Raw genomic sequence first — 55,581 nt, 5'->3', positions numbered from 1 at the left:
TGGCGGACAACGGCGGTGTGCATTCGGCAGAGGGCTCGTGGTCGGCCAACCAGAGCACGTTCCTCTCGCGCAGCACGCTGCCGGTGTACGGCCGTCAGGTGTTCCGTGCGCCGATCAAGGGTGCGACGACGGTCAACCCGCTCACGTATGGCAAGACCATCGAAGAGACCGATGCCGTGCGCATCTGGGTGGACGACGCGGCAGGGCAAGACGACGTGCTGATCGTCTCGTTCAAGAGCAAGATGAACACGATCGGACCGAGCGTCATCGATGGTTTGACGCGTGCAGTCGATCTGGCGGAAGCTGGTTACAAGGGCCTGGTGGTGTGGCAGCCGACGTCGCTCAAGCTGGGCGCCCCGGGTGGTCCGTTCTCGGCCGGGGCAAACCTGGAAGAAGCGATGCCGGCCTTCATGATGGGCGGCGCCAAGGGCATCGAGCCGTTCGTCAAGAAGTTCCAAGACGGCATGATGCGTGTGAAGTACGCCGGCGTGCCGGTCGTGTCGGCTGCATCGGGCATCGCACTGGGTGGCGGCTGCGAGCTGCTGCTGCACTCGGCCAAGCGCGTGGCGGCACTGGAAACGTATATCGGTCTGGTGGAAGTGGGCGTGGGCCTCGTGCCGGCGGGCGGTGGCCTGAAGGAAGCGGCGTTGGCCGCTGCCAAGGCTGCACAGGCAGCGGGCAGCACGAACATCCTGCAGTTCCTGACCAACCGCTTCCAGGCGGCGGCCATGGCCAAGGTGTCGTCTTCCGCGCTGGACGCGCAGAAGATCGGCTACCTGCAGCCGACCGACACCATCGTGTTCAACGTGCACGAGTTGCTGCACGTTGCACGCAACGAAGTGCGTGCGCTGTCCGATTCGGGCTACCGCGCACCGCTGCGTCCGGTGGGCATTCCGGTGGCGGGCCGTTCGGGCATCGCCACGATCAAGGCGTCGCTGGTGAACATGCGTGACGGCGGGTTCATCTCGCAGCACGACTTCACGATCGCCTCGCGCATTGCTGAAGCCGTGTGCGGCGGCGATGTCGAAGCCGGTGCGCTCGTGGACGAAGAATGGCTGCTGGCGCTGGAGCGCAAGGCCTTCGTGGATCTGCTCGGCAGCTCCAAGACCCAGGAACGCATCATGGGCATGCTGCAAACCGGCAAGCCGGTGCGTAACTAATCGCGCGACCTGTAGACGAAAACGAGAACAGGAATTTCATCATGACCAAGCAACTGCAAGACGCCTACATCGTCGCCGCGACGCGTTCCCCGATCGGCAAGGCTCCCAAGGGCACGCTCAAGAACCTGCGCCCCGACGATCTGCTGGCGACCATCCTCAAGAACGCTGTCGCCCAGGTGCCGAACCTGGACCCGGCGCTGATCGAAGACGCCATCGTCGGCTGCGCAATTCCGGAAGCGCAGCAGGGCCTGAACGTGGCGCGTATCGGCGCGCTGCTGGCCGGCCTGCCGAACACGGTAGGCGGCGTGACCGTCAACCGTTTCTGCGCCTCGGGCCTGACCGCCGTGGCGATGGCTGCCGACCGCATCCGCGTGGGTGAATCCGACGTGATGATCGCCGCCGGTGTGGAATCGATGAGCATGGTGCCGATGATGGGCAACTCGCCGTCGATGTCGCCCGAGATCTTCACGCGTGACGAGAACGTCGGCATCGCCTACGGCATGGGCCTGACGGCGGAGAAGGTCGCCCAGCAGTGGAAGATTTCGCGCGAGGCGCAGGATGCCTTCTCGCTGGCTTCGCACCAGAAGGCACTGGCTGCGCAGCAAGCCGGCGAGTTCAAGGACGAGATCACGCCGATCGAGATCATCGAGAAGTTCCCCAACCTGGGCACGGGCGCCATCGACATCAAGACGCGCACGATGTCGCTGGATGAAGGCCCGCGTGCCGATACGTCGGTTGAAGGCCTGGGCAAGCTGCGCGCCGTGTTCGCCAACAAGGGCAGCGTGACCGCCGGCAACAGCTCGCAGACGTCGGATGGTTCGGGCGCGCTGATCCTGGTGTCGGAAAAGATCCTGAAGCAGTTCAACCTGGTGCCGCTGGCGCGCTTCGTATCGTTCGCGGTGCGCGGCGTCCCGCCGGAAATCATGGGTATCGGCCCGAAGGAAGCGATTCCTGCCGCGCTGAAGGCTGGCGGCCTGACGCAAGATCAGATCGACTGGATCGAACTGAACGAAGCGTTTGCTGCGCAGTCGCTGGCCGTGATCCAGGACCTGGGCCTGGACACCAGCAAGATCAACCCGCTGGGCGGCGCGATCGCGCTGGGCCACCCGCTGGGCGCCACGGGTGCCATTCGTGCGGCCACGGTGGTGCACGGCCTGCGCCGTCGCAACCAGAAGTACGGCATGGTGACGATGTGCGTCGGCACCGGCATGGGCGCCGCGGGCATTTTCGAACGCATGTGACCCCACGCCAGGGGGAAGGATTAAGTTCTTCCCCCTGCTTGTAAATCGCCCGTCTCAACACGCATGATTGCGCAGGCGCGCGCAGTACTACATCAACAAGCGCGCCGAAGAACGCAGCCGGCACCTGGCCGGCATCGCGACAGAAGCGGAACCATGATTCCGCGACAGAGGAGACACACCACCGGGTCACCGGCGGTGCACCAAGAGGAGGGCGCGCGATGGGCAACACTGTCGGCGACACAATCGTATTGACCGATGCGGCATGCGATATGCCGCGCTCGATGATCGATCAGCTGGGGTTGGGCGTGGTGCCGTTCCGCATTCGTGCGGGCGAATTGTTTGTGGAAGACCGTCGCGACGAGGCGGCGCTGCCGCAGCTTTATCGTAAATACCTCGTCGACAAGCAAGATCACTATGCCGAATCGATTCCGCTGCTTGAACGCGAGATCGAAGACTACCTGCTCAAGCACGTGGTCACGCAGCACGACCGCGCCTTGCTGCTGACGATTGCCAGCTCGCGCAGCCATTTCTACAGCCACGCAACCGGCGCGGTGGTGGGCACCACGGCCAAGAGCTTCAAGCCACGCAAGGATGCCGGCCGCTCGGGCCTGTTCGAGTTGACGGTGGTGGACACCGGCGCCATCGGCCCCGGCCAGGCGCTGATGGTGCACGAAGCCGCGCGCATGCTGCGTGAAGGCGCGGAGGTGCGTGACGTCGTGCACGTGATCGAGAGCCGCCTGCGCGACGCTTCGCACGTTTACCTCGTGCCCGATGAGCTGCTGTACATGTACACGCGTGCCAAGCAGAAGGGCGAGAAGAGCATCACCTGGGGCCGCTACATGATGGGCACGGCGTTCAACGTGCGTCCGCTCATCCATATGCACCGGGGCGAAACAGAAGCCATCGCCAAGGTGCGCGGTTCCGACGAAGGAATTCGCCGCCTGCTTGCCCATACCGAAACCATGATCGCCGAGGAGCGTCTGGCCACGCCTGTGGTGGCGATCACGTATTCCGGTTCGCTCGACACCGTGCGCCGCATGGAGCCGGTACAAGCGTTGATGCGAACCGCACAGGACCACGGCGTGGAAGTGCTGCTCGCGCCGATGAGCCTGACCGTGGCGTTGAACGTGGGGGCCAACGCGTTCTCCGTCGGTTATCTATCTGACTCGCCTGTGCCGATCTAGTGGCGCAGGTTTTACCTGGAGTTTTCATGTCGATTCGTACCGAGACCGCAGACGGTGTTCTGACGCTCACCTTTGACCGCCTGGACCGCAAGAACGCCATCACGGCCGCGATGTATCAAACGCTGGCCGATGCACTCGTGGCCGCCGAGACCGATCCTGCCATCCGCGTGATCGTGCTGGCCGGCGACGAGAGCGTGTTCACGGCGGGCAACGATCTCGAAGACTTCATGAAGAATCCGCCAAAGGACGAGAGCGCCCCCGTGCACCAGTTCCTGAAGGCAATCAGCACGGCGACCAAGCCGCTGATCGCTTCGGTTAGCGGCGCTGCGGTTGGTGTGGGCACGACGATGCTGCTGCACTGCGACTTGGTCTACGCATCCGAGACGGCCAAGTTGTCGATGCCGTTCGCGCAGCTGGGCCTTTGCCCGGAAGCCGCATCAAGCTTGCTGCTGCCGCAGCTGGCCGGCTATCACCGCGCGGCGGACAAGCTGCTCTTTGGCGAGCCATTTGACGCGCACGAAGCGCGCGAACTGGGCCTGGTCAACCGCGTGCTGCCGGCTGACGAGCTCGATGCCTTCGTGCGTACGCAGGCACGCAAGCTGACGCTGCTGCCGCCCGCATCGCTGCGCGCCACCAAGCGTTTGATGAAGGAAGGCGCCACGCCGCAGATTGCGGAGCGCATGTCGGTGGAGGGCAAGCAGTTTGGCGAGATGCTGCGTGCGCCGGAAGCGCGCGAGGCGTTCACGGCATTCTTCGAGAAACGCCGCCCGGATTTTTCCAAGTTCAACTGAGCGAAACGTTTATACGCAAAAGAAAACCCGGCGCGAGGCCGGGTTTTTTGTTGAGCGTTGCCGGTTCAGAGCGGCGGCAGCACGCGCGGCTTGCGCGTCTCGTCGGTGGCCACGTAGGTGAGGGTGGCTTCCGTGACCTTGACGGTGGCGTGGCGGCCACTGGCGTGCATGCGCTGCGCATAGACCTCCACGTCCACGGTAATCGACGTGCGCCCCGTCTTGACCACGCTGGCGTAGAAGCTCACAAGATCGCCCACGTACACGGGCTGCTTGAAGACGAACGAGTTGACCGCGATCGTGGCGACACGGCCGTTGGCGCGCACCACTGCAGGGATCGACCCGGCGATGTCCACCTGCGACATGATCCAACCGCCAAACACATCGCCGTGGACGTTGGCGTCGGAGGGCATGGGCATCACGCGCACGGCGGGCTGCTTGTCGGCGGTCAGCGTGACGGTTTCAGTGGTGGCTTGAGTATCGGACATGATGATGCAGGGCAGCATTGAAGCGGAGGGAGGGCCCACCAGCGAGCCCAGGGCGCGCGCAGGTGATCGGTGGGAGAATACACAATCCGCCATTTTATTGCACCGCACATGCGCCGCTTTCCCGCCTCTTCCGAACCGCCTCCGCCGGGGGCTGCCCGCGGCGACTGGCGCACCATCAAGAGCCTGCTGCCGTATCTGATGGCCTATAAGTGGCGCGTGGCACTGGCGCTGTCGTTCCTGATCGCGGCCAAGGTGGCGAACCTGGGTGTGCCGATGGTCATGAAGCGGCTGATCGATTCGATGAACGTGTCGCCGTCCGACCCCCGCGCGCTGCTGATTGTGCCGGTGGGCATCATCATTGGTTACGGGCTGCTGCGGCTGTCGACGTCACTGTTCTCGGAGCTGCGCGAAATCCTGTTCGCGAAGGTCACAGAGAGTTCGGTGCGCACGCTCGCCCTGCAGGTGTTCCGGCATCTGCATGCGCTGTCACTGCGCTTTCACCTTGAGCGCCAAACCGGCGGCATGAGCCGCGACATCGAGCGCGGCACGCGCGGCATCCAGTCGCTCATTTCGTATTCGCTGTACAGCATCCTGCCGACGCTGGTGGAAGTCGGCCTCGTCATCACGTACTTCTTCGTGAAGTACGACGTGTGGTTCGCGCTCATCACGTTCTGCGCGCTCGTCAGCTACATCGTCTTTACGGTGACGGTGACGAACTGGCGCACGCACTTCCGCCGCAAGATGAACGAACTGGATTCGCGCGCTAACCAGAAGGCGATCGATTCGCTGCTCAACTTCGAGACGGTCAAGTACTTTGGCAACGAAGATTACGAAGCACGTCGCTACGACGAGAACCTGAAGCACTACCGCGCCGCGGCCATCCGCTCACAGAACTCGTTGTCGGTGCTGAACTTTGGCCAGCAGGTCATCGTGGCCACCGCGCTCATCCTGATTCTGTATCGCGCTACGCAAGGGGTGGCGGCGGGGCACATGACGCTGGGCGACTTGGTGCTCGTCAACACGCTCATGCTGCAGATCTATATTCCGCTCAACTTTCTGGGCGTGATCTATCGTGAGTTGAAGCAGGCCGTCACCGACATGGACCGCATGTTCCACCTGCTGCAGACCAATCGCGAGGTCGCCGACAAGCCCGACGCCAAACCGCTGGCGGTGCGCGCGGGCGAAGTCCGCTTCGCGCATGTCGACTTCAGCTACGAACCCAAGCGCCAGATCCTGTTCGATGTGGACTTCACCATTCCAGCCGGCACGACCACGGCGGTCGTCGGGCAAAGCGGCTCGGGCAAGTCGACGCTGGCACGCTTGCTGTTCCGTTTCTATGACGTGAAGTCGGGCGCTATCCAGATCGACGGCCAGGACCTGCGTGACGTGACGCAATCCAGCGTGCGCGCCGCCATCGGCATCGTTCCGCAAGACACGGTGCTCTTCAACGACAGCATCTACTACAACATCGCCTACGGCCGCCCCGATGCGAGCCGCGAAGAGGTGATCGAAGCCGCCCGCGCGGCGCAGATCCACCACTTTGTCGAATCGCTGCCGGATGGCTACGAGACGCAAGTCGGCGAGCGCGGCCTGAAGCTTTCCGGCGGTGAAAAGCAGCGTGTGGCGATTGCGCGCACCTTGCTCAAGCGCCCGCCGATTCTCGTGTTTGATGAAGCAACGTCCGCACTTGACTCGCGTACCGAACACGCCATTCAGGAAGAGCTGATGCGCCTGGCGCAGAACCACACCACGCTGGTCGTTGCGCACCGGTTGTCGACCATTGTGCGTGCGCACCAGATTCTGGTGATGGAACACGGCCGCATTATTGAGCGCGGCACGCATGAATCGCTGTTGCGTGCGGAAGGCCGTTACGCGCAGATGTGGCGCATGCAGGCGCGCGAGCCCGAACGCGTGGCCGAAGAAACAGAAGACACACGAGCGGGTTGAGGGAGAAACAACGCGATGGAACTCAAATGGCTGGAAGACTTCATCAGCCTGGCCGAGACGCGCAGCTTTTCGCGCTCGGCCGAATTGCGGCACGTGACGCAGCCGGCGTTTTCGCGGCGCATTCAATCGCTTGAGGCGTGGCTCGGCAATGAGCTGATCGACCGATCAAGCTACCCGACTCGCCTGACCCCCGCCGGAGAGGTCTTCTACGAACAGGCGTTGGCGATGCTCGCCCAGGTGAGTGAGACGCGCGCGCTGATGCGCGGCCAGCGTCCGGCCAGTGCGTCGACGATCGACTTTGCCGTGCCGCATACGCTATCGCTCACGTTCTTTCCCGGCTGGCTCGCACAGGTGGAAGAAAAGATCGGCAAGCTGCAATGCCGGCTGCGCGCGCTCAACGTGCACGATGCGGTGATGACGCTGGTGGAGGGCGGTTGCGACCTTGTGATGGTCTATCACCACGCGCGGCAGATGATCCAGCTCGACCCTACGCGTTACGACATGCTGGTGCTTGGCACCGAGCGGCTTTCGCCGTTTTCCAAGCCCGATGCAAGCGGGCGGCCGATTTATCGGCTCGTTCCCACGGCACGCAAGCCGATCGCCTACCTCAGCTATACGCCCAATGCCTTTCTGGGCCGCATGGTGGATGTGCTGCTGGAAAACTCGCCCGTGGCACCGCTGCTCGACAAGTGCTATGAAACCGACATGGCCGAAGCGCTCAAGGTGATGGCGCTGGCGGGCCACGGCGTGGCCTTTCTGCCCGAGAGCGCGGTGCGGGAAGACGTGGCAGCCGGACGCCTCGTGCGTGCCGAAGGCAAGGGCGGCGGTACGTTGTCGATCGAGATGGAAATCCGGCTCTATCGCGAGCACCCGCAAAGCGGCGCACACGACCGCCGGCACCCCCAATCCAAGCGCAAACGCGAGCTGATCGACACGTTATGGAGCGCGTTGGCCGGCTGAACGGCCCCTCGGATTCCGGTAGGTGGTTATGCGTTCAATGCATAACCCGATGTAAAAACGGCATTGGATTTCGTTCTGGGCGGTCCCTAAGCTGGCGGGCATTTTGTGGGACTTGAAGGGCCTTACCAAGGCCCAAAAAAGGAAGACAGCCATGTCCAATGTCGCATCTCCGTCGACACTCCAGCACGCCATCCCGTCCTATCTGCCGGCCGACAATCTCGGCCCGTGGGGCATCTATCTGCAGCAGGTCGATCGGGTCACCCCCTATCTCGGCTCGCTCGCCCGTTGGGTTGAAACGCTCAAGCGCCCCAAGCGCGCGCTGATCGTCGATGTGCCGATCCAGATGGACGACGGCCGCATCGCCCACTTCGAGGGTTACCGCGTGCAGCACAACACGTCGCGCGGCCCGGGCAAGGGCGGCGTGCGTTTCCACCAGGACGTGACGCTGTCGGAAGTGATGGCGCTGTCTGCGTGGATGTCGGTGAAGAACGCGGCCGTGAACGTGCCGTACGGCGGTGCCAAGGGCGGTATCCGCGTCGACCCACGCAAGCTGTCTTCCGGTGAACTCGAACGCCTGACCCGTCGCTACACCAGCGAGATCGGCATCATCATCGGCCCGAACAAGGACATTCCGGCCCCCGACGTGAACACCAACGCGCAGATCATGGCGTGGATGATGGACACGTACTCCATGAACGAAGGCTCCACGGCCACCGGCGTGGTGACCGGCAAGCCGATCGCCCTCGGCGGCAGCCTGGGCCGTCGCGAAGCCACTGGCCGCGGCGTGTTCGTGGTCGGCAGCGAAGCCGCACGCAACCTCGGCGTCGACGTCAAGGGCGCGCGTGTGGTGGTGCAGGGCTTCGGCAATGTGGGCAGTGTGGCCGCCAAGCTGTTCCACGATGCCGGCGCCAAGGTCATTGCCGTGCAAGACCACAAGGGCATCGTGTTCAATGGCAACGGCCTGGACGTCGACGCGCTCATCAAGCACGTTGACCACAATGGCAGCGTGGCCGGCTTTGCTGCAGAGACCGTCTCGCAAGACGATTTCTGGGCGCTGGACTGCGAATTCCTGATTCCCGCTGCACTGGAAGGCCAGATCACTGCGAAGAACGCGCCCCATATCAAGGCAAAGATTGTCGTGGAAGGTGCAAATGGCCCCACGACGCCCGAGGCGGACGACATCCTGCGCGACCGCGGCATCCTGGTCTGCCCGGACGTGATTGCCAACGCCGGTGGCGTGACGGTCAGCTATTTCGAATGGGTGCAGGATTTCTCGAGCTTCTTCTGGACCGAAGACGAGATCAATCAGCGCCTGGTACGGATCATGCAAGACGCCTTCCGTGGCGTCTGGCAAGTGGCGCAGGACAACAAGGTTACTCTGCGTACGGCGGCGTTCATCATCGCCTGTACGCGGATTCTGCAGGCCCGCCAAGAGCGCGGTCTGTACCCCTGATCGGCAACGCGCTGGTCAATACCGGCGCGGTGCTCCAACAGGGCGCCGCACTGGTCTATCGCGTTGCTGCCGATCAGGCGGCCATGCGCGACGGTTGAAGAAAGCCGGTGCTCATGGGACGAACCATAACGTTCCGCAGCGCCGCACCATGAGAAGGGCGATAGCATCATCGTCGTCCTTCCCATCCTCAAGTCGGGTTCGTTAAGCGACAGAGAGCGCACATCGGGCGGGCTTTATTTCCCCTTGTTTTCCTTAGCAATTGGCGGTCGTCCGCTCAAGCAATCCGGCATGCGTGCCGATGTTGCAGAGCGTTGCCGTGTCTGGTGCTGCGTGTCTTTTCCGGATTTTCGGAAAAGCACAACGTAAGGTATCCGGTTGCTTGGAAAGCGCGGTTGCGGCAGGGTCCGCGCCAGAGGAAAAACTCCGTTGGATTCAACGATTTAGTGGCAACACCAATACTGTCGCCAAACGTTTTTTGGTACAGTCCCGTCTTTCTCTTTCATGGTCAAAAGGAGACTTTCATGAACCTCGCCAAGCTGGCAACCGTGGTTGCAGCCGTTGGTGTCGCCGTTGGTACCTTCGGCAGCGTTGCCCACGCAGAAGAGTTGACTGGTACGCTCAAGAAGATCAAAGACACCGGCACCATCACGCTGGGCGTGCGCGATTCGTCGATTCCGTTCAGCTACAACGTCGGCGGTGTCCGCACGATCGGCTATTCGTACGACGTCGCCACCAAGATTGCTGAGGACGTGAAGAAGCAACTCGGCCTGAAGGATCTGAAGATCAACGAGATCCCGGTCACTTCGCAAAACCGCATCACGCTGCTGCAGAACGGCACCATCGATCTGGAGTGCGGTTCGACCACGAACAACCTCGAGCGCCAGAAGCAAGCATCGTTCACGAACACCATCTTCATCATCGGCACGCGCATCATGGTGAAGAAGGATTCGGGCATCAGCGATTGGGCACAGCTCAAGGGCAAGAACGTTGTGACCACCGCTGGCACGACGTCGGAACGCCTGCTGCGCAAGATGAATGATGACAAGCAGATGGGCATGAACATCATCAGCACGAAGGACCACGGCCAGTCGTTCCTGACGCTGGAATCGGGCCGCGCTGTTGCGTTCATGATGGACGACGCCCTGCTGTACGGCGAGCGCGCCAAGGCCAAGAACCCGGCTGACTGGGTGGTCGTGGCCAAGCCGCAATCGCGCGAAGCCTACGGCTGTATGGTTCGCAAGGACGACAAGCCGTTCAAGACCCTGGCCGACAAGACCATCGCCGGCATGATGAAGGATGGCTCGATCTCAGCCGAGTACAAGAAGTGGTTCGAGCAGCCGGTTCCGCCCAAGGGCGTGAACATGGAGTTCCCGCTGTCGGACGACATGAAGGCGCTGATCAAGAACCCGAACGACAAGGCTCTTGACTGATCGGCTCCCTCAACGGGCCTGATACAAGCGTCACGAAACGGAAGGCAAAGGCCGGTTAACAGGTCTTCTCCCTTCCGTTTCTTTTTGAGGGAACCATCATGAATTACCACTGGAACTGGGGCGTCTTCTTTTCGGAAGCCGCCCAGAATCAGACCTATCTGGACTGGCTGTTGGCGGGGTTGAAGACCACCGTCGTGCTCGGCCTGTCTTCCTGGATCATCGCGCTCGCCATCGGCTCCGTGCTGGGCGTGCTCCGTACGGTGCCGAACAAGTGGCTGTCGGGCCTTGCCGCAGCGTACGTGGAGCTGTTCCGCAACATTCCGCTGATCGTGCAGCTCTTCATCTGGTACTTCGTCATGCCCGAGCTCGTGCCGGGTGGCGATTACATCAAGCAGATGAACCCCAATACGGCGATGTTCCTGTGCGCGATGCTGTGTCTCGGTACCTTTACCGCGGCGCGTGTCTGCGAGCAGGTGCGCTCGGGTATCAATTCGCTGCCGCGCGGGCAGCGCAACGCCGGACTGGCCATGGGCTTCACGCTGGCGCAGACGTATCGCTACGTGATGTTGCCGATGTCGTTCCGCATCATCGTGCCGCCGCTCACGTCGGAGTTCCTGAACATCTTCAAGAACTCGGCCGTGGCATCGACCATCGGTTTGCTGGAGCTTGCCGCACAGGGCCGCCAGCTGGTTGACTACACCGCGCAGCCGTACGAATCGTTCATCGCCGTGACGCTGATGTACATGCTGATCAACCTGACCGTAATGGGCTTGATGCGCTGGGTGGAAGCACGTTCCCGGCTGCCTGGCTTCATCGGTGGCAAGTAATCGGACGAGGACTCTTCATGGCTTATCAATTCGATTTCTCGTCCATCAATGTCGACAACATGCGCGTGCTCGGCGAGGGGATGGTTCTCTCGCTCGAGATCACGGGCACGGCCATCCTGGTCGGCATCGTCTGGGGCACGCTGCTCGCGATGATGCGCCTCTCGGGCATCAAGCCGCTGCAGTGGTTCGGGCAGGCGTACGTGAACCTCTTCCGGTCCATCCCGCTGGTGATGGTGCTGCTGTGGTTCTTCCTGATCGTGCCGCAGGTGTTGCAGCGGATCTTCGATCTGTCGCCGGCAACCGACATGCGCATGACGTCTGCGCTGGTCGCTTTCGCGCTGTTTGAAGCGGCGTATTACTCGGAGATCATCCGCGCCGGTATCCAGAGCGTGTCGCGCGGACAGATGTTCGCGGCCTACGCGATGGGCATGACGTATGGCCAGGCCATGCGCCTGGTGATCCTGCCGCAGGCATTCCGCAACATGATTCCGCTGCTGCTCACCCAGGCCATCGTCCTGTTCCAGGATACGTCGCTGGTGTATGTGAGCGCGCTGTCGGACTTCTTTACGCAGGCATACAACATCGGTGAGCGCGACGGCCGTATCGTCGAGCTGCTGCTGTTTGCTGGCTTGTGCTATTTCGTGATCTGCTTCGGCGCCTCCGTGCTGGTGAAGCGACTTCAGAAGAAGGTGACCCAATGATCGAGATCAAGAACGTTTCCAAGTGGTACGGCCAGTTCCAGGTGCTGACCGACTGCACCACCAGCGTGAAGAAGAGCGAGGTGGTGGTGGTGTGCGGCCCGTCGGGTTCGGGCAAGTCCACGCTCATCAAGACTGTCAATGCGCTGGAGCCGTTCCAGAAGGGCGACATCCTCGTCGATGGCACCTCGGTGGGCGCCAAGGGCACTAACCTGCCGAAGCTGCGTTCGCGCGTGGGCATGGTGTTCCAGAACTTTGAGCTGTTCCCGCACCTGTCGATTACCGAAAACCTGACGATCGCACAGCAAAAGGTGCTGGGCCGCTCGAAAGAAGAAGCCATGGCCAAGGGCCTGAAGTATCTGGACCGCGTGGGCCTGAAAGCGCATGCTGCCAAGTACCCGGGCCAACTGTCGGGCGGTCAGCAGCAGCGCGTGGCAATCGCACGCGCGCTGTCGATGGACCCGATCTGCATGCTGTTCGACGAGCCGACCTCCGCGCTGGACCCGGAAATGGTCAACGAAGTGCTCGACGTGATGGTGGAACTGGCCAAGGAAGGCATGACCATGATGTGCGTGACCCACGAAATGGGCTTCGCTCGGAAGGTTGCCAACCGCGTGATCTTCATGGACCAAGGCCGCATCGTTGAAGACTGCGAGAAGGAAGAGTTCTTCGGCAACATCGATGCTCGTTCCGACCGTGCCAAGCAGTTCCTGTCGAAGATCCTGTCGCATTGATCGACGGTTCCCGGCAACAAAAAGCCGCTCTTTCGAGAGCGGCTTTTTTTATGGGCGATGCGGCGTCAGGTGCAGGCGGTGTTGGCTGCGTTGGCGATCTGCACGGCTTCCGGAATCGGCACCTTGGTCGCCATCGTGGCCTGCCCCGATTCGAACATCAGCAGCTCGCCCGGCACGAATTGCGTCCAGACTTCGTTGTCGGTGAGCGGCGCGGTGGCAATGACAGCCACGCGGTCGGCAGGCGTCGTGTATTTGGCGAAGTCGATTGTCATGTCGGCGTCGATCAAATGCGCCGTCGAGAACGGCCACTGCCGCACGATGTAATACAGCCGCGTCGAGCAGTGCGCAAACTGCGCTTGCCCGTTGCACAGCAGGAAATTGAACACGCCGTAGCGGGTAATTTCCTTGGTGATGTCGGAGAGCGCGTAGAACAGCTCGTTGAGCGGCGGCTGCGAACCCGGAAAGCGCTTGCGCAGCGCCTGCATGATGAAACAGAAGGCAAGCTCGCTGTCGGTATCGCCCACGGGCTGGTAGACGCCCGAGAGGAACGGCGAGAAGTTCTTCAGGTCGCCGTTGTGGGCAAAGATCCAGTGCCTGCCCCACAACTCACGCATGAAGGGGTGACAGTTTTCCAGCCGCACCGTGCCCTGCGTCGCCTTGCGGATGTGCGAGATGACGTTTTTGGACTTGATCGGGTAGCGCTTGACCAGCTCCGCTACCGGAGAGGTGCCGGCAGACTGGTTGTCGATGAACAGGCGGCACGCCTTGTCTTCGAAGAAGGCGACGCCGAAGCCGTCGGCATGGTGGTCGGTCACGCCACCGCGCGCGGCGAACCCCGTGAACGAGAACGTCACATCGGTCGGTTCAGCGCAGTTCATGCCCAGCAGCTGGCACATGGTGGAAGAAAAGTCGGATGCAATAAAATAATCATTATCCTGCCGCCCGCCGGGGGTGCCAAGCGCCTTCGTCTTCACCGCGCCCCGCTTGGGGGCGGGCGTTGCGCACATGCTGCACGCAACCGCCTTCAGACTGCCTTAACCGGAAGCCATTCCCATGAAGCTTGACCGCACCGCCGCCCGCGCCCTCCTGCTGGAGAGCTATGCCGCCGCCGTGGGCGCGGCCGATCCGCTAAAAATCGTCGCAAACTTCCTCCCGCCGCCGCATGCCGGCGGCAAGACCCTGGTGGTTGGCGCCGGAAAGGCGGCTGCGTCGATGGCGCTGGCTGTCGAGCAGGCCTATGCTGGCCGCGCACAGATCGAAGGCGTGGTCGTCACGCGCTATGCGCATGGACTGCCGACCGAGCATATCCGCGTCATCGAGGCTGGGCACCCGGTGCCGGACGAGGCGGGCGAGCAGGCCGCGCAGGAAATCCTCGATCGCGTTTGCGCGCTCACCGAAAACGACCGCCTGATCGTGCTCGTTTCGGGCGGCGGCTCCAGTCTGCTGTCGCTGCCCGCCGAGGGCATCCCGATGGCCGACCTGAAAGCCGTGACGCGCGAGCTGCTGCGCTGCGGCGCGCCCATCACCGACATGAACATCGTGCGCAAGCACCTGTCGCGTATTCAAGGCGGGCGGCTTGCTGCTGCATCACGGGCGCCGGTCACGACGCTGATCGTCTCGGACGTGGCAGGCGACGATCCGAGCGCCATTGCCAGCGGCCCGACCGTGCCGGATGCAAGCACCTACGCCGATGCGCTCGCCATCCTCAAACGCTGGGGCGCCCACATGCCGGACACCGTGCGTACACACCTCGAACGTGGCATGCGCGGCGAGATTGCCGAAACACCCAAGCCCGGCGACGCCTGCTTTGCACGCGTGACCAATCACGTCATTGCCACTGCGCAACAGAGCCTCCAGGCCGGTGCCCAGGTATTTGCGACGCGCGGCATCCACACGGCCATCCTCGGCGACACAGTGACCGGCGAGGCGCGCGAGGTCGCCCAAGTGTACGGAGCGCTGGCGCGGCAGGTACGCCAGCACGGCACGCCGTTTGTGGCGCCGGTCGCACTTATCTCCGGCGGCGAATGCACGGTGACGATTCCGCCGGGCCTGACCGGCGGCCGCGGCGGGCGCTGCGCGGAGTTCCTGCTCTCGCTCGGCATCTCGCTCGAGGACATGGGCGATGTGTATGCGCTCGCTGCCGATACAGACGGCATCGACGGATCGGAGGACAATGCGGGTGCGCTGCTCGACCCCGAATCCATCGCCCGCGCCGCCGCCAAGGATGTCGGCGCCCGCGCCGCGCTCGACGCACACGACGCCTACGGTTTCTTTGCCGCCGCCGATGACCTGATCGTCACCGGCCCAACGCGCACCAACGTCAATGACTACCGCGTCATCCTCATTCTCTGATTCACGTTTTTGCTGACCGCTTCCGCACGCACCATGACTGACACTCTTACGATCGTCCGCCCCGATGACTGGCACCTGCACCTGCGCGACGGCGATGCCCTCGCCGATGTGGTGTGCGACACCGCGCGCCAGTTCGGCCGGGCGATCATCATGCCCAACCTCAAGCCGCCGGTGACCACGACTGTGCAGGCGCGTGCCTACCGCGAGCGCATTCTCGCCGCGTTGCCAGCGGGCACGCAGTTCGAGCCGCTGATGACGCTGTACCTGACCGATAACACCTCGCCCGACGTCATTCGCGAGGCCAAAGCCAGCGGCTTCGTGCACGGTGTCAAGCTGTACCCCGCCGGCGCCACCACCAACAGCGATGCCGGCGTCACCGACCTGCGCCGTTGCGCCAAGACGCTGGAAGCCATGCAGGAAGTCGGTATGCCGCTGCTCGTGCACGGCGAAGTGACCGACCCGACCGTGGACATCTTCGACCGCGAAGCCGTTTTCATCGACACGGTGATGCTGCCGCTGCGCCGCGATTTCCCAGCGCTGAAGGTCGTCTTCGAGCACATCACGACCAAGCACGCCGCCGAATACGTGCGCGATGCGGAGGGCCCGGTTGGCGCCACCATCACCGCGCATCACCTGCTGTACAACCGCAACGCGCTGTTTGTCGGCGGCATCCGCCCGCATTACTACTGCCTGCCGGTGCTCAAGCGTGAAACGCACCGCCTGGCGCTGGTGGCCGCGGCCACCTCGGGCCATCCGCGATTCTTCCTTGGCACCGACAGTGCGCCGCATGCCAAGGGTGTGAAGGAACACGCCTGCGGTTGCGCCGGCTGCTACACCGCGCTGCACGCCATGGAGCTGTACGCCGAGGCCTTTGAAGACGCCAATGCGCTCGACAAGCTCGAAGGCTTCGCGAGCCTGCACGGGCCGGATTTCTACGGCCTGCCGCGCAACGCCGGCACGCTCACGCTCACGCGCTCGCAATGGCAGCTTCCGGCCGAAGTCCCGTTCGGCGAGCAGACGCTGGTGCCGTTGCGCGGCGGCGAGATGTTGCGCTGGAAATCCGTCTGAGTTGGCGGTGGAATGTTTGGGTGCGATCGACTGGAGTCATCCGGCGTTCGCACCGCTGGCAGCGGTCGGCGCCCCAATTGCACGCGCAATTGAGGGCGGCATCGATCTTCGAGACGCCCTGAACGCGCATCCGGCTGCGCAGGCAATCCGCACGGCTGGCGGCGATGCCCTGCGCTTCGTCCCGCAAGATGCCTTGCCGGCCGGCTCCGCTTACGAAGCACACATCGCCGCCACCGGCGGGGTGCCGACGCGGGATAATCTCCACGATTTTTTCAACGCGCTGATCTGGCTGCATTGGCCGCGTGCCAAGGCTGCGCTCAATGCGCGCCAGGCGCGGGCGATTACGCGGGACGGAATTGGCGCGGCACGCGGCACCGTCCGCGATGCCGCCACGCTGTTCGACGAGAACGCCCTCATCTTCCTGCACACCGAAGACGCGCCGGAGCGAAGCCTGACCGGGTTCGATTGGCGTGGCTTGTTCGTCGAGGGCAGGGCAGCGTGGGGCACAACCTGCGCCGTTCTGCCGTTCGGCCATGCGCTGCTGGAAAAGCTGGTGGCGCCGTACAAGTCGATTACTGCACATGCGTGGCCGCTGCACGTGGCTGCGTTACCAGCGGATCGTACTTCGCTCGATGGTGCGCTGGCAGAGATGCTCTTGCACGTCGATCTGGCGCCCGGCAACTTCCGTCCGTTGCCGGTCATGGGCATCCCCGGTTGGTGCGATGCCAATGCGGATGCCGGTTTCTACCTGGATACGACCGTCTTTCGCCCGGGCCGGCGGCGATTTTTGCCGGAACAGTGCTAGACTCGCGCCTCGCGAAGCGGACCAGACAACCGCTGCTTCCGCCGCCTCGTGCGAGCGGAAGGGGAGGAAAGTCCGGACTCCATAGAGCAGGGTGATGGCTAACGACCATCCACGGTGACGTGCGGAATAGGGCCACAGAGACGAGTCTTCGCCCCGGCTTCGGTCAGGGCGAAGGGTGAAACGCGGTAACCTCCACCCGGAGCAATCCCAAGTAAGCAGGCGATGAAGCGGCTCGCTGAGTCTGCGGGTAGGGAGCTTGAGCCGGCTGGCAACAGCCGGTCTAGAGGAATGGTTGTCACGCCGCTGGTTTCGGCCACGCGGCGCACAGAATCCGGCTTATCGGTCCGCTTCGCTTCTTATTCCGATGCCGTCGGCTGCGTGGCCAAGTCCACCAGTTCCAACGAGTGCGTGATCTCGGCCGTCTTGGCCAGCATGATCGACGCCGAACAGTACTTCTCGTGCGAAAGCTGCACGGCGCGTTCCACCGTTTCCCGCTTCAGATTGCGCCCCGTCACCGTGAAGGTGAAGTGAATGCGCGTGAAGACCTTCGGATCGGTCTCGGCGCGGTCGGCATGCAGCTTGACGCTGCAACCTTGCACGTCCTGGCGGCCCCGCTTGAGGATCAGCACCACGTCATAGGCGGTGCAGCCACCGGTGCCCAGCAAGACCATTTCCATCGGGCGCGGTGCAAGGTTGCGGCCGCCGCCGTCGGGTGCGCTATCCATCGTGACGAGATGGCCGCTGCCGGTTTCAGCCAAAAAGGCCATGCCATCCGGGCCAGTCCAGCTCACTGTGCAATCCATGTCCAATCCTTGTGCAGAGGGTCGACGATCGCCGACGAAAAGCCACATTGTAGCCATCGGCCCTCGCGCGCGTTGACACCTTAGGGTGAACGCGGCTTGACAGTGACACCCGTACGAAAAGGTGCAACCCGACTTTCTTGCACCGAAATCGCGCCGAAATTCGAGGAATGTCTCTAGCGGAAAGCAAGCGGTTGAGCATGGGATATGCGTAAGTATTTGATTTTAAAAAAGATATCGTGATTTTTCGGCCCATGATTATCTTTCCGCATTACGAAATGAGATTTCGTAGTGCAAATTTCCTTGCGTGTGCCCCAGAAATGGGTATAATTTGCACCATTGGATCGGCTGATGCGGTGCAACCCACCAAGTCAACGATCAGCAGGTGTCTCCTCCACCCTCCTCCTTTGGTGGATTCAAACCCAAGCTTGATGGCTTGGGTTTTTTTTCGCCCGCAGCGTCCGCTCGCGCCTTTTTTCCTTGTGTCAAGGAGTCTGTGCGGGGTACAATCGAAATCTTTTCCGGATTGCCCGCGGAAAAGAAATCCAGAGAGCCCGCACCAACAAGCGGGAAGGCGGGCCGGCGATGACCTCGTATGGGGTTGCGCAGGCGTCCGCAAGACGATCCGTTCGTGAGCGGTTTGAACGTAAGTTCTCAGCGCGATACGGGTCCACTCGGGCACTGACTCAATATTTGGAAAAATCATGAAGACCTTTTCCGCAAAGCCCCATGAGGTGAAGCGCGATTGGTACGTGATTGACGCGACGGACAAGGTCCTCGGGCGTGTCGCCAGCGAAGTGGCACACCGACTGCGCGGCAAGCACAAGCCCGAATTCACTCCGCACGTCGATACCGGCGATTTCATCATCGTCATCAACGCAGCCAAGCTGCGTGTGACGGGCGCCAAGACGACCGACAAGAAGTACTATCGCCACTCGGGTTACCCGGGCGGTATCTACGAAACGACGTTTGGCAAGATGCAGCAGCGTTTCCCGGGCCGCGCCCTGGAGAAGGCTGTGAAGGGCATGCTGCCGAAGGGTCCGCTGGGCTACGCGATGATCAAGAAGCTGAAGGTTTACGCCGAAGGCTCGCATCCGCACGAAGCTCAGCAGCCGAAAGCGCTGGAAATCTAAGGGGCCTAATCCATGATCGGAAATTGGAACTATGGTACCGGCCGCCGCAAGAGCGCTGTGGCACGTGTCTTCATCAAGTCCGGCAAGGGCGACATCATCGTCAACGGCAAGGCCATCAACGAGTACTTCGCTCGTGAAACCTCGCTGATGATCGTGCGTCAGCCGCTGGAACTGACCAACCACGCAGCTACGTTCGACATCAAGGTGAACGTGGTCGGCGGCGGTGAAACCGGCCAAGCCGGTGCCGTGCGTCACGGTATCACCCGCGCCCTGATCGACTACGATGCAACGCTCAAGCCCGCCCTGTCGAAGGCCGGTCTGGTGACGCGCGATGCACGTGAAGTCGAGCGTAAGAAGGTTGGTCTGCGCAAGGCCCGCCGCGCCAAGCAGTTCTCGAAGCGTTAATCTGCTTCCTGCTGCTTCAGCAAAGAACCACACCCTCGGGTGTGGTTTTTTGTTTTGGAGCGTTCGAACCAAACGGTGTGATCTTTTCGGCGCCTTGCTTACCCTTTGCAACAGCTCCGACATGTCTGCGGGACTACAATTCACATTTCGTTAGCGTTCGGTCCGTATGATGCAATCCACTGTTTCTCCTAATCCGATTCTGATTCGCTACGCGGATCAGGAGGCGGGCGCATGAAGGCGCGTCGCTTGTTGCGTCGTGCTTCCCTACTTGCCCCGAACGTCACGGTACGTTCGCGTCTGCCTTGGCCGGTCACGGTGTTGTTGATTGCGGTGGTATTTGGGCTTGCGGCAGCTGCCGCGCTGTGGGCCTTTGAAGAAGGGCGCCGCCTGACGGGCCCGCACGACGCCGATTTGCGTGCTATGAATCGCGAGTTGACTGCCAAGTTGGCCGCCGTGCAGGCCGAGCGAGACAAGCTTTCCGCATCGGCCGGCACGGTGGATGCCCGTCTGGGTATCGCCGAAGGTGCCCAGGCGCAGATGGCCGAGCAACTGAAGGCGCTGGAAACTGAAAACGCACAGTTGAAGGAGGATCTGGCCTTCTTTGACAGTTTGTTGCCCGCACCCACCAATTCCGCCGGTATCTACGTGCGCAGCTTCCGCATTGCACCGGACGAGGCACAGCCGACACGCATGCGGTTCCGTGTTCTGCTGATGCAAGGCGGCGGCAAAGCTTTTGCACCGGTCTCCGAATTCGAGGGGCAACTGGCGCTCACGCTGAACGTGGTGCAGGGTGGCAAAGCTGCTACGATCGATTTCCCCGGCACGGCGGCCAGCGGATCACCCGCTACCAGCGCCCGTGTCAAGCTCACGCACTACCAGCGCCTTGAGGGCTGGGTGGACGTGCCCCCCGGCACCACGGTGCAATCGGTGATGGTGAAAGTGCTGCAGAACGGCAAGATCAAAGCGAGCCAGAGTTTTTCCATCTGACGGGCGTTGTCCTGTCGAGGATCCGTACACAGAGGAGTCGACGATGCTGTTTGGCAAGAAAAAAGGGCTGGCGATCGAAACGCTACTGGGGGCCCGCACCAAGCTGGAGGGGGATCTGCGGTTCTCAGGCGGTCTGCGGATCGACGGCGAGATTAAGGGCAACATTTACGGCGATCCCGACAAGCCCAGCATGCTGGTGATTACCGATAGCGCACGCGTCGAGGGGGAGGTGCATGTCGGGCATCTGATCCTGAACGGCACCGTGGTTGGCCCGGTGCATGTGGCGGAACTGCTGGAGTTGCAGCCGAAGGCCCGCATCGAGGGCAATGTGCAATATGCGGCGCTGGAAATGCACCAGGGCGCGGTCGTCATGGGCACGTTGATGCACGCGGCGCCCGGCGATGTGAAGTTGCTGCCCAATCTCAAGCTGGCGTCCAATCAGGATTGATCACATCGCGCGCTGGCCGTTGCTGGCGCACCGCACAATGCCCACTTGAAACGCGGGGCTTCGGCACGATTTGCAGCTTGCGCTTAAAATACAGGCAAGTTTCAGACGTTCCCACAGGAGATTTTCATGAACGCAGTCGCGCAGGCAGCCACGCCCGATGTGAACGAGGTTCCGGCTCCGCTGGTCTTTACGGACAGCGCTGCGGACAAGGTCAAGCAACTGATTGAAGAAGAAGGCAACCCGGAGTTGAAGCTGCGCGTGTTCGTGCAAGGCGGCGGGTGCTCGGGCTTCCAGTATGGCTTCACCTTTGACGAAGAGACCAACGAAGACGATACGACCATGACCAAGAATGGCGTCTCGCTCTTGATCGACTCGATGAGCTACCAGTATCTGGTGGGCGCCGAGATCGACTACAAAGAAGACATCAACGGCGCGCAGTTCGTCATCAAGAACCCGAATGCTTCGACCACGTGTGGTTGCGGCTCGTCGTTCTCGGTCTGACGCCACATCGCTGTAAAAGAAAAAGCGCACTTTGGTGCGCTTTTTTATTGCCTGCAGATTGGGGCTCAAGCCGGGTAGATCGCACCCAGGATGCGACCGCCCGATGCGCCGGTCGCGGTGTACAGATTGCCGTGGGCGCGGAGCACGCACTGGCGCGCGAGCCATGCGAAAGCGAGCGCCTCCACCTGATGCGCGGGCACGCCAAACTCATCTGTCGGAGCGACGCGCACGCCCGGCAATTGCTGCGCGATACGTGCCATGAGCGCGCCATTGCGGGCGCCACCCCCGCAGACCAGCAGTGACTCCGCCTGCGGCGCGTGGGCACGCACGGCATCGGTGATGGTGTCAGCAGTGAGGGCGAGCAGCGTAGCTTGAACATCTTCAGGGCGCGCGGTGTTCAGCGCATCGCCGAGGGTTTGTTGCAGCCACGCCGGGTTGAACAGGTCGCGGCCGGTGCTCTTGGGCGGCGGCGCCGCAAAGAACGGCTCGGCCTTCAAACGCGCGAGCAGGGCTTCGTCGATGTGTCCGGTGCGGGCCCAGGCGCCGTCGGCGTCGTAGCGGGTATCGCGGTGCGTGTGAACCCAGTAGTCCATCAGCGCGTTGCCGGGGCCGCAGTCGAAGCCGAGTACGGCGTTGCGCGCGTCGGAGGCTTGCGGTGGCACGACGGTGAGATTGGCGATGCCCCCGATGTTGCAGACCACGCGCCATGCGTCGGGCAGGCCGAACAGCGCGCGGTGCAGTGCCGGTACCAGGGGCGCTCCTTGGCCGCCAGCGGCGATGTCGCGGCTGCGAAAATCGGCAATGACGTCGATGCCGGTACGCTCGGCCAACACCGCCGGATGCTGGGTTTGGCGCGTGTAACCGATGCCATCGTGCGTGCCGGGCTGATGGCGGATCGTCTGCCCGTGGGCGCCGATGGCCTGCACGTCGCGCGCGGCCAAGCCGGCGGCAGCAAGCAGCTGGGCAACGCAGTCGGCGTAGGCCATGGCCAGGGCATTGGCGGCCAGCGCCTCGCGATGGATCTCGTCGTGGCCGGCGTGTTGCAGGTCTAGAAAGCGCTGGCGCAGTTCGGGCGAGAAGGGCACGTAGGCGTCGGCGAGGACGGCCGGGTGTTCACCGGAAAAGTCCGCCAGCACGCCATCGACGCCGTCCAGGCTGGTGCCCGACATCAAGCCGATGTAGCGGTCGCTGGGGACTGCGGTGTGGTTGGGTTGGCTCATGCGCGACAGCTTACCAGCGCAATGGCGGGCCAAATGGACACATCACGGTAAAATCGTGGGATTGCGCGGCCGGTACGCCTGAATCGATGTCGGCCATCGCGCACGCACCGTTTCCCTGATTGTTGATCCGTTCGCGCCGTTTTCCATGTGCGGCGCGGTGACCTTTCTTTTTGCCATGACTGCACCTGACACTTCCGCCGCTTCCGATAACGCCACGCCGGCCAAACCCAAGTATCCGGTGACCCCGGAGGTGGCGCACGCGATGGAAGTGTCGCTGCGCGGCTGCGACGAACTGTTGATCGCTGCCGAATGGGAGCAGAAGCTGGCCAAGAGCGCCGCGACCGGCGTGCCGCTGCGCATCAAGCTGGGGCTGGACCCGACCGCGCCCGATATCCACATCGGCCACACCGTGGTGCTCAATAAGATGCGTCAGTTGCAGGACCTGGGGCATCAGGTGATCTTCCTGATCGGCGATTTCACCTCGACGATCGGTGACCCGTCCGGCCGCAATGCCACGCGCCCGCCGCTCACGCGTGAGCAGATCGAGACCAACGCGCAGACTTATTACCGTCAGGCCAGCATGGTGCTGGATCCGAGCAAGACTGAAATTCGCTACAACAGCGAATGGTGCGACCCGCTGGGCGCGCGCGGCATCATCCAGCTTGCCGCCAAGTACACCGTCGCCCGCATGATGGAACGCGACGATTTCACCAAGCGCTACAAGGCCGGCGTGCCAATTTCGGTGCACGAATTCCTCTACCCGCTGATGCAGGGTTACGACTCGGTCGCGCTCAAATCCGACCTGGAGCTGGGCGGCACCGATCAGAAATTCAACCTGCTGGTCGGCCGCGAATTGCAGAAGGAATACGGCCAGGAGCCGCAGTGCATCTTGACCATGCCGTTGCTGGTTGGCTTGGACGGCGTGGAGAAGATGTCCAAGTCCAAGGGCAACTACGTTGGCATCAGCGAGGCGCCGAACGAGATGTTCGGCAAGCTGATGAGCATCTCCGACGACCTGATGTGGACGTACTACACGCTGCTGTCGTTCCGCCCGCTGGCCGAGATCGATTTGATGAAGCAAGAGATTGCGCTGGGCCGCAACCCGCGCGATTGCAAGGTGCTGCTGGCGCAGGAGATCGTCGCCCGCTTCCACAGTCAGGCCGATGCCGAACGCGCGCTGGAAGATTTCAACCACCGCGCGCGCGGCGGTGTGCCGGACGATATTCCGCAGATCGAGTTGGCCGGCGCGCCGCTGGGCATTGCGCAGCTGCTCAAGCAGGCCGGTCTCTGCCCGTCCACGTCGGATGCCAACCGCAACATCGAGCAGGGCGGCGTGAAGATCGACGGCACCGTCATCAGCGACAAGGGCCTGAAGGTGGATGCCGGGACATTTGTGATGCAGGTCGGCAAGCGTCGCTTCGCGCGCGTGGTGCTGAAGTGATCGGGCTGATCCAGCGTGTGTCCGAGGCGGCGGTCCGTGTGGACGGCCGCGTCGTCGGCGAGATCGGTCCGGGTTTGCTCGCACTGGTCTGTGCCGAACGCGGGGACACCGCCGCCGAGGCCGATCGTCTGCTCGAGAAGCTGCTGAACTATCGCGTGTTCTCCGACGCGCAAGGCAAGATGAACCTGCCCGTGCGCAACATCGACGGCAACGGGCAAGCGGGCGGATTGCTGGTCGTATCGCAGTTCACGCTGGCGGCCGATACCAAGTCCGGCACGCGGCCGAGCTTCACGCCTGCCGCCGCGCCGGAAGATGGTCGCCGCCTGTACGAACACTTCGTCGCGCGCGCGCGTGCCGAGCATCCCATCGTGGCGACGGGCGAGTTTGGCGCCGACATGAAGGTGTCGCTCGTCAACGATGGTCCGGTCACGTTCTGGCTGCAGATTGCGCCGCAAGCCGCTGCATCTGTTGCCAAGACCGCCACGCCGGAAGCGGCCAAATCTGTCTGATTCGATCGGGAACCCTGTGATGCCACGCGCCGCCGCCATCCCCCTGCCGATGCCGCAGATCACGCACATCGTGCTGATCCGCCACGGCGAGACCGACTGGAACCGTGAACGCCGCCTGCAAGGCCAGCTCGACGTACCGCTGAACATGCAAGGGCTCGAGCAAGCGGCACAGTTGGGCAAGGCACTCGCGCGCGAGCAGTTCGATGCGGTCTATGCGAGCGATCTGTCGCGGGCCAAGCAGACGGCGCAGGCCCTGGCAGATGAAGTGGGTGTAGCCGTGCGCGACGACGCCGGTTTGCGCGAGCGCTGCTACGGCCAGTTTGAGGGCCTGACCTACGCTGAAGTTGCCGCACAGCATCCAGCAGACTTTGATGCCTGGCAAAACCGTGTGCCCGAGTTCGCCCCGCCCGGCGGCGAGACCCTCACTGAATTCCACGAACGTGCGGTCGAGACTGCGCTTCGCCTGATCCGTCGCCACCCCGGCGAGCGCATCGCGCTGGTCAGCCACGGCGGCGTGCTCGATTGCCTGTATCGCCAGGCCAACGCCATGACGCTCACCGAGCCGCGTCAGCATGAGCTGCGCAACGCGAGCATCAACCGGCTCTCATCCGACGGCCATCAACTGACCGTGTTGCAATGGGGCGATGTCGCGCACCTGGATTTGCTGGTGCTCGACGAGGTGGACCGCCGCGTTCCCTAAACCTTCAGCCGGAACGGCGTGAAGTTCGTATCGCGGTCGTAGTAATCCTCATTTTCGGTGCGCTTGAGGAAGGCGACGACGCGGTAGGTAAGCGGCGTTGCGACAATCTCCCAGCCGGTCTTGAGGATGTATTGCGCGATGGCCACGCGCAGCACCTGTTCGTGCGGCCAGATGCCGTAGAAGGCGATCACGTAGAACAGCGACGAATCGACCGCCTCGCCCACCACCGTGGACCCGACAATGCGCGTCCACAGCCATTTTCCTTCCGTAGCGATCTTCATCTTCGCCAACGTGTAGCTGTTGGCAAAGCTGCCACACCAGAACGCGATGAGCGACCCGGCGACGATGCGGGGCGTGTTGCCGAACACGTCGTTCAGGCTCTTCTGATAGTCCGCCATGAATGGTGCTACTGGCAGCGCCAGCACGACCAGCGACATGAACGACGCGAAGATCAGTGCGGCAAAGCCGGCCCACACCACGCGCCGGTCGCGCCCGTAGCCGTACACCTCGGTCAGGATGTCGCCAAAGATGTATGAGATCGGGAAGAACAGCACACCAGCGCCAAACGTGACCGGTCCGATGACCGGCAGCGTGACCTGCGCCGCCTTGGCCGCGCCGATCAGGTTCGAGCACAGCAGCACCGTGACAAAGGCGGCCATGACGAAGTCGTAGTAACGGAACGTGCGGTTCGGATGGTGCGGGGCGGCGGACATGTCGGGGCGGGCGGCGCTGGTGGAAGCTTATTGATTGTCGTCCCAGAGCTCTCGCACAGGCCCGCTCTTGGGGGCGCCCAGCCCGAAGTGCTGGTATGCCGAGGCTGTTGCCACCCGCCCGCGCGGCGTGCGCTGCAGGTAGCCCTGCTGGATCAAGTAGGGCTCAAGCACGTCTTCAATCGTGTCGCGCTCTTCGCCGATGGCTGCCGCCAGGTTGTCGATGCCGACCGGCCCGCCGTTGAACTTGTGCAGGATCGCTTCGAGCAGCTTGCGATCCATCAGGTCGAAGCCGACTGCATCCACGTCGAGCATGGCCAAGGCGGCATCGGCCACTTCGCGCGTGATGACGCCGTCGGCCTTAACCTCGGCGTAGTCGCGCACGCGGCGCAGCAGGCGGTTGGCGATACGCGGCGTGCCGCGCGAGCGCTTGGCAATTTCGAGTGCACCTTCATCCACGATATGGGCGTTCAGCAGGCCCGACGAGCGCGTGACGATCTTCGCCAGTTCGGCCGGCGTATAGAACTCCAGCCGCGCGACGATCCCGAAGCGGTCACGCAGCGGGTTGGTCAGCATGCCGGCGCGCGTGGTGGCCCCCACCAGCGTGAACGGCTGCAGATCGAGCTTGACCGAGCGCGCCGCCGGGCCCTCGCCGATCATGATGTCGATCTGGTAGTCCTCCAGCGCCGGGTACAGGATTTCTTCCACCACGGGCGAGAGCCGATGAATCTCGTCGATGAAGAGGACGTCGTTGGCTTCGAGGTTCGTGAGCAGCGCCGCCAGATCGCCGGGGCGTTCCAGCACGGGGCCGGAAGTCTGGCGCAGGTTGACGCCCATTTCGCGCGCGATGATGTGCGCCAGCGTCGTCTTGCCGAGGCCTGGGGGGCCGAACAGCAGCACATGGTCCAGCGCTTCGCTGCGGTTCTTGGCCGCGGTCATGAAGATGTCGAGCTGGCCGCGCACCTTTTCCTGGCCGACATATTCGTCGAGCAGCTTGGGGCGCAGCGCGCGCTCGAACGCCTCCTCGTTGGGGGAGGCGGGGGAGGCTGAGATGATGCGCTCAGCAGAGACAGCCTTGGCGGCGAGCTTGTCGGTTTCGATCATGACGGGCAGACGGCGCCGGGAAGGCGCGAGCAGGCCATTCTACCGTCTTGCCGCGCCGGGGCGTCAGCCCTTGGACAGCGCCTTGAGCGCCAGCTTGATCCCCTCGGATACGCCTGTGCCGGCCGGCACCTGCTTGATGGCCAGCGCCGCTTCCTTGTCGGAATACCCCAGCGCCAGCAAGGCGTTGAGCACGTCGACCGCGTCGTCCGAGACGGCCGGGCCGCCCGGCACGGCACCGAGGTCAGCGCCCAGCTTGCCCTTGAGTTCGAGCAGCAGGCGTTCGGCCGTCTTCTTGCCGATCCCCGGAATGCGTGTCAGCCGCCCGGCTTCCTGCAGCGTGACGGCCTGCGCGAGTTCGGCCACTGACATGCCCGACAACACCGCCAGCGCGATGCGGGCGCCGATGCCCGAAATCTTGATGAGCTGGCGGAAGGTTTCGCGCTCGGCGGCGGTGCCGAAACCGTAGAGCAGGTGCGCGTCCTCGCGCACGATCTGTTGCGTGAGCAGGACGACCTTCTCGCCGGTGGCGGGGAGGTTGTAGAACGTGCTCATCGGCACGTCGATCTCGTAGCCGACGCCGTGGCAATCGACCAGCAGGTGCGGCGGGTTCTTTTCGATCAGCGTCCCGGCGATGCGTCCGATCATGGGTGGGGTTCCTCCTCCAAAACGGGACGCAGTGTAGCCGAAACCTACTGCGCGGCCCGATCCAGGCTCGGCCGCTCGCTACGGTTCCGACGCGCGAAGACTAGCGTTTGAAGGTCGACACGGCCTGACGCCCGACGGCAGGATCGTCGGTGAAGAAGCCGTCGACGCCAGCGCGCAGGAATGTCTGGATCTCCGTCATCGAGCCGTTGACGTTGCGCGTGTTGTCCGCACCGCTGCGCAGCGACGGCGGCAAAAAGGTGTTCTCGGGGCGGAACGTGTACGGGTGGACGAGCAGCCCGGCGTTGTGCGCGTTGCGGATCAGATCGGTCGGGTCGGTCAGCTTGCCGTTCGCGTCGAGGCCCATGATGCTGCTTTTGTCCGGGCCGACACCGTTAGCGTATGCGGCAATGTCGCGCATGCCTTGGCCGGTCATCATGTCGCCGAAGGTGCGGCTGTCTTTGGCGACCACAAAGTCGTAGGGCTGTCGTCCGGATGAGCCCATCAGCTGCACGAGCTTCCAGTTTGGCTGGCTGCTGCCGATCTTGTTGCGGATGGCCTTGAGGTTGGCGACTTCGAACGACTGGATGTAGACCGTCGTACGGCTGGCGGTGAAGGCATCGCGGCGCAGGCCGTCGATCAGCCGGTCTTCCAGCGGCAGGCCGATCGACTGGAAATACGTCGGGTGTTTCGTCTCCGGATAGATTCCGATGTTGCGGCCGAGCTTGGCGGATTGGTCACGCGCCAGCGCGATGATCTCGTCGAGTGTGGGGATGTCGAACTGATCGTTGTAAGCGACGTTGTCGGGGCGGATGCTGGGGATGCGCTCGCGTGCGCGCAGCGTTTTCAATTCACCCAGCGTGAAGTCTTCCGTGAACCAGCCCGTGACGCTCTGGCCATCGATCGTCTTGGTGGTCTTGCGGCCGGCAAACGCTGCCACGTCGGCCACGTTGGTCGTGCCGGAGATTTCGTTCTCGTGGCGCGCAACCAGCACACCGTCTTTGGTGGAGACGAGATCCGGCTCGATGATGTCCGCGCCGTCGTCGATGGCCTTCTGGTACGAGGCCAGCGTGTGCTCGGGCCGCAATGCAGGCGCACCGCGATGGCCGATTACCTGGACGGTGGCGATGGGTGTGGTGTTGCCGCCGCCGCCGCCGCCGTGGTTGTATTCCAGCCGGCAGGCGGACAAGGCCAGCGAGGCAATCAAGACGAACGGGCTCAGCAGGACGAGACGGCGCAGCATCGGGGGCTCCTGAAGACGGGTACCCCGCATGGTAGTCGCCGCGTGTGGGTGCAGCTACCCACCGTCTTTAAGAATCCTGTCAGCCGACGAGGCGCCCGCGCCGCACGCGCAAGCCCTTTTGCGCAAGCTGCGGCGCCAGCCCGGCCATGGCAGCGAGCGTTTCGCCGCCGTGCGCATGGCAGATCGCCACGCCCAGCGCGTCGGATGCATCCGCCCCGGGTTTGCCTTCGAGGTTGAGCAAGCGCACGACCATTTCCTGCACCTGATCCTTGTTGGCGCGTCCGTAGCCGACCACGGCTTGCTTCAGTTGCAGCGCGGTGTATTCGAACACGGGCAGGTTGCCGCTCATCAGGCCGCAGATCACCGCGCCGCGCGCCTGACCCAGCAGCAGGGTCGATTGCGGGTTGACGTTGACGAACACCTTTTCGATGGAAGCGCAATCCGGCTGGTATGTGCTCACCAGTTCAGAGACGCCGTCGTACAGCGTCTTCAGGCGACTGGGCAGGTCGGCATTGCCGTTGCTCTTGATCGTGCCCGAGGCCACGTAGACGAGCTTGTGGCCGTGCCGTTCGAGCACGCCGAAACCCGTGGTGCGAAGGCCGGGGTCGATGCCGAGGATGCGCATGAAATGGAGCTGAGCAGAAAAGAAAAACGGGGCAGGCGCCAGTCTACGCCTTGCCCCGCTGATCGGTCGAACGACCGTGCCGTTTAGTGGCGGAAGTGGCGGGTGCCCGTGAAGATCATCGCCACGTTGCGCTCGTCGGCGGCGGCGATCACTTCATCGTCGCGCACCGAGCCGCCCGGCTGAATCACGCACGAGGCGCCCGCATCGACCACCACGTCCAGGCCGTCGCGGAACGGGAAGAACGCATCCGACGCCACGGCCGAACCGGCCAGCGTCAGGCCCGCGTTCTGCGCCTTGATGCTGGCGATGCGTGCGGAATCCACGCGGCTCATCTGGCCGGCGCCCACGCCCAGCGTCATGCCGCCCCCGCAGAACACGATGGCGTTGGACTTGACGAACTTGGCAACGCGCCAGGCAAACATCAGGTCGTCCATTTCCTTCGGCGTCGGGTGGCGCTTGGTGACCACGCGCAGCTCGCTCGGCTGCACGTTCTTGGCATCCGGGCTCTGCACCAGCAGGCCGCCGCCAACGCGTTTGAAGTCGTACGCGTTCACGCCCTTGCCCAGCGGAATTTCCAGCACGCGGACGTTCTGCTTGCCTGCGAACACGGCTCGTGCGCCTTCCGAGAAGCCCGGGGCGATCAGCACTTCGACGAACTGCTTGGCGACAATGTGCGCCGCGGCTTCGTCCAGCGGCACGTTGAAGGCGATGATGCCGCCGAAGGCCGAGGTCGAGTCGGTCTTGAAGGCCTTTTCATACGCCTCTTGCGCGGTGCCGCCGATGGCCACGCCGCACGGATTAGCGTGCTTGATGATCACGCATGCGGCGCCCTTGGCCGGGTCGAACGACTTCACGCATTCCCACGCGGCGTCGGCGTCGGCGATGTTGTTGTACGACAGCTCCTTGCCCTGCAGTTGCTTGTAGGCTGCCAGCGCGCCGTCCGTGGCCTTGAGGTCGCGGTAGAAAGCGGCGGATTGGTGCGGGTTCTCGCCATAGCGCATTTCCTGCACCTTCTCGAAGGCCAGGTTCAGCGTTTGCGGATAAGCGCTGCGCGTGCTGTGCGACTTGTCGGCGCCCAGGCTCGTCAGGTAATTCGTGATCGCGCCGTCGTACTGCGCGGTGTGCGCGAACACCTTCTTGGCCAGCATGAAATTGGTCTCGTAGCCAACCGTGTTGTTGTTGGCCTGCATTTCGGTCAGCACGGTGGCGTAGTCGGCCGGGTCAACGATGACCGTCACATCGCGGTGGTTCTTGGCAGCCGAGCGCAGCATGGTCGGGCCACCGATATCGATGTTCTCGATAGCGTCGGCCAGCGAGCATTCGTCCTTGGCGACCGTCTGCTGGAACGGGTACAGGTTCACCACCAGCAGGTCGATGGTCGGGATGCTGTGTTCGGACAGCGCGGCCATGTGCTCGGGCAGGTCGCGGCGGGCCAGGATGCCGCCGTGCACCTTCGGGTGCAGCGTCTTGACGCGGCCGTCGAGCATTTCCGGAAAGCCCGTGTAGTCCGCCACTTCCGTCACGGGCAGGCCGGACTCGGCGAGCAGCTTGGCGGTGCCGCCGGTGGAGAGGAGCTTGACGCCGCGCTCGTGCAGGGCACGGGCAAAGTCGACGATGCCGGTCTTGTCGGAAACGGAAAGCAGGGCTTGCTGGATCATGGTGGAAACGCCGGTGGGCGGGTGTGGCGCTGGGTTTGCCGAACTGGCAGGAGGCGCCGTCAGAAAGGAAATCGGTTCAAAGGTCGGCCTGCGACCTCAGATGAGGCCGTGCTGCTGCAACTTCTTGCGCAGCGTGTTGCGGTTGATGCCGAGGTAGTCGGCCGCCTGCGACTGGTTGTTGGAAGCCCATTCCATCACGGTTTCCAGCAGCGGCCGCTCAATGGCCTGCAGCACCATGTCGTAGACGTTGGACGGGTTCTCGCCGTCCAGGTCACGGTAATACGCATCCAGGCTGTCGCGGATGCAACGTTCGATCGGGTTGCGGCTCATGCGGCAAGCAGTTCCTTGTTGTTGTCGTTGTTGCCCGTCGTGGGGTGGTCGCCACCGGTGGCCTGGTCTTCGTAGACCAGACGGTCGGACAGCGCACGCTGCTCGTCGAAGAACGCGTTGACGGCGGCCAACTGGGCCGCGGTGTCCTCGATGGTGTTCATGCGGTGGCGGAACAGGTTGGCCCCCGCCAACCCGCGCGTGTACCAGGCGATGTGCTTGCGTGCGGTGCGCACGCCGGTGTATTCGCCATAGAACGCGTAGTGCTCTTCCAGATGCGCATTCATGATGCCGCGAATCTCTTCCACTTCCGGCGCCGGCAGCAGCGTGCCGGTTTGCAGGAAGTGGGAAATCTCGCGGAACAGCCACGGGCGCCCCTGCGCCGCGCGGCCGATCATGATGGCGTCGGCGCCGGTCACGGCCAGCACGTGCTTGGCCTTGGCCGGCGTGGTGATATCGCCGTTGGCCACCACCGGAATGCGCACCGACGCCTTGACCGCGGCGATTGTGTCGTATTCAGCATCACCGTGATACAGATCGGCGCGCGTGCGGCCGTGCACGGTCAGCATGCTGATACCGGCATCCTGCGCAATGCGCGCCACGCTCAATGCGTTGCGGTGTTCGCGGTCCCACCCGGTGCGGATCTTCAGCGTCACAGGCACGCGATCGCCCACTGCGCCGACCACGGCCTCGACGATGCGCTGGACCAGCGGCTCGTTCTGCAGCAGAGCGGAACCGGCGGCCACGTTGCATACCTTCTTGGCCGGGCAGCCCATGTTGATGTCGATGATCTGCGCGCCGCGATCGACGTTGTAGCGTGCGGCCTCGGCCATCATCATCGGCTCGGCGCCGGCAATCTGCACGGCGATTGGTTCGACCTCGCCCGTGTGGTTGGCGCGCCGCATCGTCTTCTCGCTTTTCCACAGCTGCGCGTTGGACGCGACCATTTCCGACACCGCATAGCCCGCGCCCAGCCGTTTGCACAGCTGACGGAACGGGCGGTCCGTCACGCCCGCCATGGGGGCGACGAACAGGTTGTTGCGGAGGGTATGCGGTCCGATCTGCAAGGCTGGCGAGGAGAAGCGGCTGAAAGAAACGAAAAATCACCCCTTCCGCCCAGAGTCGGATGACGATCGGGCGGAGCGACGGGAGTGAAAAATGCGAGGACGGGATTTTACCGCCAAACCGCCGGATTGCCTAAATGTTGTGCACAAACTATGCGGCAGTGCGGTCGGCGGCGGGGTTCTTGCCTTGGCTAGCGCTAGCGGAACCGCTGCAGGCCGTAGGGGCGGGCGTCGATGAAAGGCGCGCGCTCGCTGATCAGATCGGCGATGAGTCGGGCGGTGCCCGGCGCGCCCGTCATGCCCAAATGGCCGTGCCCGAACGCGAAGAGCACGTTGCGATGGCGCTCCGAGCGGTCGATGACGGGCAAGCTGTCGGGCAAGGAGGGCCGATGGCCCATCCATTGGCTGTCATCCGAGAATCTGAGGCCCGGAAAGAGCTGTTGGCCCTGTTGCATGAGGATGCGCGCGCGGCGGTAGTCGGGCGGCGCGTCCAACCCGCCGATCTCCACGGTGCCGGCAATGCGCAATCCGCCTTCCATGGGCGTGGCGATGAACTTGCGCTCGCAATCCATGATCGGCCGCGAGGGCTGCACGGTGGGCGCGCGCAGCGTGGCGTGATAGCCGCGTTCGGTGTCGAGCGGAATGCGGATGCTGGTGAGCTTCGCGCCCAGCCGCATCGACCACGCACCGGCGCACAGCACGAGCTTCGACACCGGCAGCGTGCCGCAATCGGTGTGCAGCCGCGTCGGGCCGCCGTAGTCGCTTCGGCCGAATTCCACGTCCAACACCTTGCGGCGCATGAAGGTGCCGCCCGCTGCGGCAAAGTTGGCCGCCAGCGTCTTGACCAGCCGTTCCGGATTGACCGTGAAACCGTTGTCCGGCAGCAGCAAACCGGATTGGATGTCGGCGGCCAATGCGGGCTCCAGTTCGCGGGCTTCACCGGCGCTCACGGCTCGCGAGCGTACGCCGGTGGCATCGCGAATGGCTTGCGCCAGCACATCGCCCGACGAGCGCGCCAGTGTGCGCCACACATACAAATGGCCGCTCTGACGGATCAGGCCGTCGTATTGCGCGGCGTCGAGCAGGTTGCGATAACCGGGGAAGGTCGCGCTGAAAAGACTCGCCAGCGGCTGCGCCGTCGCACGGGCCTGCGCCTCATTGCCCGCGAGCACCCATTGCAGCAGCCAGGGCAACGCGCGCGGCAGATAGGGCCAACGCACCGTCAGCGGACCCATCGGATCGGCCAGCCACTTGGGCACCTGCTTGAGCATGCCCGGCAGCGCCATCGGCACGACCGACGCCACGCTCAGGCAGCCGGCGTTCCCGAACGAGCAGCCTTCGCCAATGCCGGCCTGATCGAGCAGCGTGACCTGATGGCCTTCCCGTTGCAGTTGTAGCGCGCACGCCGTGCCGACAATGCCGGCGCCTACCACCGTGATCTGCTGGCGATCGCCAGTAGCGCTGACCTCGGGAGTTGCCACGCGTTAGCCCCGCTGCCCGAACATCATCTGCCTGGCCAGCCCGTGCTTGAGCGGCGGCAGGCATTCCAGCAGCGTCAGCGCCGCGCCGCGCAGGTGGCCAAAGGGCCGGCCCGGCACGGCAAACGCGCGCGGCAGCAAATCGGTCAGGCCGATGGTGACGGCGCGGTCAAACGCGCGTTCGCGGGCGAAACGGGCGAGAGTTGCCGCCGTTGCCCCATCCCGAAGCGCACGCGCCATTTCGAACGCATCGCGCAGGCCGAGGTTGAAGCCCTGGCCCGCCACGGGGTGGATCGTCTGCGCGGCATTGCCGATCGCGGCGACACGGCGGTCGACCGGAATGCGCTGGGCATGCAGCCCGAGCGCGAATGTGTGGCGCGCGCTGGCGTGCGTGAAGCGGCCCATGCGCTCGCCAAAGGCAGCGCTCAGTTCAGCGAGGAAGGCGTCGTCAGGCAACGTTGCGCGTCGGCGTGCTTCGTCGGGCGCGCAGCACCAGACGAGCGCATAGCCGGGACCTTGCGCGTCATCCTGCGGCAGCAATGCGAGTGGGCCTTGGGGTGTGAAGCGCTCCCACGCCCAGCCTTCCAGCGGCGCGCTGCAGCGCACGTGCGCGACGATGGCGGTCTGGCCGTAGTCGCGGCGCCGCGCGTGGCCGATACCGCCTTGCTGTTTGCGTGCGTCGTCGAACAAGCCGCCTTCGGCCTGGATGACGACTTCGGTTTCGATGGCCAGCGGATGACGCCCTTCGCGTAGCGCACGCACGCGGGCGGGCGCGACGGTGCCGTCAGCACGTGGCAGTTGCTCGACGCGCTCCACGGGCGTGTGGTCGTAGCGGGTGAGGCGATTCGGGTAGCGCGCCATCTGCGTGGCAAGTGCGGCGTTGAGCGCGGCGCTCAGGTCGCCGTATTGCACGACGTGGCCGAGCGCGGGGACGTCGTAGTCTTCACGGCAGATATGCGCCTGCCCGAAGTGACCGCGCTGCGAGACATGAATGTGCGTGATGGGCGTGGCGCGCGTGGGCCAGCCGCCAATCTCCTGCAGCAGCACGCGCGAGCCATGCGAGAGCGCCAGCGAGCGCGGGTCTCGCGCGGCGGCTTCGGCATCGCGCGCATCGAACAGGGCGATGCGCCAGTCGGTGTCGCGCAGCAACCAGTTCGCCAGCGCCAGCCCGACAGGCCCCGCGCCGACGATGGCGACGTCGAAGTCCGGGGGGGCGCTGTTCGCTGTGATGCTGTCGGTCATGCCTGGCTCCGCATCACCAGTTCGATTTCGTCTGGGGCCACGGGCACGTCGCGCGTGATGATTTCGCAGCCTTCCGGCGTGACGATGGCGTCGTCTTCAATGCGGATACCGATGTGCCAATACTGTTCCGGCACGCCGGGCGCGGGGCGCACGTAGATGCCGGGTTCGACGGTCAGCACCATGCCGGCTTCCAGCGGGCGCCACGGGCGTTCGCCTTCGGCGGGGGCGGCGGTGCCAGGCGTGCGGTATTCGCCCACGTCGTGCACGTCCATGCCGAGCCAGTGGCCGGTGCGGTGCATGTAGAACTGGCGGTATTGACCACCGGCGATCACGTCATCGAGGGTGCCGACCTTGTTGGCGTCGAGCAGGCCGGTGTCGAGCATGCCTTGCGCCAGCACACGTGTGGCAGCGTCGTGGGGCACGTTATACGGCACGCCTGGGCGCGTTTCGGCAATGGCGGCTTCCTGCGCGGCAACCACGAGCTCATACAGCTCGCGTTGCGGGGCGGTGAAGCGGCCGTTCACGGGGAACGTGCGGGTGATGTCCGACGCGTAGCCGTCCAGCTCGCAGCCGGCGTCGATCAGGCAGAGATCGCCGTCGCGCAGTTCGGCGTTGCCCGCGCGGTAGTGCAACACGCACGCGTTGGGGCCCGTCGCCACGATGGAGTTGTAGGCGACGCTTTGCGCACCGTGGCGGCGGAATTCGTACAGCAGTTCGGCTTCGAGATGGTATTCACGCAGCCCGGCGCGCGAGGCCTGCATGGCGCGCACATGCGCTCCAGCAGAGATGCGTCCGGCGCGGCGCATGATGTCGAGTTCGCTCGGGTCTTTGAACAGGCGCAGCTCGTCGAGGATGGCGCGCACGTCCAGCGCCTGGTGCGGCGACGACACCCCCGCGCGGCCCTGCATGCGCACCGCGTCGAGCCAGCGGCGCATGCGGCGGTCGAACGTGCCGCTTTCAGCCAGCGGATATGCCACGGCGGCAGCGTTGGCGAGCAGCTTGGGCAGCGTCGCGTCGATCTCTTCCACCGAGTGCGCCTCATCCAGGCCGAAGGCTTCCTTCGCGGCTTCGGGGCCGAAGCGGAAGCCGTCCCAGATTTCGCGCTCTTCATGCTTCGGGCGACAGAACAGCACGCTGCGCGCGGGCGCGCTGCCCGCGGGTACCACGATGGCGAGCACCGCTTCGGGCTCGGTAAAGCCGGTCAGGTAATAGAAGTAGCTGTCGTGCCGGTAGGGGTAGTCGCTGTCGCGGTTGCGCATCGCTTCGGGCGCGGTCGGCACGATGGCGACTCCGCCCCCCGCCGCGCGCAGCCACTGCACGACGCGCTCGCGGCGCTGGCGATAGGTCTGGAGGAAAGCGAGTTCAGTGGCGGACATGGCGTGTTTTCCAGCGGCAGAAAGGATGCGTCGATTGTAACGCCGCGTCTGACGGGGATTCCGGGAGGGGCATGGCCACACCCAAAAGGAGACTTGTGCGGTGCGGACGGCCTCTCCTAAAGTCTCGGGCGGCGGCCGCCGTTAATACTGACCTGTTTTGTATCCCGGTTGCGACCTCCGCCTGCAGTGGATTGGCCGCATTGGATCGGCCTGCCCAGGAGAACCGATGCTCGCCAGCAGTTACAACCCTCTTCTCGTCCTGCTTTCCCTCTTCGTGGCCATCCTGGCGTCGTATACGGCGCTGGATATGGCGGGACGTGTCGTCACCGCACACGGCCGCGCGGCGTTGTCGTGGCTCATCGGCGGCGCCTCGGCCATGGGGCTGGGCATCTGGTCGATGCACTTTGTCGGCATGCTGGCGCTGAACCTGCCGATTCCGGTTGGATATGACGTCGGGATCACGCTTGCGTCGCTCGCCATCGGTATCGGGGCGTCGATGTTTGCGTTGTGGCTGGTCAGCCGGCGTGAATTGCCGTGGCCGCGTCTGGCGGGCGGCGCGCTGCTCATGGGCGCGGGCGTCGCGGGCATGCATTACACCGGCATGGCCGCGCTGCGCATGAGCCCGGGCATCCAATACGACCCCGCGCGGTTTGGGCTGTCAATCGTGATTGCAGTGCTGGCCTCCGGCGTGGCGCTGTGGATCGCGTTCCGCCTGCGGCGGCAGTCGCGACGCGTTCGTGCACTGCGTGCCGGTTCGGCGGTGGTGATGGGCGTGGCCATCGTCGGCATGCACTACACGGGCATGTCGGCGGCATCGTTTCCATTCGGCAGTGTGTGCGGCGCTGCGCACACCGGCGCGAGTGCCGAATGGCTGGCGTTGGTCATCATCATCGTGACGCTGGCGGTGCTGGCCATCGCGCTGATCATCTCGGTGCTCGACTTGCGCATGGAAGCGCGCACCGCCTTGCTGGCGAATTCACTGGCCGCGGCCAATAAGGAGTTGGCTTACCTCGCGCTGCACGACAACCTGACCAAGCTTTCCAACCGCGTGCTGCTGGAAGACCGCCTGACCCAGGCGATCCGCACGGCCGAACGCGAGAAGCGCCGCTTCGCGCTGATGTTCATGGACCTGGACGGTTTCAAGGCCGTCAACGATGTCTATGGCCACCATGTGGGCGATCTGCTGCTGATCGACGTCGCGCAGCGCATCGGCGCGCGGGTACGCCAGCAGGACACCGTAGCGCGTGTCGGCGGCGATGAATTCGTCGTGCTCGCCTACGTGGACGATCCGGAAGACGCCGGCACCCTGGCCGACGCGCTGCTGGAGGTGGTGCGCGAGCCCTTCATGGCCGGCGGTCACGAGTTGCGCGTTTCCACCAGCATCGGCATCGCGATCTACCCGGGCGACGGCGGCAACCAGCACGATCTGCTGACCAATGCCGACGCGGCGATGTACCACGCGAAGGGCTTGGGCCGCAACGCCTACAGCTTTTTCGAGCCCTCCATGAATGCCGACGTGCATCAGCAGTTGCAGCTCGTGCAAGACCTGCGACGGGCGGTCGAGCGCAACGAACTCGTGCTGCACTATCAGCCCAAGTTCAACGCGCCCAATGGGCCGATCATGGGCGTGGAGGCGCTGGTGCGCTGGCAGCATCCGCAGCGCGGTTTGGTGCCCGCCGACGAGTTCATCCCGCTGGCCGAAAAGACCGGCCTGATCGTGCCGCTGGGCGCGTGGGTGCTGGACGAAGCCTGTCGCCAGATGGCGCAATGGCACCGCGAGGGGCGCACCGCCTGGACGGTCGCAGTGAATCTATCTGCGCTGCAGTTTGGCCATGCCGCGCTCATCGACACCGTGCGCGACACGCTCGCGCGCCATGCGCTGGACCCGCGCAGCCTGACGCTTGAGATTACGGAGTCGACCGCCATGCGCGATGTCGATGCCAGCTTGCAGATCCTGCAGCAGCTCGACGCGATGTGCGTGCGGATTTCGATCGACGATTTTGGCACCGGCTATTCCAGCCTGCTGTATCTCAAGCGTTTGCCGGCCAGCGAGCTGAAGATCGACCGCGGCTTTGTGCGCGATCTGGCGCACGACACGGAAGACGCGGCTATCGTCTCGGCCATCGTGGCACTGGGCCAGACGCTGAACCTGCGCATCGTCGCAGAAGGTGTGGAGACGGCCGAGCAGCAGGCGTTCCTGACGCGGCTCGGTTGTCACTCGCTGCAAGGTTACCTGCTGGGCCGCCCGATGACGGCGGAATCATTGAGCGCCGCGATGGCGTAAGCGCTTAGCGCGCCGCGAGTTCTGCGTCGAGTGCGGCCAGCTGGGCGGGCGTGCCGACGTTTTCCCACCGGCCGTCGAAGCGTTCACCGGTGGCGCGACCTTCGGCGATGGCCTGGTGGTACAGCGGCGTCATCGCCAGTCGCGAGCCGGGCGTGATGCCGGCAAATAGGCGCGTGTCGTACAAGCCGATGTTGCCGAACGTGAGGCGCTCAGCGCCGTCAGCGTGGAGCGTGCCTTCGCTATCCAGCGCGAAATCGCCGCGCAGATGGTAGGGCGGATTGGGCACCATCACCAAGTGCATGCCGGGCGTCGCTTGCGCGGCCATTGCCGGCGCTCGGTCGCACAGTGCGGCGTAGTCGTAATCGCAGAACACATCGCCGCTGACGGCAATGAATACGCTGTGCCCATCGCCGGCATGCAGCAGCGGCATCGCCTGGGCGACACCGCCCGCCGTCTCCAGCGCTTGCCCTTCTGGCGAATACGCGAGGCGCACGCCCCACTTGCTGCCATCCCCGAGCGCGGCTTCGATCTGCGCGCCGAGCCACGCGTGGTTGATGACAATGTCGCGCACGCCGGCCGCGGCCAAGCGCTCGATCTGCCAGACGATCAGCGGTTTGCCGCCCACGTTGAGCAGAGGCTTGGGCGTGTGGTCGGTCAGCGGGCGCATGCGGTCGCCGCGGCCCGCCGCAAAAATCATGGCACGCGTCGTGGAATTCAAGCCATCACCTTCATGAGAATCAGCAGCACAGCCATGCCGCCGGCGATGGTCCACATCGCGCTCTTCGTCACCCGTGCGATGACGATGGCGACGATGCCGGCAAGCAGGCGAGGGTTGTCGACCGACACCGCGAGCGCGCTGTCGCGCATCAGCAGGTCGGGCGCGATCAGCGCGGTCAGCATCGCGGCCGGCACGTAGGGCAGCGCGTTGCGGAACCACATCGGCAGGTTCATGCGCCCTTCCAGGGCGATGAACGATAGGCGGATCAGGTAGGTCGCCGCGCCGGCAATCAGCAGCACGCCGAAGAGGATCAGGGCTTTCATGCAGCAGCCCCCTTGTTGGACGGCCGAGCCAGCAAGCGCTCAACCAACGCGCCGACGGCAATGCCCACGCACGCCGCGCTCATCAGCCCGAGCTTGTGCGGCCAGCCCGTCCACGCGACGGCCAGCGCGGCGCCGGCCAACGCTGCAGCCAGTTGCGCGCGCGTGCGCAGCGCCGGCACCACGATGGCGATGAACGTGAGTGGCAGGAAGAAGTCGAGCGGCCATGTCGTAGGCACCTGCGCGCCCAGCAGCACGCCAACGATCGTCGACGCCTGCCAGCTTGACCACAGTGCCACGCCAGCGCCAAGGAAATACCAGTGGCGGAAGGCGGCTTCCTCGCTGCCGGGCTGCGCGGTGACGACGCGGCGGTTCATGGCGGCGAAGGCTTCGTCGGTCAGCAGATAGGCGATCAGCCATTTCCAGCGGCGAGGGAGGTGTGCCAGCGCCGGCGCAATGCTGGCCGAATACAGCGCGTGCCGCAGATTCACCATCGAGACCGTCGCCGCAATCACCAGCGCCGGCGCGCCACCGGCCCACAACTGCACAAGAATCATCTGCGAGGCGCCACCGAAAACGATGGCGCTCATCGCGACGGCAAGCCACGCGGGCATGCCCGCGGACGTGGCCAGCACGCCGTAGATCATGCCGAACGGCACCACGCCGAGCAGCATGGGCGCCAGTGCCAGCATGCCGGCGCGAAACTCGACGGCGCGGGGGGAAGCCATCAGAACGTGTAGCCGATCTTCTGTGCGCGATCTTCGAGTTGATCGAGCAGGCGGGCCAGCGGTGCCAGCGCGTTGTAGCGGCTGCACACGCGGCGCAGGTAGGCGATGAAGCGCGGGGTGTCTTCCACGTAGCCGTTCTTGCCGTCTCGGTAGCACAGGCGCGCGAAGATGCCGGCCACTTTCAGATGGCGTTGCGCGCCCATCCATTCGAGGGCGCGGTAGAACTCGCCGAAGTCGTCATCGACCGGCAGCTTGGCTGCGCGGGCAGCTTCCCAGTAGCGCACGGCCCAATCCAGCTCCTGCTCTTCATCCCACGACAGGAAGGCGTCGCGCAGCAGCGAGGCGGCGTCGTAGGTGATCGGTCCGTAGACGGCGTCCTGGAAGTCCAGCACGCCCGGCTGCGATGGGTCGGCCGCGTTGATCATCAGGTTGCGCGGCATGTAGTCACGGTGCACGTACACGCGCGGCTGGGCCAAGGCGCTGTCGACCAGCAGCTTGAACACCTTGTCGAGCGATTCGCGCTGCGTGGCGTCCAAAGGGCGTTGCAGGTGGCGATCGACATACCAGTCGGGAAACAGCGACAGCTCGCGGCGCAGCAGCGCTTCGTCGTACGGAGGCAGCTCTCCCTCGCGCGAGGCCAACTGCCACCGCACCAGGGTATGGATGGCCGGGCGGAACAGCGTATCGGCGTAGGCGAGGTCGAAATTGCGTTCGCGCAGCGATTGCAGATACGTTTGCGGGCCCAGGTCGGTCAGCAGGAGGAAGCCCTGCGCGAGATCCTGCTCCAGCACCTGAGGTGCATGCACGCCGGCGCCATTCAGCAGGCCTGCCACATGGACGAACGGGCGGCAGTCTTCCTGCGGCGGCGGGGCGTCCATGACGACCAGCGTGCCGGGTTTGCCACTGACTGCGCTGTCCAGGCGGAAATAGCGGCGGAAGCTGGCATCGGCCGAAGCGGGCTGCAGCGTGTCGATGCGCAGGCCGCGGGCGGGGGGCAATGTGCCGAGCCAGTCGCGCAGTTGACTGAGGCGTGCGTCGGTTGCGCCTGCTGCGGCGCCAGGGGTCGAAGCCATGCTGAGAGAATGCTGGAATGAGGCTGGAAGGAAGCCCCGTATAATACCCGACCGAGTTTCGCCACGAGCGAGCGCCGGCCCCGTCCAGGCCGCGTCCGACGGCGGAATTGACCGCAGTACTGACTGATTTTGTGCCTGTGCGTGCCGTTGCGCGCGCGGCCCTGTTCCCGATCTGCATGACCGAACCGAACCGAGCCAGGAAAAACCGGCAGCGCGCTGCTGTTGCCGCGCCCGATCAGCGGCCCGCCAACCGGCGTGGCACGCTGGCATTGCGCCCGCTGGTGTTCGCGGTGGCCGGTGTCTGGACGGCGACGTCCGCGGCGCAGAGCGCGGACACCACGCAGGCGACGGCGCCTGCTGTTACCCCAGCCTCGTCGGTGACAGCGCTGGCCACGTCCGGCCCGACCACGCCTGGCGGCAGTCCGCTGGTGCCCAAGATGGCCGAGCCCGTCCAGCGACCGGACAACACTGTCCCCACATTTACCGCGGCCGACAAGATGGACGGCCGCACCAACGAAGACATCCATCTGCGCGGCAATGGCGAATTGCGCCGCAACGGTTCGGTGCTCAAGGGCGACACGCTTGACTACAACCAGGACACCGACGTTGCGACCGCCACTGGCAACGTGCGTCTGTTCAAGGGCGGCACGCTCGTCACCGGGCCGGATGCCAAGCTCAAAGTCACCGCCAACGAAGGCACCCTCAGCACGCCGACCTACGAGTTCCACTCGACCGGTGGCCGTGGCACCGCAGACCGCATCGACTTTATCGACAAGGACAACAGCCGCATCACGCGCGGTACGTACACCACGTGCTCGCCCGACAACGTCGACTGGTACTTCAGCGCGAGCCGCATCGACATCGACAGCGACCGCCAGGTCGGCACTGGCCGCAACGGCGTACTGCACTTCTTCGGCGTGCCGGTGTTTGCCGCGCCGATCATGGACTTCCCGCTCAATGACGACCGTCGCAGCGGCTTCCTGGCACCGGTCTTCGGCTACAACAGCCGCAGCGGGACAGACATTACGCTGCCCTATTACTTCAACATCGCGCCGAATCGCGATCTGACGTTGTACCCCCGTCTGCTGAGCCAGCGTGGCCTGCAGCTTGGCGCCGAATACCGCTATCTCGATACGTCGTACAGCGGCGTCCTGCGCGGCGAATTCCTGCCCGATGATCGTGAGGCAGGTCGCAACCGCTGGTCGATTTCGGCGTTGCACACCCAGCGCCTGGCGCCTGGCCTGACCGGCTACATCAACTACAACAAGGTCTCCGATAACACCTACCCGGATGACCTGGGCCGCAGCATCGTCACGGCGACGCAGCGTCAGTACACCCAGGAAGGCGGGGTGACTTATTCGTTCGGCGACTGGGTTGCGTTGGCGCGTGTGCAGAAGTTCCAGACTCTGTCGACCGCCACAACGCCACTGGCAGCACCGTATGAGCGACTGCCGCAGTTGAGCCTGACCTATAACAAGTACGACCTTGGCGGCTTTGACGTTAATTTCCTGACCGATTACACCCGGTTCTCGATCCCAACGGCCAATACTGTCCAGGGCGAGCGGCTGTTCATGCAGCCGACGATCAGCTACCCGATCATCCGTCCGGGCTGGTACGTCACGCCGAAGTTCATCCTGAATACGACCGCATACCGTCTGGATCGTCCCGCAGGCGATACGCAGGACACGCAGATCAATCGCACGCTGCCCACGTTCTCGCTCGATTCGGGCATGACCTTTGAGCGCGATGCGCCGCTGGTCACCAAGCTGTTTGGCGTGAGCTACATCCAGACGCTGGAGCCACGCGTGTTCTACGTGTACACGCCGTATCGCGATCAGTCGCAGATTCCGTTGTTCGATACGGGTCAGTCGGACTACAACCTCGGCCAGATCTTTACGGAGAATCCGTACACCGGCTATGACCGAATTGCCGACAACAACAAACTGACGGCTGGCGTGACCACGCGTTTCATTGAGGCTGAGTCAGGCATTGAGCGCTTGCGGGCCACGATCGCGCAACGCATCGATTTTGAAGGACAGCGCGTGACGCTGGCGGGGGCGGCGCCGACGTCGGTGCGCCGCTATTCGGACCTTCTGGGCGCGACCACGATCCAGATGTTCCGCGGCATCTTCTTCGACACGAACCTTCAGTACAATCAGGACATCGATCGCATCATGCGCTCGACCGTGGCATTCAGCTGGAAGCCGGAAGCGAACAAGGTGATCAACCTCGGCTACCGCTATTACCGGCAAGACGCGAATACCGGTCAGCTTCCGCTGGAACAGGCCGATATCTCAACGCAGTGGCCGATCACGCGGCGCCTCTACGGCCTGGGCCGCGTCGGTTATGACCTGAACGCGCGCAAGCCGTCGGATATGCTGCTTGGCCTCGAGTATGTGGCGGACTGCTGGGTCGGCCGACTGGCGGTACAGCGCTACAGCAATGCGGTTTCAGGCTATACGACGCATATCTTTGCCCAGATCGAATTCAAGGGTTTGTCGAAGGTGGGGAACAATCCGATCGACGTGATTCGTCTGAACGTGCCCGGCTACCAGCCGGTGACCGCGCAGCCGATCACGCCGTCCGTGCTGGATCAATATGAATAACGACATCATGGCTTTCCAATCGACCGCTTTCGCCACGCGTGTGGCTCCTCTGGGCCGCTTGCGTGTCGCCACCAGCGTGCTGGTCGCGCTGATGGCGGGGACCACGCTGGCACCAGCCGTCTACGCGCAGCAGGCGCAATCGGCAAAAAAGAGCGCTCCTGTGCGTGGCATCTTCGCCAACCCGGGTTCGTCGCCAAGCCAGCCGCTGCTGCAGGGCACGCTGCCCGAGCCGACGGCTCCGGGCGCGCCGCGCAGCCAACTGGTCGATGAAGTGGTGGCCGTGGTCAACACTGACGTCATCACCCGCCGCGAACTGCTTAACCGCGCGGATCTGGTGGAGCGCACGTTCCGCGCACAGAACCGTCCGCTGCCGCCGCGCGCAGATATGCTCGGCGAAGTGCTTGAGCAACTGATCCTGGAGCGCGTGCAGGCGCAGACCGCCAAGGAAAGCGGCATCCGCGTGTCCGATGCCGATGTGGATCGTGCGGTGGAAAGCGTGGCCCAGCGCAACAATCTGTCCGTCCCGCAGCTCAAGAGCAAGCTGAAGGACGCCGGCATGACGTACGACAAGTACCGCGACGACCTGCGTCAGGAAATCCTGCTGGCTCGCCTGCGCGAGCGCGAGGTCGACTCCAAGGTGCAGGTCTACGACGGCGAGATCGATAACTATCTGGCGCAGCAGGGCGGCGGCACGGCCCCGGCTGGCGAGCAGCAATACAACGTCGCGCAGATTCTCGTGCCGGTCGCCGAAAGCGCCACGGATGCCGAGAAGGCCGCAGCACGCAGCAAGGCCGAAGCCCTGCTCAAACAAGCACTGGGCGGTGCGGATTTCGCCAAGCTGGCGCGTGACAATTCGGGCGCCCAGGATGCCTCGCAAGGCGGCGAACTTGGGCTGCGTCCGATCGGTCGCTTGCCGGCTGTGTTTGCCAACGCGGTGGTCGACATGAAGGCCGGCCAGGTGGCGAGCCAAGTGGTCGAAAGCCCGGCTGGTTATCACGTGATCAAGCTGTTGGAGAAGCGCGCACCGAGCACGGCGATTGCCGCCAAGGTGCAGCAGACGCAAGTGCGCCACATTCTGATCAAGACCGGTCCGACGATGTCGGCAGAAGACGCGCGCCGCCAGTTGGCGGGCCTGCGCGATCGGATCGTGCACGGCTATGACTTTGGCGACGCGGCTCGCCGGTATTCGCAGGACGGTTCGGCCGGTGCGGGTGGCGAACTGGGCTGGGTGTCACCGGGTCAGTTGGTGCCGGAATTCGAGCAGGCGATGAACCAGCTCAAGCCCGGTGATGTGTCGCAGCCGGTGCAGAGCCAGTTCGGTGTGCATCTGATCCAGGTGGAAGGTCGTCGCGAGGCAGAGGTGTCGGGAGACCGCCAGCGCGACTACGCACGTTCGGTGATCCGCGAGCAGAAGGTGCAGGCCGCCTATGAAGATTGGCTGCGTGAGCTGCGCGACTCGGCCCACGTGGAATACCGCGTGAACCGTCAGCAGTAAGCTACGGACATCCGCATCGCTCACGGCCGCCTGCGGGCGGCCGTGGCGTTTCTAGACCAACGGGAATCCATCGCAGGAAAGCGCTGCATGCTGAACATTGCCATCACCACCGGAGAACCTGCCGGTATCGGCCCCGATATCACCGTGGCTGCGTTGCTGCACTTGGCCCGACAGGCGTCGCCGCGTTACGCCGATGTGCAGTGGCACGTGATTGGCGATGCGGCATTGCTGCAGGCGCGCGCTGACGCGATCGGGCAGGGCGATTTCTGGCGTGTTGCCTCCACGGCGCTGACTATTGTGGAGCGCCCGCTGGGTGCGCCAGTGCGCGCTGGCGTGCTCGATGCAACCAACGGCCGCTATGTGCTCGGCCTGCTCGACGCGGCCATTGATGGCTGCCAGATTGGCACGGCGGACGGCGTCCGTTATGACGCGATGGTCACAGCACCGGTGCAGAAGAGCACGATCAACGACGCAGGCGTGCCGTTTACCGGCCATACCGAATACTTGGCAGAGCGCAGCCGCACGCCGCGCGTGGTGATGATGCTCGCTGGCCCGCAGCCGGCACACGACAACACCATGCTGCGCGTGGCGCTGGCCACGACGCATTTGCCGTTGCGCGAGGTGCCGGACGCTATCACACCCGCAGTGCTCGACGAAACGCTCGACATCGTGCAACGTGATTTGCGCACGCGCTTCGGCTTGACCGCGCCGCGCATTCTCGTGACGGGGCTGAATCCGCATGCGGGTGAATCAGGTCACCTCGGCCGCGAAGAGATCGAGGTGATCGAGCCGGCCATCGCGCGTGCGCGTGCGCGCGGAATCGATGCGCGCGGTCCGTATCCGGCCGACACGCTGTTCCAGCCGCGGCTTCTTACCGAGGCCGATTGCGTGCTGGCGATGTACCACGACCAAGGCTTGGCGCCGCTCAAGTACGGCACCTTCGGGCATGGCGTGAATATCACGCTGGGCCTGCCGTTCGTGCGCACGTCGGTGGACCACGGTACGGCGCTGGACTTGGCGGGCACGGGTCGCGCCGAGTTCGGCAGCATGATCGAGGCGATCGATACCGCCATCGCCATGGCGCGGCACAATGCACGTTCCTGAGTTTCTTCACCTTTTCGATTTCGAGTTCGCAATGGCACGATCCACGACCGGCGTTCACCAGGGGCACCAGGCCCGCAAGCGCTTCGGCCAGAACTTCCTGGTCGATGACGGCGTGATCCACGCCATCGTTGCCGCCATTGATCCAAAGCCCGACGACGTGCTCGTCGAAATCGGCCCGGGCCTCGGCGCGCTCACCGTGCCGCTCATGGAGCGCGTGCGCACGCTGCAGGTGGTCGAGCTGGACCGTGACCTCGTCGCGCGCTTGCAGAAGCGTTTCGGCGATCGGCTGATCGTGCATGCAGGCGATGCACTTGTGTTTGATTTCGGTTCGCTGGTGGAGCCGGACCGGCCGCTGCGCATCGTCGGTAACCTGCCGTACAACATCTCGAGCCCGCTGCTGTTCCATCTGGCCAGGTTCGCCGACCGCGTGCGCGATCAGCATTTCATGCTGCAGAAAGAGGTGGTCGACCGCATGGTGGCCGCGCCGGGCAGCAAGGCGTTCAGCCGGCTGTCGGTGATGCTGCAGGTGCGGTACTACATGGAGCTGGTGCTGGATGTGCCGCCGGGCTCGTTCAACCCGCCGCCCAAGGTGGATTCAGCGGTGGTGCGGATGATTCCCTGGCCAGCCGATAAATCGCCGTATGCGCCGGTCGACATGCGCGCGCTCGGCACGGTGGTGACGATGGCGTTTTCGCAGCGGCGCAAGGTGCTGCGCAACACGCTGGGCGCACTGCGCGATGTGATCGATTTTGAAGCGCTTGGCTTTGACCTGAGCCGCCGCGCAGAAGAAGTGCCGGTAGAAGATTTCGTGGCCGTGGCGAACGCGCTGCCGGCCAACCGCATCGCCGGCAGCGTTTCTAACCTTAGCGAAGATTGACGAGCAGGATGCCCGACAGCACGAGCGCCGCCGCCAGCGCAAACCGCAGGCCCACCGGCTCGTGCAACAGCAGCACGCCAAACGCCACGCCAAACAGCGGCGTCAGAAACGAGAACACTGACAACCGCGACGCCAGGTAGCGGCGCAGCAGCCAGAACCACGTCAGGTAACTGGCGAATGCGATCAGCACAGACTGGTAGGCAAGGCTCGCCAGCGCCGTGGGCGTGAGGTTCGCGGTAAAGGCCTGGCCGGTGCCGGCAGCCATCAACAACAGCAGCACGGCCGAGACGGCCAATTGGTACAGCAGCGTCTTCGCAGCCGGTGCTTCTGAGAGCTTGCTTGCCCGCACGACGATGGTCGTCGCGCCCCACAGCGCGCCCGCCACCACGCCCAGCGCGTCACCCAACGAGGTCGACGGCCCGGCCGCCGGGTGCAGGACACCATCGGCAAACGCCAGCACGATCCCCGCAAACGCAATGCCGATGCCCGTCCACTGCCGCGGGCGCAGGTGTTCGCCTGGCACAAAGAAGTGCAGGCCGAGCGCCGTGAAGATAGGCGCCGTGTAGAGGAACACCGCCATGCGCGAGGCGGTTGTGTAGCCCAGGCCGATGAAGATGCACAGGAACTCGACGCCGAACAGCACGCCCGCCATCAGGCCACTGGCCAGCGTGCCGTCGCGCAACGAGAGGCACGTGCCGCGCCAGAGCGCAAATGCGAACACCAGGATCGACGCAATCGCCGAGCGCACGCCGGCCTGCATGACAGGGCCCACGTCGTGCGCCGCCACCTTGATGGCGACCTGCTGAAAGCCCCAGCACATGCACAGCACCACCATCAGGCCGATGGCGGTGCCGTCCAGCGGCCGGCGGATGGCGTCAGTGGCGGTTGCCATCGGGCATGGAGCGCGCCTGGATCAGCTCGATCTTGTAGCCGTCCGGATCTTCCACAAACGCAATGATGGTGCTGCCGCCCTTGACCGGGCCGGCTTCGCGCGTGACTTTGCCGCCCGCGTTGCGGATCTGGTCGCAGGCCTGCGCCGCGTTGTCGACCTCGATTGCAAGGTGGCCGAATGCTGAACCGAGGTCGTATTCGTTTACGCCGTAGTTGTAGGTCAGCTCGATGACGGTGTTGCCGGCCTCCGGGCCGTAGCCGACGAACGCGAGCGAGTATTTGTATTCGGGGTTGTCGCTGGTGCGCAGCAGCTGCATGCCGAGCACCTTGGTGTAGAAGTCGATCGATCGCTGCAGGTCGCCGACGCGCAGCATGGTGTGGAGCATTCGCATGGGATTTCCTTCCTTGGGGGACTGCGGAAGGCGATATTGTAGGAGGGTGTGGCGGAGCGTGCTGGCGAGGGTCTTTCTGCAGCCGCATCCCTCGTGCGCCGTTGCGGCGTGGGCGAGGCGGATCAGAAGGCCGGCAAGTATTCCGGTGGATGCGAGCGCAGTTGCTCCCGCGCCTCGCGAAACTCAGGGAAGATTGACTCAACCGTGTCCCAGAAGCGCGGGCTGTGGTTCATTTCCTTGAGATGCGCGAGCTCATGCGCAACCACGTAGTCGATCAGACTCAGCGGGAAATGCACAAGGCGCCAGTTCAGACGGATCTTGCCGTCGGCCGTGCAGCTGCCCCACCGCGTGGCGGCGGACGACAACGCATACGCGCTATGCCGCACGCCCAGGCGCTCGGCATACACTTCGAGCCGCTCTCCGAAGAGGCGTCGCGCTTGCGTCTGCAGCCAGCCTTGCACGCGGTCCTTGATCTGTTGCTCGGTGGTGGTGGGCGGCAGGCCCAGGTGCAGCACGCCGGTGTCGGCATCGAACATCAACGCGCCGATCGGTGACTCCAGCTTGAGCGTGATCGTCTTGCCGAGGAAGGGCAGCGCAGCGCCGTCTTGCCACTCCATCGGCGGCAGCATGCGGCGTGCGGCGTTCGTGCGCCATTCGGCCAGCTTGGCGAAGATCCACTTCTGCTTTTCGGCGATGGCGTGTTCGATCTCGGCCAGTGTGACCCAGCGTGGCGCCGTGATCGACAAGCCGCGATCATCGATGACAAAGCCGATAGTGCGCCGCGACGAACGCTTGAGGTTATAGATGAGCGCGCGCTCGCCCAGCGTCAGACGGCGCTGGTTGGGGCCGAGCGGTGCGGTGGAAAAGTCGAGTGCGGGTGGGGCGAGGAGGGACGCGTCAGGCGGCTGCGAAGGCGACGGGGCCTCAGGCGCGAGCAGCGGCAGCTCAAGCTGGACGCTGTCGGCGGGGGTGGGCGAAGTCGGTGGGCGCAGCAGTTTCATGCGTGCTCGCGGTAGCTATCGGCGTCGATTCTACGCATTTCTGTTTCGATCCACGCTTCGACTTCGCGGTTGAGCTCGTCGCTGGTCTTGCCAGCGCTCGGAATGGCCGGCCCGACCGACAGGGTGATCAAGCCCGGATGCTTCAGGAACGAATTGCGCGGCCACACGCGGCCGGAGTTGTGCGCGATGGGGATGACCCATGCGCCGGTATCGACGGCAAAGCGCGCGCCGCCGCTCTTGTAGCGCGGTTTCGGGTCGCCCGAGCGCGTGCGCGTGCCTTCCGGAAACATGATCACCCATGCGCCATCTGCAAGGCGCTCCTTGCCCTGGCGCGCGACCGAGGTGAACGCATTGGCGCCGTCCTTGCGGTTGATGTGCACCATCTTGAGCATGCCGAGCGCCCATCCGAAGAACGGCACATACAGCAGTTCGCGCTTGAAGACGTAGCACAGCGGGCGTGGCATGGTCGCAACATAGGCCATGGTTTCCCACGCTGACTGATGCTTGGAAAGCAGTACCACCTGCTTGTTGGTGGCGACGGCTTCCTCGATGTGCTCCCAGCCCTGGTATTGCCAACGGATGCCGAGCAGCCAGCGCGCCATCCAGATTGCAGACTTCGTCCAGCCGGACACCATCCAGAAACGGCGGTGCGGGTTCATGAACGGAAAGACGATGAAGCAGGCCACCGCGTAAATCGGTGTCCAGACGATCAGGAAAACCAGGTACAGCAGCGAACGGATAAAAGTCATTGGGGGCGAATTCAAGGGGCGCGCGTGGGCGTGCCCTGGGGCGCAGGGGATAGCAGCGCACGCGCAAACGCACGCAGGTCCTGATGAATCTGGGTGCCTGGGGGCAGGTCACCGGCATCGCGGGTCTTGACGCCTTTGCCGGTCAGTACGAGGTGAGGTACGGCACCAACTTCGACACCGGCTTGCAGGTCGCGCAGGGAGTCACCCACGACTGGCACGCCCGTCAGGTCCATGTCGAAGCGGCGTGCAATCTCGCGGAGCATGCCGGACTTGGGCTTGCGGCACTCGCACGCATCGGCGGCGGTGTGCGGGCAGAAGAAGACGGCATCGACGCGCCCGCCGTAGGTGGCGAGCGCCTTGTACATCTTCTCGTGCATGGCGTTGAGCGCGGCGGCCTCGAACAGGCCGCGCCCGATGCCCGACTGGTTGGTTGCCACCACCACCTGGTAGCCGGCCTGGTTCAGCTCGGCAATGGCTTCCAGGCTGCCGTCGAGGGCGATCCACTCGTCAGGCGACTTGATGAACTGGTCGCTGTCGTGGTTGATGACGCCATCGCGGTCGAGAATCACCAGTTTGGGAACATGGGGCATGGTGGGCTCCGAACGGTGCTTGGGGTGCCGATCAGGCGGCCAGCTTGGAGATGTCCGCGACGCGGTTCATCAAGCCGTGCAGTTCACCCAGCAGCGCGAGGCGGTTGTCGCGCAGCGCGGTGTCGTCGGCCATCACCATCACGCCGTCAAAGAAGGTGTCGACCGCTTCGCGCAGGCCGGCCAGCGTCTTGAGCGCGGTGGTGAAATCGCCGCGTGCGAAGGCATCGTGCACCTGCGGCTCCGACGAGGCCACCGCCTGGTGCAGGGCGCGCTCAGCGTCTTCCTTGAGCAGTTGCGGCTGCACGGCACCAATGGCCACGTCGGTCTTCTTCAGGATGTTGGTGATGCGCTTGTTGGCGGCGGCCAGCGCTTCTGCCTGCGGCAGGGCAGCAAAGGCGCGCACGGCTTCGAGGCGCGCGACGATGTCGTCCAGACGCTGCGGGCGCTGGCTGACCACGGCTTCCACCTCGTTGGTGCTGTAGCCCTTGTCCTTCAGGTAGCCGCGCAGGCGGTCGTACAGGAAGTCGGAGATGGCGGCCAGGTCCGGCTTGACGGCCGCGATGCCATCGAAGCTGGCGGCGGCAATCTGCAGCGCATCGTCGATCGTGAGAACGAGCGGCTTCTCAATCAGCATGCGCAGGATGCCCAGCGCGTGGCGGCGCAGCGCGAACGGATCTTTCTCACCCGTGGGTTGCAGGCCGATGCCCCAGATGCCAACCAGCGTTTCCAGCTTGTCGGCCAATGCCACCGCGGTACCGGTGGCGGTGCTGGGCAACGCGTCACCGGCAAAGCGCGGTTGGTAGTGTTCGGAGCAGGCCAGCGCCACGTCGTCGGGTTCGCCGTCGTGGCGGGCGTAGTAGGTGCCCATCGTGCCCTGCAGCTCGGGGAACTCGCCCACCATGTCGGTCAGCAGATCGGCCTTGGCCAGCAACGCGCCGCGCGAGGCGTGTGCCACATCCGCACCGAGCTTCTCGGCCAGTTGGCCTGCGATGGCCTGCAGGCGCGACACGCGCTCAAGCTGCGTGCCGATCTTGTTGTGATAGACCACGCGCGAAAGCAACGGCACACGATCGGCCAGCGGCTTTTTCTTGTCCTGTTCGAAGAAGAAGCGGGCGTCGGCCAGGCGCGGGCGGACCACACGTTCGTTGCCTTGAATGATGGCCTCGGGCGTGCCCGTGGCGATGTTCGAGACGATCAGGAAGCGGTTGCGCAGGTGCCCTTGTGCATCGGTCAGTGCAAAGTACTTCTGGTTGGTCTGCATGGTCAGGATCAGGCACTCCTGCGGCACGGCGAGGAACGCTTCCTCGAAATGGCAGGGGTAGACCACGGGCCATTCGACCAGCGCGTTCACTTCATCCAGCAGCGCTTCGGGCATGACCACCGTATCGGCGCCGGCCGTCTTGAGCAGCTCGGCGCGGATGGCTTCCTTGCGCTTGCCATAGCCGGCAATGACTTTGCCCTGCGATTCCAGCGTGCTCGCATACGACGTGGCGTTTTGGATGACGATTTCGCCGGCCGACAGGAAACGGTGGCCCAGCGTCACGTTGCCAGCTTGCAGGCCAAATGCGCTGACCGGGATGACTTCGCTGTCGAGCAGCGCGATCAGCTTGTGTGCGGGGCGCACGAACTGAACGTTCTCGCCGTTCGGGCGCTGATACGTCATCACCTTCGGGATCGGAAGGTTGGCGATGGTCTGCGACAGTGCCGTCTGCAGGCCGTCGGCCAGCACGGCGCCGCGCGCGGTATAGCGATAGAACAGCGCTTCGGCCTTGCCGTCAGGCGCGCGTTCGAGCGATTCAGGGGCGATGGCGTCCACGCCCACGGTCTTGGCCAGTGCAGCCAGCTTCTTGACGAGCGGCGCGGCGGGCTTGCCCTCGGCATCGAAGGCGACCGTCACGGGCAGCACTTTCTCGCGCAGTTCGCGATCGGGCGCGGTGCGGCGCACGCCGGTGATCGATGCGGCCAAGCGGCGCGGCGTGGCAAAACCTTCCACGGCGGCGCCCTCTTCGAGCAGGCCTTGCGCCGACAGACCGTCAAACAGGCCGCGCGCAAACGCCTCGCCCAGGCGGGCCAGCGCCTTGGGCGGCAGTTCTTCGGTCAGCAGTTCGATCAGGAGGGTGGACATAGCGTTTGAATCGGTGACGTCGTTGTTCTGCGCCGCAGGGTGTTCAGATCAGGTGCGGCGGTACGTTGTGTGGTTCGGTTCAGTGATCAGCAGGGCGAGCCGGGCACGGGCTCCACGCCCGAGAGCAGCCACACGCCGTTCTGCTGCTGGAACTGCAATTGCGTGCCGGCGCACTGGCCCGGCGGCGGAGGCGGTGCAATCGGGGCAGGCGTGGTGCCGGGCGCGGCCGCGTCACGGCGCAGGAACCGCGCAGACAACAAGCCGCGTCGCGCGTCGTAGCGCACCTCTTGCAGCGTGCCGGACACGTTGAATTCCAGACGGCTCGGCAGTTGCCCTGCCGAGCGGAACACGCGCACACGGCGCTGTGCCTTTGCGCCGGTGCCTTGCCACTCCACCCACGTGAGCGGGAAGCGCAGGGCCGTCGCATACGTGCGCAACGGTACGCGATGCCAGCCGAGGTCACGCGCGCCGGAGAGGTCGCAGGCCATCGTGCGCACCAGGCTCGTCCATTGATCGATCGATGGCGGCGGCGGCGTCCAGGCCGTGGTCAGCGCTTGCTGCAGCGGCTTGGAATCGGCCACGCAAAGCTGCGTCAGGGTGCTGGGCACGACAAAAACCTTCTCCGTCGATGCCGCCTTGGACGTGCGATGCCGCGCCGCTTGCGCGACACTCGCCGGTAGCGCCAGCGCGGCGATGGACGCTGCCGTCAGCAGCGCCAGGCCACGCCGTGCTCGGTTGGCCGTCATGCGGCCTCCGTGGTCTTGGCGGCGGCAGCGGCTGTGCCGCACATCGGAAAGCCGAGGCGTTCGCGCGAATCGTAGTAAGCCTGCGCGACCAGGCGCGACAAATTGCGGATGCGGCCGATGTAGGCCGCGCGCTCCGTCACCGAAATGGCGCCGCGTGCGTCCAGCAGGTTGAAGGTGTGGCCGGCCTTGAGCACTTGCTCGTAGGCCGGCAGGGCCAGTTGCACGACAGGTGCGTCGCCCTCGGCAGCGGCATCACCTTCTGCGCGCACGCCCATCAGGCGCTTGGCTTCGGCTTCGTGCTCGGCAAAGCGGCGGAACAGCACCGTCGTGTCGGCTTGTTCGAAGTTGTAGGTCGATTGCTCGACTTCGTTCTGGTGATAGACGTCGCCGTAGGTCAGGCGGCGCTTCACGGAGCCGTTCGGGCCCGGCTCTTCCCACTCCGTCCAGACCAGGTCGTAGATGTTCTCGACCTGCTGCAGGTACATCGCCAAGCGCTCGATGCCGTAGGTGATCTCACCGGTCACGGGCTTGCAGTCCAGGCCGCCGACTTGCTGGAAGTACGTGAACTGCGTGACCTCCATGCCGTTGAGCCACACCTCCCAGCCGAGGCCCCAGGCGCCGAGCGTGGGGTTTTCCCAGTCGTCTTCGACGAAGCGCACATCGTTCTGCTTGAGGTCCAGGCCCAGCGCTTCCAGCGAGCCGAGGTACAGGTCGAGGATGTTTTCCGGCGCGGGCTTCAACACCACCTGATATTGGTAGTAGTGCTGCAGGCGGTTCGGATTCTCGCCGTAGCGGCCGTCCTTGGGGCGGCGCGACGGTTGCACGTAGGCGGCACGCCACGGCTCCGGGCCGATCGCGCGCAGGAAGGTGTGCACGTGCGACGTGCCCGCGCCGACTTCGAGGTCGATCGGTTGCAGCAGGGCGCAGCCCTGGGCGTCCCAGTACGACTGCAGCTTGAGAATGAGTTGCTGGAAGGTAAGCATGGTGGTACCCGTTGGTCCGCGGCGGCACGGAACGTGCGTTGCGCCGCGCGACGGTGGAATGCAGCGGCGGGCACGGGAAGCGCCTGGCTCCCTGCCCGCCGTAAAACGTTGAATTTTAGCGTTTTTTGTCAGCGACTCCGGAAAGTGGCTC

General features: G+C 64.4%; 54 protein-coding genes and 1 other RNA gene (1 of these 55 running past the window's edge). 28 read left to right on the top strand and 27 right to left on the bottom strand.

Features of this window, described 5'->3' with window-relative positions; genetic code table 11:
• The 4 genes from NG898_RS07480 to NG898_RS07465 all read left to right on the top strand — a co-directional run.
• Positions 1–1,160: the 3' end of a 3-hydroxyacyl-CoA dehydrogenase/enoyl-CoA hydratase family protein gene (locus NG898_RS07480; RefSeq protein WP_252691756.1), read on the top strand. Its footprint begins 1,321 nt before the window's first position; 1,160 of the gene's 2,481 nt are visible here — the last part of the coding sequence; the start codon falls outside the window, past its left edge; its stop codon occupies positions 1,158–1,160.
• A gap of 41 nt (positions 1,161–1,201) precedes the next feature.
• Positions 1,202–2,401, top strand: coding sequence for an acetyl-CoA C-acyltransferase (locus NG898_RS07475; RefSeq protein ID WP_252691755.1), 1,200 nt, complete (start codon positions 1,202–1,204; stop codon positions 2,399–2,401).
• A gap of 218 nt (positions 2,402–2,619) precedes the next feature.
• Positions 2,620–3,585: a DegV family protein gene (locus NG898_RS07470; RefSeq protein ID WP_252691754.1), complete on the top strand. Its 966-nt coding sequence runs from the start codon at positions 2,620–2,622 to the stop codon at positions 3,583–3,585.
• A 26-nt stretch (positions 3,586–3,611) separates the two neighbouring features.
• Positions 3,612–4,376: an enoyl-CoA hydratase gene (locus NG898_RS07465; RefSeq protein WP_252691753.1), complete on the top strand. Its 765-nt coding sequence runs from the start codon at positions 3,612–3,614 to the stop codon at positions 4,374–4,376.
• A gap of 65 nt (positions 4,377–4,441) precedes the next feature.
• Here NG898_RS07465 and NG898_RS07460 read toward each other — a convergent pair whose 3' ends face one another.
• Positions 4,442–4,861: an acyl-CoA thioesterase gene (locus NG898_RS07460; protein WP_252691752.1), complete on the bottom strand. Its 420-nt coding sequence runs from the start codon at positions 4,859–4,861 to the stop codon at positions 4,442–4,444.
• Positions 4,862–4,969: 108 nt separating this feature from the next.
• Here NG898_RS07460 and NG898_RS07455 point away from each other — a divergent pair, with 108 nt between their 5' ends.
• The 7 genes from NG898_RS07455 to NG898_RS07425 all read left to right on the top strand — a co-directional run bounded on the left by NG898_RS07455 (position 4,970) and on the right by NG898_RS07425 (position 12,910).
• Positions 4,970–6,808, top strand: coding sequence for an ABCB family ABC transporter ATP-binding protein/permease (locus NG898_RS07455; protein ID WP_252691751.1), 1,839 nt, complete (start codon positions 4,970–4,972; stop codon positions 6,806–6,808).
• Between the two features lie 15 nt (positions 6,809–6,823).
• Positions 6,824–7,768, top strand: a complete 945-nt coding sequence (locus tag NG898_RS07450) for a LysR substrate-binding domain-containing protein (protein WP_004633215.1) — start codon at positions 6,824–6,826, stop codon at positions 7,766–7,768.
• Positions 7,769–7,919: 151 nt separating this feature from the next.
• Positions 7,920–9,221 carry a Glu/Leu/Phe/Val family dehydrogenase gene (locus NG898_RS07445; protein WP_252691749.1) on the top strand — a complete coding sequence of 434 codons (1,302 nt, stop codon included), beginning with the start codon at positions 7,920–7,922 and terminating at the stop codon, positions 9,219–9,221.
• A gap of 521 nt (positions 9,222–9,742) precedes the next feature.
• Complete coding sequence (locus NG898_RS07440) at positions 9,743–10,651, top strand: glutamate/aspartate ABC transporter substrate-binding protein (protein WP_252691748.1); 909 nt, start codon at positions 9,743–9,745, stop codon at positions 10,649–10,651.
• Positions 10,652–10,749: 98 nt separating this feature from the next.
• Complete coding sequence (locus tag NG898_RS07435) at positions 10,750–11,478, top strand: amino acid ABC transporter permease (RefSeq protein ID WP_252691747.1); 729 nt, start codon at positions 10,750–10,752, stop codon at positions 11,476–11,478.
• 17 nt (positions 11,479–11,495) lie between these two features.
• Positions 11,496–12,179 (top strand): glutamate/aspartate ABC transporter permease GltK, encoded by a 684-nt coding sequence (gene gltK / locus NG898_RS07430; RefSeq protein WP_092973276.1) that lies wholly within the window; start codon positions 11,496–11,498, stop codon positions 12,177–12,179.
• Positions 12,176–12,910: an amino acid ABC transporter ATP-binding protein gene (locus tag NG898_RS07425; RefSeq protein ID WP_021196510.1), complete on the top strand. Its 735-nt coding sequence runs from the start codon at positions 12,176–12,178 to the stop codon at positions 12,908–12,910. Before gltK ends, NG898_RS07425 begins: the two co-directional genes overlap by 4 nt.
• Before the next feature lie 65 nt (positions 12,911–12,975).
• Here NG898_RS07425 and NG898_RS07420 read toward each other — a convergent pair whose 3' ends face one another.
• On the bottom strand, positions 12,976–13,806 hold the full coding sequence (locus tag NG898_RS07420; RefSeq protein ID WP_024976643.1) for a class II glutamine amidotransferase: 831 nt from the start codon (positions 13,804–13,806) through the stop codon (positions 12,976–12,978).
• A gap of 157 nt (positions 13,807–13,963) precedes the next feature.
• Between NG898_RS07420 and NG898_RS07415 the strand changes: the two genes are divergently transcribed.
• The 4 genes from NG898_RS07415 to rnpB all read left to right on the top strand — a co-directional run bounded on the left by NG898_RS07415 (position 13,964) and on the right by rnpB (position 17,490).
• Positions 13,964–15,262, top strand: coding sequence for a glycerate kinase type-2 family protein (locus tag NG898_RS07415; RefSeq protein WP_252691746.1), 1,299 nt, complete (start codon positions 13,964–13,966; stop codon positions 15,260–15,262).
• A 33-nt stretch (positions 15,263–15,295) separates the two neighbouring features.
• Positions 15,296–16,330, top strand: coding sequence for a dihydroorotase (gene pyrC, locus NG898_RS07410; RefSeq protein ID WP_252691745.1), 1,035 nt, complete (start codon positions 15,296–15,298; stop codon positions 16,328–16,330).
• Between the two features lie 7 nt (positions 16,331–16,337).
• Entirely contained in the window at positions 16,338–17,135 is a 798-nt protein-coding gene (locus NG898_RS07405; protein ID WP_392398010.1) for a DUF3025 domain-containing protein, read from the top strand.
• A gap of 13 nt (positions 17,136–17,148) precedes the next feature.
• Positions 17,149–17,490: RNase P RNA component class A (rnpB, locus tag NG898_RS07400), an RNA gene on the top strand.
• 1 nt (position 17,491) lies between these two features.
• On the opposite strand, the gene NG898_RS07395 is transcribed toward rnpB, so the two are convergent.
• Positions 17,492–17,938: an OsmC family protein gene (locus tag NG898_RS07395; protein ID WP_252691743.1), complete on the bottom strand. Its 447-nt coding sequence runs from the start codon at positions 17,936–17,938 to the stop codon at positions 17,492–17,494.
• 701 nt (positions 17,939–18,639) lie between these two features.
• Here NG898_RS07395 and rplM point away from each other — a divergent pair.
• The 5 genes from rplM to erpA all read left to right on the top strand — a co-directional run bounded on the left by rplM (position 18,640) and on the right by erpA (position 21,409).
• Positions 18,640–19,068, top strand: a complete 429-nt coding sequence (gene rplM / locus NG898_RS07390) for a 50S ribosomal protein L13 (RefSeq protein ID WP_009239122.1) — start codon at positions 18,640–18,642, stop codon at positions 19,066–19,068.
• A gap of 12 nt (positions 19,069–19,080) precedes the next feature.
• On the top strand, positions 19,081–19,473 hold the full coding sequence (gene rpsI / locus NG898_RS07385) for a 30S ribosomal protein S9 (protein WP_004633190.1): 393 nt from the start codon (positions 19,081–19,083) through the stop codon (positions 19,471–19,473).
• Positions 19,474–19,704: 231 nt separating this feature from the next.
• Entirely contained in the window at positions 19,705–20,460 is a 756-nt protein-coding gene (locus NG898_RS07380) for a DUF6776 family protein (protein ID WP_252691742.1), read from the top strand.
• 43 nt (positions 20,461–20,503) lie between these two features.
• Positions 20,504–20,908 (top strand): bactofilin family protein, encoded by a 405-nt coding sequence (locus tag NG898_RS07375; protein ID WP_252691741.1) that lies wholly within the window; start codon positions 20,504–20,506, stop codon positions 20,906–20,908.
• 126 nt (positions 20,909–21,034) lie between these two features.
• A complete protein-coding gene (erpA, locus tag NG898_RS07370) occupies positions 21,035–21,409 on the top strand; it encodes an iron-sulfur cluster insertion protein ErpA (RefSeq protein ID WP_004633183.1) in 375 nt (124 codons plus the stop codon).
• A gap of 65 nt (positions 21,410–21,474) precedes the next feature.
• On the opposite strand, the gene NG898_RS07365 is transcribed toward erpA, so the two are convergent.
• A complete protein-coding gene (locus NG898_RS07365; RefSeq protein ID WP_252691740.1) occupies positions 21,475–22,629 on the bottom strand; it encodes an anhydro-N-acetylmuramic acid kinase in 1,155 nt (384 codons plus the stop codon).
• 175 nt (positions 22,630–22,804) lie between these two features.
• Between NG898_RS07365 and tyrS the strand changes: the two genes are divergently transcribed.
• From tyrS to NG898_RS07350, 3 genes are read left to right on the top strand one after another with little or no spacing between them, the layout of a single operon-like run.
• Positions 22,805–24,070 (top strand): tyrosine--tRNA ligase, encoded by a 1,266-nt coding sequence (tyrS, locus tag NG898_RS07360; protein WP_252691739.1) that lies wholly within the window; start codon positions 22,805–22,807, stop codon positions 24,068–24,070.
• The gene (gene dtd / locus NG898_RS07355; RefSeq protein ID WP_252691738.1) at positions 24,067–24,579 is read left to right on the top strand and encodes a D-aminoacyl-tRNA deacylase; all 513 of its coding nucleotides are present in this window, start codon (positions 24,067–24,069) and stop codon (positions 24,577–24,579) included. The genes tyrS and dtd overlap by 4 nt, the downstream gene beginning before the upstream one ends.
• Before the next feature lie 19 nt (positions 24,580–24,598).
• Positions 24,599–25,279 (top strand): histidine phosphatase family protein, encoded by a 681-nt coding sequence (locus NG898_RS07350; protein ID WP_252691737.1) that lies wholly within the window; start codon positions 24,599–24,601, stop codon positions 25,277–25,279.
• Here NG898_RS07350 and NG898_RS07345 read toward each other — a convergent pair.
• From NG898_RS07345 to NG898_RS07295, 11 genes are all read right to left on the bottom strand, one after another.
• Positions 25,276–25,992: a queuosine precursor transporter gene (locus tag NG898_RS07345; protein ID WP_252691736.1), complete on the bottom strand. Its 717-nt coding sequence runs from the start codon at positions 25,990–25,992 to the stop codon at positions 25,276–25,278. The two genes, NG898_RS07350 and NG898_RS07345, sit on opposite strands and share 4 nt — an antisense overlap.
• Positions 25,993–26,019: 27 nt before the next feature.
• Complete coding sequence (ruvB, locus tag NG898_RS07340; protein WP_252691735.1) at positions 26,020–27,093, bottom strand: Holliday junction branch migration DNA helicase RuvB; 1,074 nt, start codon at positions 27,091–27,093, stop codon at positions 26,020–26,022.
• A gap of 63 nt (positions 27,094–27,156) precedes the next feature.
• Positions 27,157–27,738, bottom strand: a complete 582-nt coding sequence (gene ruvA, locus NG898_RS07335; RefSeq protein ID WP_012761185.1) for a Holliday junction branch migration protein RuvA — start codon at positions 27,736–27,738, stop codon at positions 27,157–27,159.
• Between the two features lie 100 nt (positions 27,739–27,838).
• Positions 27,839–28,978 carry a glycerophosphodiester phosphodiesterase gene (locus tag NG898_RS07330; RefSeq protein WP_252691733.1) on the bottom strand — a complete coding sequence of 380 codons (1,140 nt, stop codon included), beginning with the start codon at positions 28,976–28,978 and terminating at the stop codon, positions 27,839–27,841.
• Between the two features lie 79 nt (positions 28,979–29,057).
• Positions 29,058–29,603 (bottom strand): crossover junction endodeoxyribonuclease RuvC, encoded by a 546-nt coding sequence (gene ruvC / locus NG898_RS07325; protein WP_024976629.1) that lies wholly within the window; start codon positions 29,601–29,603, stop codon positions 29,058–29,060.
• A gap of 83 nt (positions 29,604–29,686) precedes the next feature.
• On the bottom strand, positions 29,687–31,261 hold the full coding sequence (purH, locus tag NG898_RS07320) for a bifunctional phosphoribosylaminoimidazolecarboxamide formyltransferase/IMP cyclohydrolase (protein WP_252691732.1): 1,575 nt from the start codon (positions 31,259–31,261) through the stop codon (positions 29,687–29,689).
• 96 nt (positions 31,262–31,357) lie between these two features.
• Positions 31,358–31,591 (bottom strand): Fis family transcriptional regulator, encoded by a 234-nt coding sequence (locus NG898_RS07315; RefSeq protein WP_004635563.1) that lies wholly within the window; start codon positions 31,589–31,591, stop codon positions 31,358–31,360.
• The gene (dusB, locus tag NG898_RS07310) at positions 31,588–32,655 is read right to left on the bottom strand and encodes a tRNA dihydrouridine synthase DusB (RefSeq protein ID WP_252691730.1); all 1,068 of its coding nucleotides are present in this window, start codon (positions 32,653–32,655) and stop codon (positions 31,588–31,590) included. The genes NG898_RS07315 and dusB overlap by 4 nt, the downstream gene beginning before the upstream one ends.
• 194 nt (positions 32,656–32,849) lie before the next feature.
• The gene (locus tag NG898_RS07305) at positions 32,850–34,133 is read right to left on the bottom strand and encodes an NAD(P)/FAD-dependent oxidoreductase (RefSeq protein ID WP_252691729.1); all 1,284 of its coding nucleotides are present in this window, start codon (positions 34,131–34,133) and stop codon (positions 32,850–32,852) included.
• A gap of 3 nt (positions 34,134–34,136) precedes the next feature.
• Positions 34,137–35,372 carry a UbiH/UbiF/VisC/COQ6 family ubiquinone biosynthesis hydroxylase gene (locus tag NG898_RS07300; protein WP_252691728.1) on the bottom strand — a complete coding sequence of 412 codons (1,236 nt, stop codon included), beginning with the start codon at positions 35,370–35,372 and terminating at the stop codon, positions 34,137–34,139.
• On the bottom strand, positions 35,369–36,748 hold the full coding sequence (locus NG898_RS07295) for an aminopeptidase P N-terminal domain-containing protein (RefSeq protein WP_252691727.1): 1,380 nt from the start codon (positions 36,746–36,748) through the stop codon (positions 35,369–35,371). Before NG898_RS07295 ends, NG898_RS07300 begins: the two co-directional genes overlap by 4 nt.
• Positions 36,749–36,974: 226 nt before the next feature.
• Between NG898_RS07295 and NG898_RS07290 the strand changes: the two genes are divergently transcribed.
• Entirely contained in the window at positions 36,975–39,032 is a 2,058-nt protein-coding gene (locus NG898_RS07290) for a putative bifunctional diguanylate cyclase/phosphodiesterase (protein WP_252691726.1), read from the top strand.
• 4 nt (positions 39,033–39,036) lie between these two features.
• On the opposite strand, the gene murU is transcribed toward NG898_RS07290, so the two are convergent.
• Genes murU through NG898_RS07270 form a run of 4 tightly spaced genes read right to left on the bottom strand, consistent with a single transcriptional unit; the run spans position 39,037 to position 41,871 of the window.
• The gene (gene murU / locus NG898_RS07285; protein ID WP_252692496.1) at positions 39,037–39,729 is read right to left on the bottom strand and encodes an N-acetylmuramate alpha-1-phosphate uridylyltransferase MurU; all 693 of its coding nucleotides are present in this window, start codon (positions 39,727–39,729) and stop codon (positions 39,037–39,039) included.
• A 17-nt stretch (positions 39,730–39,746) separates the two neighbouring features.
• Entirely contained in the window at positions 39,747–40,073 is a 327-nt protein-coding gene (locus tag NG898_RS07280; RefSeq protein WP_252691725.1) for an AzlD domain-containing protein, read from the bottom strand.
• Positions 40,070–40,798: an AzlC family ABC transporter permease gene (locus tag NG898_RS07275; RefSeq protein WP_252691724.1), complete on the bottom strand. Its 729-nt coding sequence runs from the start codon at positions 40,796–40,798 to the stop codon at positions 40,070–40,072. The genes NG898_RS07280 and NG898_RS07275 overlap by 4 nt, the downstream gene beginning before the upstream one ends.
• The gene (locus tag NG898_RS07270; RefSeq protein ID WP_252691723.1) at positions 40,798–41,871 is read right to left on the bottom strand and encodes an aminoglycoside phosphotransferase family protein; all 1,074 of its coding nucleotides are present in this window, start codon (positions 41,869–41,871) and stop codon (positions 40,798–40,800) included. Before NG898_RS07270 ends, NG898_RS07275 begins: the two co-directional genes overlap by 1 nt.
• Before the next feature lie 176 nt (positions 41,872–42,047).
• On the opposite strand from NG898_RS07270, the gene NG898_RS07265 reads away from it, so the two are divergent.
• From NG898_RS07265 to rsmA, 4 genes are all read left to right on the top strand, one after another.
• Positions 42,048–44,477: an LPS-assembly protein LptD gene (locus tag NG898_RS07265; RefSeq protein WP_252691722.1), complete on the top strand. Its 2,430-nt coding sequence runs from the start codon at positions 42,048–42,050 to the stop codon at positions 44,475–44,477.
• Entirely contained in the window at positions 44,470–45,972 is a 1,503-nt protein-coding gene (locus tag NG898_RS07260) for a peptidylprolyl isomerase (protein ID WP_252691721.1), read from the top strand. The genes NG898_RS07265 and NG898_RS07260 overlap by 8 nt, the downstream gene beginning before the upstream one ends.
• Positions 45,973–46,059: 87 nt before the next feature.
• Positions 46,060–47,076 (top strand): 4-hydroxythreonine-4-phosphate dehydrogenase PdxA, encoded by a 1,017-nt coding sequence (pdxA, locus tag NG898_RS07255; RefSeq protein WP_252691720.1) that lies wholly within the window; start codon positions 46,060–46,062, stop codon positions 47,074–47,076.
• A 31-nt stretch (positions 47,077–47,107) separates the two neighbouring features.
• Positions 47,108–47,953 (top strand): 16S rRNA (adenine(1518)-N(6)/adenine(1519)-N(6))-dimethyltransferase RsmA, encoded by an 846-nt coding sequence (gene rsmA / locus NG898_RS07250; protein ID WP_252691719.1) that lies wholly within the window; start codon positions 47,108–47,110, stop codon positions 47,951–47,953.
• On the opposite strand, the gene NG898_RS07245 is transcribed toward rsmA, so the two are convergent.
• The 8 genes from NG898_RS07245 to glyQ form a co-directional block, all read right to left on the bottom strand.
• The gene (locus NG898_RS07245; RefSeq protein WP_252691718.1) at positions 47,940–48,845 is read right to left on the bottom strand and encodes a DMT family transporter; all 906 of its coding nucleotides are present in this window, start codon (positions 48,843–48,845) and stop codon (positions 47,940–47,942) included. The two genes, rsmA and NG898_RS07245, sit on opposite strands and share 14 nt — an antisense overlap.
• On the bottom strand, positions 48,829–49,236 hold the full coding sequence (gene gloA / locus NG898_RS07240; protein WP_252691717.1) for a lactoylglutathione lyase: 408 nt from the start codon (positions 49,234–49,236) through the stop codon (positions 48,829–48,831). The genes NG898_RS07245 and gloA overlap by 17 nt, the downstream gene beginning before the upstream one ends.
• Before the next feature lie 122 nt (positions 49,237–49,358).
• Positions 49,359–50,237 carry a M48 family metallopeptidase gene (locus tag NG898_RS07235; protein ID WP_252691716.1) on the bottom strand — a complete coding sequence of 293 codons (879 nt, stop codon included), beginning with the start codon at positions 50,235–50,237 and terminating at the stop codon, positions 49,359–49,361.
• Positions 50,234–50,986 carry a lysophospholipid acyltransferase family protein gene (locus NG898_RS07230; RefSeq protein ID WP_252691715.1) on the bottom strand — a complete coding sequence of 251 codons (753 nt, stop codon included), beginning with the start codon at positions 50,984–50,986 and terminating at the stop codon, positions 50,234–50,236. Before NG898_RS07230 ends, NG898_RS07235 begins: the two co-directional genes overlap by 4 nt.
• 11 nt (positions 50,987–50,997) lie before the next feature.
• Positions 50,998–51,576, bottom strand: coding sequence for a D-glycero-beta-D-manno-heptose 1,7-bisphosphate 7-phosphatase (gmhB, locus tag NG898_RS07225; RefSeq protein WP_252691714.1), 579 nt, complete (start codon positions 51,574–51,576; stop codon positions 50,998–51,000).
• A 31-nt stretch (positions 51,577–51,607) separates the two neighbouring features.
• Positions 51,608–53,701 (bottom strand): glycine--tRNA ligase subunit beta, encoded by a 2,094-nt coding sequence (glyS, locus tag NG898_RS07220; RefSeq protein ID WP_252691713.1) that lies wholly within the window; start codon positions 53,699–53,701, stop codon positions 51,608–51,610.
• 86 nt (positions 53,702–53,787) lie between these two features.
• Positions 53,788–54,447, bottom strand: a complete 660-nt coding sequence (locus NG898_RS07215) for a hypothetical protein (RefSeq protein WP_252691712.1) — start codon at positions 54,445–54,447, stop codon at positions 53,788–53,790.
• Positions 54,444–55,430, bottom strand: a complete 987-nt coding sequence (glyQ, locus tag NG898_RS07210; RefSeq protein WP_252691711.1) for a glycine--tRNA ligase subunit alpha — start codon at positions 55,428–55,430, stop codon at positions 54,444–54,446. The genes NG898_RS07215 and glyQ overlap by 4 nt, the downstream gene beginning before the upstream one ends.
• Between the last annotated feature and the right edge of the window lie 151 nt (positions 55,431–55,581).

The sequence above is a fragment of the Ralstonia mojiangensis genome (assembly GCF_023955645.1).
Lineage (GTDB): Bacteria > Pseudomonadota > Gammaproteobacteria > Burkholderiales > Burkholderiaceae > Ralstonia > Ralstonia mojiangensis.
Note: the sequence above shows the minus strand (reverse complement) of the source record. Positions and strands in the feature narration are given on the sequence as shown.

Excerpts from the sequence above, each read along its gene's own strand:
- NG898_RS07475 (WP_252691755.1), top strand. The coding sequence starts at position 1,202 with ATGACCAAGCAACTGCAAGACGCCTACATCGTCGCCGCGACGCGTTCC.
- NG898_RS07470 (WP_252691754.1), top strand. The coding sequence starts at position 2,620 with ATGGGCAACACTGTCGGCGACACAATCGTATTGACCGATGCGGCATGC.
- NG898_RS07465 (WP_252691753.1), top strand. The coding sequence starts at position 3,612 with ATGTCGATTCGTACCGAGACCGCAGACGGTGTTCTGACGCTCACCTTT.
- NG898_RS07460 (WP_252691752.1), bottom strand. The coding sequence starts at position 4,861 with ATGTCCGATACTCAAGCCACCACTGAAACCGTCACGCTGACCGCCGAC.
- NG898_RS07455 (WP_252691751.1), top strand. The coding sequence starts at position 4,970 with ATGCGCCGCTTTCCCGCCTCTTCCGAACCGCCTCCGCCGGGGGCTGCC.
- NG898_RS07450 (WP_004633215.1), top strand. The coding sequence starts at position 6,824 with ATGGAACTCAAATGGCTGGAAGACTTCATCAGCCTGGCCGAGACGCGC.
- NG898_RS07445 (WP_252691749.1), top strand. The coding sequence starts at position 7,920 with ATGTCCAATGTCGCATCTCCGTCGACACTCCAGCACGCCATCCCGTCC.
- NG898_RS07440 (WP_252691748.1), top strand. The coding sequence starts at position 9,743 with ATGAACCTCGCCAAGCTGGCAACCGTGGTTGCAGCCGTTGGTGTCGCC.
- NG898_RS07435 (WP_252691747.1), top strand. The coding sequence starts at position 10,750 with ATGAATTACCACTGGAACTGGGGCGTCTTCTTTTCGGAAGCCGCCCAG.
- gltK (WP_092973276.1), top strand. The coding sequence starts at position 11,496 with ATGGCTTATCAATTCGATTTCTCGTCCATCAATGTCGACAACATGCGC.
- NG898_RS07425 (WP_021196510.1), top strand. The coding sequence starts at position 12,176 with ATGATCGAGATCAAGAACGTTTCCAAGTGGTACGGCCAGTTCCAGGTG.
- NG898_RS07420 (WP_024976643.1), bottom strand. The coding sequence starts at position 13,806 with ATGTGCCAGCTGCTGGGCATGAACTGCGCTGAACCGACCGATGTGACG.
- NG898_RS07415 (WP_252691746.1), top strand. The coding sequence starts at position 13,964 with ATGAAGCTTGACCGCACCGCCGCCCGCGCCCTCCTGCTGGAGAGCTAT.
- pyrC (WP_252691745.1), top strand. The coding sequence starts at position 15,296 with ATGACTGACACTCTTACGATCGTCCGCCCCGATGACTGGCACCTGCAC.
- NG898_RS07395 (WP_252691743.1), bottom strand. The coding sequence starts at position 17,938 with ATGGATTGCACAGTGAGCTGGACTGGCCCGGATGGCATGGCCTTTTTG.
- rplM (WP_009239122.1), top strand. The coding sequence starts at position 18,640 with ATGAAGACCTTTTCCGCAAAGCCCCATGAGGTGAAGCGCGATTGGTAC.
- rpsI (WP_004633190.1), top strand. The coding sequence starts at position 19,081 with ATGATCGGAAATTGGAACTATGGTACCGGCCGCCGCAAGAGCGCTGTG.
- NG898_RS07380 (WP_252691742.1), top strand. The coding sequence starts at position 19,705 with ATGAAGGCGCGTCGCTTGTTGCGTCGTGCTTCCCTACTTGCCCCGAAC.
- NG898_RS07375 (WP_252691741.1), top strand. The coding sequence starts at position 20,504 with ATGCTGTTTGGCAAGAAAAAAGGGCTGGCGATCGAAACGCTACTGGGG.
- erpA (WP_004633183.1), top strand. The coding sequence starts at position 21,035 with ATGAACGCAGTCGCGCAGGCAGCCACGCCCGATGTGAACGAGGTTCCG.
- NG898_RS07365 (WP_252691740.1), bottom strand. The coding sequence starts at position 22,629 with ATGAGCCAACCCAACCACACCGCAGTCCCCAGCGACCGCTACATCGGC.
- tyrS (WP_252691739.1), top strand. The coding sequence starts at position 22,805 with ATGACTGCACCTGACACTTCCGCCGCTTCCGATAACGCCACGCCGGCC.
- NG898_RS07350 (WP_252691737.1), top strand. The coding sequence starts at position 24,599 with ATGCCACGCGCCGCCGCCATCCCCCTGCCGATGCCGCAGATCACGCAC.
- NG898_RS07345 (WP_252691736.1), bottom strand. The coding sequence starts at position 25,992 with ATGTCCGCCGCCCCGCACCATCCGAACCGCACGTTCCGTTACTACGAC.
- ruvB (WP_252691735.1), bottom strand. The coding sequence starts at position 27,093 with ATGATCGAAACCGACAAGCTCGCCGCCAAGGCTGTCTCTGCTGAGCGC.
- ruvA (WP_012761185.1), bottom strand. The coding sequence starts at position 27,738 with ATGATCGGACGCATCGCCGGGACGCTGATCGAAAAGAACCCGCCGCAC.
- NG898_RS07330 (WP_252691733.1), bottom strand. The coding sequence starts at position 28,978 with ATGCTGCGCCGTCTCGTCCTGCTGAGCCCGTTCGTCTTGATTGCCTCG.
- ruvC (WP_024976629.1), bottom strand. The coding sequence starts at position 29,603 with ATGCGCATCCTCGGCATCGACCCCGGCCTTCGCACCACGGGTTTCGGC.
- purH (WP_252691732.1), bottom strand. The coding sequence starts at position 31,261 with ATGATCCAGCAAGCCCTGCTTTCCGTTTCCGACAAGACCGGCATCGTC.
- NG898_RS07315 (WP_004635563.1), bottom strand. The coding sequence starts at position 31,591 with ATGAGCCGCAACCCGATCGAACGTTGCATCCGCGACAGCCTGGATGCG.
- NG898_RS07300 (WP_252691728.1), bottom strand. The coding sequence starts at position 35,372 with ATGACCGACAGCATCACAGCGAACAGCGCCCCCCCGGACTTCGACGTC.
- NG898_RS07295 (WP_252691727.1), bottom strand. The coding sequence starts at position 36,748 with ATGTCCGCCACTGAACTCGCTTTCCTCCAGACCTATCGCCAGCGCCGC.
- NG898_RS07290 (WP_252691726.1), top strand. The coding sequence starts at position 36,975 with ATGCTCGCCAGCAGTTACAACCCTCTTCTCGTCCTGCTTTCCCTCTTC.
- murU (WP_252692496.1), bottom strand. The coding sequence starts at position 39,729 with ATGATTTTTGCGGCGGGCCGCGGCGACCGCATGCGCCCGCTGACCGAC.
- NG898_RS07280 (WP_252691725.1), bottom strand. The coding sequence starts at position 40,073 with ATGAAAGCCCTGATCCTCTTCGGCGTGCTGCTGATTGCCGGCGCGGCG.
- NG898_RS07275 (WP_252691724.1), bottom strand. The coding sequence starts at position 40,798 with ATGGCTTCCCCCCGCGCCGTCGAGTTTCGCGCCGGCATGCTGGCACTG.
- NG898_RS07270 (WP_252691723.1), bottom strand. The coding sequence starts at position 41,871 with ATGGCTTCGACCCCTGGCGCCGCAGCAGGCGCAACCGACGCACGCCTC.
- NG898_RS07265 (WP_252691722.1), top strand. The coding sequence starts at position 42,048 with ATGACCGAACCGAACCGAGCCAGGAAAAACCGGCAGCGCGCTGCTGTT.
- NG898_RS07260 (WP_252691721.1), top strand. The coding sequence starts at position 44,470 with ATGAATAACGACATCATGGCTTTCCAATCGACCGCTTTCGCCACGCGT.
- pdxA (WP_252691720.1), top strand. The coding sequence starts at position 46,060 with ATGCTGAACATTGCCATCACCACCGGAGAACCTGCCGGTATCGGCCCC.
- rsmA (WP_252691719.1), top strand. The coding sequence starts at position 47,108 with ATGGCACGATCCACGACCGGCGTTCACCAGGGGCACCAGGCCCGCAAG.
- NG898_RS07245 (WP_252691718.1), bottom strand. The coding sequence starts at position 48,845 with ATGGCAACCGCCACTGACGCCATCCGCCGGCCGCTGGACGGCACCGCC.
- gloA (WP_252691717.1), bottom strand. The coding sequence starts at position 49,236 with ATGCGAATGCTCCACACCATGCTGCGCGTCGGCGACCTGCAGCGATCG.
- NG898_RS07235 (WP_252691716.1), bottom strand. The coding sequence starts at position 50,237 with ATGAAACTGCTGCGCCCACCGACTTCGCCCACCCCCGCCGACAGCGTC.
- NG898_RS07230 (WP_252691715.1), bottom strand. The coding sequence starts at position 50,986 with ATGACTTTTATCCGTTCGCTGCTGTACCTGGTTTTCCTGATCGTCTGG.
- gmhB (WP_252691714.1), bottom strand. The coding sequence starts at position 51,576 with ATGCCCCATGTTCCCAAACTGGTGATTCTCGACCGCGATGGCGTCATC.
- glyS (WP_252691713.1), bottom strand. The coding sequence starts at position 53,701 with ATGTCCACCCTCCTGATCGAACTGCTGACCGAAGAACTGCCGCCCAAG.
- NG898_RS07215 (WP_252691712.1), bottom strand. The coding sequence starts at position 54,447 with ATGACGGCCAACCGAGCACGGCGTGGCCTGGCGCTGCTGACGGCAGCG.
- glyQ (WP_252691711.1), bottom strand. The coding sequence starts at position 55,430 with ATGCTTACCTTCCAGCAACTCATTCTCAAGCTGCAGTCGTACTGGGAC.